56 protein-coding genes and 1 pseudogene (2 of these 57 cut by a window edge) are annotated in these 57,671 nt (G+C 41.9%); 19 read left to right on the top strand and 38 right to left on the bottom strand.

All coding sequences use genetic code 11. The features are described 5' to 3' along the window. Together ACQKFO_RS17485 and ACQKFO_RS17480 are read right to left on the bottom strand one after the other, a co-directional pair. A protein-coding gene (locus ACQKFO_RS17485; protein ID WP_427600138.1) for a serine hydrolase domain-containing protein crosses the window boundary here: on the bottom strand, nucleotides 1-41 show its start. The gene continues 1,396 nt to the left of window position 1, outside the view; the window shows 41 of its 1,437 coding nt (coding positions 1-41); its start codon is at nucleotides 39-41; its stop codon lies beyond the left edge, outside the window. 224 nt (nucleotides 42-265) lie between these two features. Beyond that, nucleotides 266-1,042: an enoyl-CoA hydratase-related protein gene (locus ACQKFO_RS17480; RefSeq protein WP_427600137.1), complete on the bottom strand. Its 777-nt coding sequence runs from the start codon at nucleotides 1,040-1,042 to the stop codon at nucleotides 266-268. Nucleotides 1,043-1,193: 151 nt separating this feature from the next. Between ACQKFO_RS17480 and ACQKFO_RS17475 the strand changes: the two genes are divergently transcribed. Next, nucleotides 1,194-1,517: a hypothetical protein gene (locus ACQKFO_RS17475; RefSeq protein WP_427600136.1), complete on the top strand. Its 324-nt coding sequence runs from the start codon at nucleotides 1,194-1,196 to the stop codon at nucleotides 1,515-1,517. A 42-nt stretch (nucleotides 1,518-1,559) separates the two neighbouring features. Here ACQKFO_RS17475 and ACQKFO_RS17470 read toward each other — a convergent pair whose 3' ends face one another. The 4 genes from ACQKFO_RS17470 to ACQKFO_RS17455 all read right to left on the bottom strand — a co-directional run bounded on the left by ACQKFO_RS17470 (nucleotide 1,560) and on the right by ACQKFO_RS17455 (nucleotide 7,558). Beyond that, on the bottom strand, nucleotides 1,560-3,116 hold the full coding sequence (locus tag ACQKFO_RS17470) for a fatty acid--CoA ligase family protein (RefSeq protein WP_427600135.1): 1,557 nt from the start codon (nucleotides 3,114-3,116) through the stop codon (nucleotides 1,560-1,562). 151 nt (nucleotides 3,117-3,267) lie between these two features. Continuing rightward, nucleotides 3,268-5,670 (bottom strand): M14 family zinc carboxypeptidase, encoded by a 2,403-nt coding sequence (locus tag ACQKFO_RS17465; protein ID WP_427600134.1) that lies wholly within the window; start codon nucleotides 5,668-5,670, stop codon nucleotides 3,268-3,270. Between the two features lie 155 nt (nucleotides 5,671-5,825). Further along, nucleotides 5,826-6,812 carry a lipoate--protein ligase gene (locus ACQKFO_RS17460; protein ID WP_427600133.1) on the bottom strand — a complete coding sequence of 329 codons (987 nt, stop codon included), beginning with the start codon at nucleotides 6,810-6,812 and terminating at the stop codon, nucleotides 5,826-5,828. Between the two features lie 11 nt (nucleotides 6,813-6,823). Further along, a complete protein-coding gene (locus ACQKFO_RS17455) occupies nucleotides 6,824-7,558 on the bottom strand; it encodes an MBL fold metallo-hydrolase (RefSeq protein ID WP_427600132.1) in 735 nt (244 codons plus the stop codon). A 195-nt stretch (nucleotides 7,559-7,753) separates the two neighbouring features. Here ACQKFO_RS17455 and yhfH point away from each other — a divergent pair, with 195 nt between their 5' ends. Beyond that, nucleotides 7,754-7,888, top strand: coding sequence for a protein YhfH (yhfH, locus tag ACQKFO_RS17450; protein ID WP_079533738.1), 135 nt, complete (start codon nucleotides 7,754-7,756; stop codon nucleotides 7,886-7,888). A gap of 57 nt (nucleotides 7,889-7,945) precedes the next feature. On the opposite strand, the gene ACQKFO_RS17445 is transcribed toward yhfH, so the two are convergent. From ACQKFO_RS17445 to ACQKFO_RS17435, 3 genes are all read right to left on the bottom strand, one after another. Then, entirely contained in the window at nucleotides 7,946-8,698 is a 753-nt protein-coding gene (locus ACQKFO_RS17445) for a FixH family protein (RefSeq protein WP_427600131.1), read from the bottom strand. A 149-nt stretch (nucleotides 8,699-8,847) separates the two neighbouring features. Then, nucleotides 8,848-11,046, bottom strand: coding sequence for a YhgE/Pip family protein (locus tag ACQKFO_RS17440; RefSeq protein ID WP_427600130.1), 2,199 nt, complete (start codon nucleotides 11,044-11,046; stop codon nucleotides 8,848-8,850). 125 nt (nucleotides 11,047-11,171) lie between these two features. After that, nucleotides 11,172-11,744 (bottom strand): TetR/AcrR family transcriptional regulator, encoded by a 573-nt coding sequence (locus tag ACQKFO_RS17435; RefSeq protein WP_427600129.1) that lies wholly within the window; start codon nucleotides 11,742-11,744, stop codon nucleotides 11,172-11,174. Between the two features lie 187 nt (nucleotides 11,745-11,931). On the opposite strand from ACQKFO_RS17435, the gene ACQKFO_RS17430 reads away from it, so the two are divergent. After that, entirely contained in the window at nucleotides 11,932-13,338 is a 1,407-nt protein-coding gene (locus ACQKFO_RS17430; RefSeq protein WP_427600128.1) for a LysM peptidoglycan-binding domain-containing protein, read from the top strand. A 138-nt stretch (nucleotides 13,339-13,476) separates the two neighbouring features. Here ACQKFO_RS17430 and hemY read toward each other — a convergent pair whose 3' ends face one another. The 3 genes from hemY to hemE all read right to left on the bottom strand — a co-directional run bounded on the left by hemY (nucleotide 13,477) and on the right by hemE (nucleotide 17,041). Then, nucleotides 13,477-14,874 (bottom strand): protoporphyrinogen oxidase, encoded by a 1,398-nt coding sequence (gene hemY, locus ACQKFO_RS17425; RefSeq protein ID WP_427600300.1) that lies wholly within the window; start codon nucleotides 14,872-14,874, stop codon nucleotides 13,477-13,479. A 115-nt stretch (nucleotides 14,875-14,989) separates the two neighbouring features. After that, nucleotides 14,990-15,919 carry a ferrochelatase gene (gene hemH / locus ACQKFO_RS17420; RefSeq protein ID WP_427600127.1) on the bottom strand — a complete coding sequence of 310 codons (930 nt, stop codon included), beginning with the start codon at nucleotides 15,917-15,919 and terminating at the stop codon, nucleotides 14,990-14,992. 90 nt (nucleotides 15,920-16,009) lie between these two features. Continuing rightward, nucleotides 16,010-17,041: a uroporphyrinogen decarboxylase gene (gene hemE, locus ACQKFO_RS17415; protein ID WP_427600126.1), complete on the bottom strand. Its 1,032-nt coding sequence runs from the start codon at nucleotides 17,039-17,041 to the stop codon at nucleotides 16,010-16,012. A 789-nt stretch (nucleotides 17,042-17,830) separates the two neighbouring features. On the opposite strand from hemE, the gene ACQKFO_RS17410 reads away from it, so the two are divergent. Beyond that, on the top strand, nucleotides 17,831-18,337 hold the full coding sequence (locus ACQKFO_RS17410) for an antibiotic biosynthesis monooxygenase family protein (RefSeq protein ID WP_427600125.1): 507 nt from the start codon (nucleotides 17,831-17,833) through the stop codon (nucleotides 18,335-18,337). 196 nt (nucleotides 18,338-18,533) lie between these two features. After that, entirely contained in the window at nucleotides 18,534-19,109 is a 576-nt protein-coding gene (locus ACQKFO_RS17405) for a cysteine hydrolase family protein (RefSeq protein ID WP_427600124.1), read from the top strand. A gap of 95 nt (nucleotides 19,110-19,204) precedes the next feature. Here the strand turns inward: ACQKFO_RS17405 and ACQKFO_RS17400 are convergent, their stop codons facing one another. Genes ACQKFO_RS17400 through liaF form a run of 3 tightly spaced genes read right to left on the bottom strand, consistent with a single transcriptional unit; the run spans nucleotide 19,205 to nucleotide 21,757 of the window. Beyond that, the gene (locus tag ACQKFO_RS17400; protein WP_427600299.1) at nucleotides 19,205-19,840 is read right to left on the bottom strand and encodes a response regulator transcription factor; all 636 of its coding nucleotides are present in this window, start codon (nucleotides 19,838-19,840) and stop codon (nucleotides 19,205-19,207) included. 36 nt (nucleotides 19,841-19,876) lie between these two features. Beyond that, nucleotides 19,877-20,905: a histidine kinase gene (locus ACQKFO_RS17395; RefSeq protein WP_427600123.1), complete on the bottom strand. Its 1,029-nt coding sequence runs from the start codon at nucleotides 20,903-20,905 to the stop codon at nucleotides 19,877-19,879. 36 nt (nucleotides 20,906-20,941) lie between these two features. Continuing rightward, nucleotides 20,942-21,757: a cell wall-active antibiotics response protein LiaF gene (gene liaF, locus ACQKFO_RS17390; RefSeq protein WP_427600122.1), complete on the bottom strand. Its 816-nt coding sequence runs from the start codon at nucleotides 21,755-21,757 to the stop codon at nucleotides 20,942-20,944. Between the two features lie 242 nt (nucleotides 21,758-21,999). Between liaF and ACQKFO_RS17385 the strand changes: the two genes are divergently transcribed. After that, nucleotides 22,000-23,397, top strand: coding sequence for a hypothetical protein (locus ACQKFO_RS17385; RefSeq protein WP_427600121.1), 1,398 nt, complete (start codon nucleotides 22,000-22,002; stop codon nucleotides 23,395-23,397). Nucleotides 23,398-23,436: 39 nt separating this feature from the next. Here the strand turns inward: ACQKFO_RS17385 and ACQKFO_RS17380 are convergent, their stop codons facing one another. After that, nucleotides 23,437-24,036 (bottom strand): phosphatase PAP2 family protein, encoded by a 600-nt coding sequence (locus tag ACQKFO_RS17380; RefSeq protein WP_427600120.1) that lies wholly within the window; start codon nucleotides 24,034-24,036, stop codon nucleotides 23,437-23,439. Nucleotides 24,037-24,135: 99 nt separating this feature from the next. Between ACQKFO_RS17380 and ACQKFO_RS17375 the strand changes: the two genes are divergently transcribed. Next, nucleotides 24,136-25,338 (top strand): M20 family metallopeptidase, encoded by a 1,203-nt coding sequence (locus tag ACQKFO_RS17375; RefSeq protein WP_427600119.1) that lies wholly within the window; start codon nucleotides 24,136-24,138, stop codon nucleotides 25,336-25,338. A 44-nt stretch (nucleotides 25,339-25,382) separates the two neighbouring features. Here the strand turns inward: ACQKFO_RS17375 and ACQKFO_RS17370 are convergent, their stop codons facing one another. From ACQKFO_RS17370 to ACQKFO_RS17355, 4 genes are all read right to left on the bottom strand, one after another. Next, the gene (locus ACQKFO_RS17370; protein ID WP_427600118.1) at nucleotides 25,383-25,790 is read right to left on the bottom strand and encodes a DoxX family protein; all 408 of its coding nucleotides are present in this window, start codon (nucleotides 25,788-25,790) and stop codon (nucleotides 25,383-25,385) included. A 138-nt stretch (nucleotides 25,791-25,928) separates the two neighbouring features. Further along, on the bottom strand, nucleotides 25,929-26,633 hold the full coding sequence (locus tag ACQKFO_RS17365) for an EcsC family protein (protein ID WP_427600117.1): 705 nt from the start codon (nucleotides 26,631-26,633) through the stop codon (nucleotides 25,929-25,931). A gap of 64 nt (nucleotides 26,634-26,697) precedes the next feature. Further along, nucleotides 26,698-27,927 carry an ABC transporter permease gene (locus tag ACQKFO_RS17360; RefSeq protein WP_427600116.1) on the bottom strand — a complete coding sequence of 410 codons (1,230 nt, stop codon included), beginning with the start codon at nucleotides 27,925-27,927 and terminating at the stop codon, nucleotides 26,698-26,700. Further along, entirely contained in the window at nucleotides 27,917-28,660 is a 744-nt protein-coding gene (locus ACQKFO_RS17355) for an ABC transporter ATP-binding protein (RefSeq protein ID WP_427600115.1), read from the bottom strand. The genes ACQKFO_RS17360 and ACQKFO_RS17355 overlap by 11 nt, the downstream gene beginning before the upstream one ends. 710 nt (nucleotides 28,661-29,370) lie before the next feature. On the opposite strand from ACQKFO_RS17355, the gene ACQKFO_RS17350 reads away from it, so the two are divergent. Beyond that, on the top strand, nucleotides 29,371-29,793 hold the full coding sequence (locus ACQKFO_RS17350) for an HIT family protein (RefSeq protein ID WP_427600114.1): 423 nt from the start codon (nucleotides 29,371-29,373) through the stop codon (nucleotides 29,791-29,793). A gap of 164 nt (nucleotides 29,794-29,957) precedes the next feature. Next, nucleotides 29,958-30,494 carry a tryptophan transporter gene (locus ACQKFO_RS17345; protein ID WP_324747736.1) on the top strand — a complete coding sequence of 179 codons (537 nt, stop codon included), beginning with the start codon at nucleotides 29,958-29,960 and terminating at the stop codon, nucleotides 30,492-30,494. Nucleotides 30,495-30,561: 67 nt separating this feature from the next. Here the strand turns inward: ACQKFO_RS17345 and ACQKFO_RS17340 are convergent, their stop codons facing one another. Next, a complete protein-coding gene (locus ACQKFO_RS17340) occupies nucleotides 30,562-30,756 on the bottom strand; it encodes a hypothetical protein (RefSeq protein ID WP_113971264.1) in 195 nt (64 codons plus the stop codon). Nucleotides 30,757-30,919: 163 nt separating this feature from the next. Between ACQKFO_RS17340 and ACQKFO_RS17335 the strand changes: the two genes are divergently transcribed. Then, a complete protein-coding gene (locus tag ACQKFO_RS17335; RefSeq protein WP_427600113.1) occupies nucleotides 30,920-31,291 on the top strand; it encodes a YtxH domain-containing protein in 372 nt (123 codons plus the stop codon). 378 nt (nucleotides 31,292-31,669) lie between these two features. Next, nucleotides 31,670-32,245 carry an HTH-type transcriptional regulator Hpr gene (locus ACQKFO_RS17330; RefSeq protein ID WP_113971262.1) on the top strand — a complete coding sequence of 192 codons (576 nt, stop codon included), beginning with the start codon at nucleotides 31,670-31,672 and terminating at the stop codon, nucleotides 32,243-32,245. Between the two features lies 1 nt (nucleotide 32,246). Here ACQKFO_RS17330 and ACQKFO_RS17325 read toward each other — a convergent pair whose 3' ends face one another. Then, nucleotides 32,247-32,576, bottom strand: a complete 330-nt coding sequence (locus tag ACQKFO_RS17325) for a DUF1878 family protein (protein WP_427600112.1) — start codon at nucleotides 32,574-32,576, stop codon at nucleotides 32,247-32,249. 194 nt (nucleotides 32,577-32,770) lie between these two features. Between ACQKFO_RS17325 and ACQKFO_RS17320 the strand changes: the two genes are divergently transcribed. Then, nucleotides 32,771-33,307, top strand: coding sequence for a DUF3267 domain-containing protein (locus tag ACQKFO_RS17320; RefSeq protein WP_427600111.1), 537 nt, complete (start codon nucleotides 32,771-32,773; stop codon nucleotides 33,305-33,307). 238 nt (nucleotides 33,308-33,545) lie between these two features. Further along, a complete protein-coding gene (locus ACQKFO_RS17315; RefSeq protein ID WP_034763303.1) occupies nucleotides 33,546-33,725 on the top strand; it encodes a hypothetical protein in 180 nt (59 codons plus the stop codon). A 212-nt stretch (nucleotides 33,726-33,937) separates the two neighbouring features. Here the strand turns inward: ACQKFO_RS17315 and ACQKFO_RS17310 are convergent, their stop codons facing one another. The 3 genes from ACQKFO_RS17310 to ACQKFO_RS17300 form a co-directional block, all read right to left on the bottom strand. After that, nucleotides 33,938-34,024: a YjcZ family sporulation protein gene (locus ACQKFO_RS17310; RefSeq protein WP_082051156.1), complete on the bottom strand. Its 87-nt coding sequence runs from the start codon at nucleotides 34,022-34,024 to the stop codon at nucleotides 33,938-33,940. A 126-nt stretch (nucleotides 34,025-34,150) separates the two neighbouring features. Next, nucleotides 34,151-34,234, bottom strand: a complete 84-nt coding sequence (locus ACQKFO_RS17305; RefSeq protein ID WP_032089274.1) for a YjcZ family sporulation protein — start codon at nucleotides 34,232-34,234, stop codon at nucleotides 34,151-34,153. 87 nt (nucleotides 34,235-34,321) lie between these two features. Further along, a complete protein-coding gene (locus ACQKFO_RS17300; RefSeq protein ID WP_044337791.1) occupies nucleotides 34,322-34,408 on the bottom strand; it encodes a YjcZ family sporulation protein in 87 nt (28 codons plus the stop codon). A 181-nt stretch (nucleotides 34,409-34,589) separates the two neighbouring features. Between ACQKFO_RS17300 and ACQKFO_RS17295 the strand changes: the two genes are divergently transcribed. Further along, entirely contained in the window at nucleotides 34,590-35,546 is a 957-nt protein-coding gene (locus ACQKFO_RS17295) for a peptidylprolyl isomerase (RefSeq protein ID WP_427600110.1), read from the top strand. 51 nt (nucleotides 35,547-35,597) lie between these two features. Here the strand turns inward: ACQKFO_RS17295 and ACQKFO_RS17290 are convergent, their stop codons facing one another. The 7 genes and pseudogenes from ACQKFO_RS17290 to ACQKFO_RS17260 all read right to left on the bottom strand — a co-directional run bounded on the left by ACQKFO_RS17290 (nucleotide 35,598) and on the right by ACQKFO_RS17260 (nucleotide 44,829). Further along, entirely contained in the window at nucleotides 35,598-35,777 is a 180-nt protein-coding gene (locus tag ACQKFO_RS17290; RefSeq protein WP_113971257.1) for a sporulation YhaL family protein, read from the bottom strand. Nucleotides 35,778-35,908: 131 nt separating this feature from the next. Further along, nucleotides 35,909-36,850 (bottom strand): 3'-5' exoribonuclease YhaM, encoded by a 942-nt coding sequence (gene yhaM, locus ACQKFO_RS17285; RefSeq protein ID WP_427600109.1) that lies wholly within the window; start codon nucleotides 36,848-36,850, stop codon nucleotides 35,909-35,911. Nucleotides 36,851-37,020: 170 nt separating this feature from the next. Then, nucleotides 37,021-38,253 (bottom strand): annotated as a pseudogene (locus ACQKFO_RS17280) (MFS transporter); the annotation flags it as partial. An 86-nt stretch (nucleotides 38,254-38,339) separates the two neighbouring features. Further along, entirely contained in the window at nucleotides 38,340-41,315 is a 2,976-nt protein-coding gene (locus ACQKFO_RS17275; RefSeq protein WP_427600108.1) for an AAA family ATPase, read from the bottom strand. 17 nt (nucleotides 41,316-41,332) lie between these two features. Continuing rightward, complete coding sequence (locus ACQKFO_RS17270; protein ID WP_427600107.1) at nucleotides 41,333-42,541, bottom strand: metallophosphoesterase family protein; 1,209 nt, start codon at nucleotides 42,539-42,541, stop codon at nucleotides 41,333-41,335. Between the two features lie 145 nt (nucleotides 42,542-42,686). Continuing rightward, complete coding sequence (locus ACQKFO_RS17265) at nucleotides 42,687-43,937, bottom strand: ABC transporter permease (protein ID WP_427600106.1); 1,251 nt, start codon at nucleotides 43,935-43,937, stop codon at nucleotides 42,687-42,689. After that, nucleotides 43,930-44,829 carry an ABC transporter ATP-binding protein gene (locus tag ACQKFO_RS17260; protein ID WP_427600105.1) on the bottom strand — a complete coding sequence of 300 codons (900 nt, stop codon included), beginning with the start codon at nucleotides 44,827-44,829 and terminating at the stop codon, nucleotides 43,930-43,932. The genes ACQKFO_RS17265 and ACQKFO_RS17260 overlap by 8 nt, the downstream gene beginning before the upstream one ends. 186 nt (nucleotides 44,830-45,015) lie before the next feature. On the opposite strand from ACQKFO_RS17260, the gene ACQKFO_RS17255 reads away from it, so the two are divergent. Next, a complete protein-coding gene (locus ACQKFO_RS17255) occupies nucleotides 45,016-45,201 on the top strand; it encodes a YhzD family protein (RefSeq protein WP_427600104.1) in 186 nt (61 codons plus the stop codon). Nucleotides 45,202-45,317: 116 nt separating this feature from the next. On the opposite strand, the gene ACQKFO_RS17250 is transcribed toward ACQKFO_RS17255, so the two are convergent. The 6 genes from ACQKFO_RS17250 to ACQKFO_RS17225 form a co-directional block, all read right to left on the bottom strand. Further along, nucleotides 45,318-46,112: an enoyl-CoA hydratase gene (locus tag ACQKFO_RS17250; RefSeq protein WP_427600103.1), complete on the bottom strand. Its 795-nt coding sequence runs from the start codon at nucleotides 46,110-46,112 to the stop codon at nucleotides 45,318-45,320. Between the two features lie 116 nt (nucleotides 46,113-46,228). Next, on the bottom strand, nucleotides 46,229-47,842 hold the full coding sequence (locus ACQKFO_RS17245) for a long-chain fatty acid--CoA ligase (protein ID WP_427600102.1): 1,614 nt from the start codon (nucleotides 47,840-47,842) through the stop codon (nucleotides 46,229-46,231). Between the two features lie 193 nt (nucleotides 47,843-48,035). Further along, a complete protein-coding gene (locus ACQKFO_RS17240) occupies nucleotides 48,036-49,532 on the bottom strand; it encodes a coproporphyrinogen III oxidase (protein WP_427600101.1) in 1,497 nt (498 codons plus the stop codon). A 134-nt stretch (nucleotides 49,533-49,666) separates the two neighbouring features. After that, nucleotides 49,667-50,539: an HAD-IIB family hydrolase gene (locus ACQKFO_RS17235; protein ID WP_427600100.1), complete on the bottom strand. Its 873-nt coding sequence runs from the start codon at nucleotides 50,537-50,539 to the stop codon at nucleotides 49,667-49,669. 552 nt (nucleotides 50,540-51,091) lie between these two features. After that, nucleotides 51,092-51,445 (bottom strand): YlbF family regulator, encoded by a 354-nt coding sequence (locus tag ACQKFO_RS17230; RefSeq protein WP_148968334.1) that lies wholly within the window; start codon nucleotides 51,443-51,445, stop codon nucleotides 51,092-51,094. A gap of 95 nt (nucleotides 51,446-51,540) precedes the next feature. Beyond that, complete coding sequence (locus tag ACQKFO_RS17225) at nucleotides 51,541-52,680, bottom strand: DUF445 domain-containing protein (protein WP_427600099.1); 1,140 nt, start codon at nucleotides 52,678-52,680, stop codon at nucleotides 51,541-51,543. A gap of 131 nt (nucleotides 52,681-52,811) precedes the next feature. Here ACQKFO_RS17225 and ACQKFO_RS17220 point away from each other — a divergent pair, with 131 nt between their 5' ends. The 4 genes in view from ACQKFO_RS17220 to ACQKFO_RS17205 are tightly spaced (at most 4 nt apart) and all read left to right on the top strand, a layout consistent with a single transcriptional unit that may run on beyond the window. Next, entirely contained in the window at nucleotides 52,812-54,149 is a 1,338-nt protein-coding gene (locus ACQKFO_RS17220) for a YheC/YheD family protein (protein ID WP_427600098.1), read from the top strand. Nucleotides 54,150-54,153: 4 nt separating this feature from the next. Continuing rightward, entirely contained in the window at nucleotides 54,154-55,242 is a 1,089-nt protein-coding gene (locus ACQKFO_RS17215; RefSeq protein WP_427600097.1) for a YheC/YheD family protein, read from the top strand. Then, nucleotides 55,242-56,615 (top strand): YheC/YheD family protein, encoded by a 1,374-nt coding sequence (locus ACQKFO_RS17210; protein WP_427600096.1) that lies wholly within the window; start codon nucleotides 55,242-55,244, stop codon nucleotides 56,613-56,615. The genes ACQKFO_RS17215 and ACQKFO_RS17210 overlap by 1 nt, the downstream gene beginning before the upstream one ends. Next, nucleotides 56,612-57,671, top strand: the 5' portion of a protein-coding gene (locus tag ACQKFO_RS17205; RefSeq protein WP_427600095.1) for a YheC/YheD family protein. Its footprint extends 134 nt past the window's final position; 1,060 of the gene's 1,194 nt are visible here — the first part of the coding sequence; its start codon is at nucleotides 56,612-56,614; the stop codon falls past the right edge of the window. Before ACQKFO_RS17210 ends, ACQKFO_RS17205 begins: the two co-directional genes overlap by 4 nt.

Raw genomic sequence — 57,671 nt, 5'->3', positions numbered from 1 at the left:
ATGTGGCAAAACAAGCATAATGCTACCAGTACTCTTCTCAAACCCTAACCCCCCCTTACAAACCCGTCTTCGGATCCCACATACTATTTACATAAAATTACCATTGAATAAATATTCTCTCTAACGGCTTAGGGACTATCTTAAGGTAAGACTTGGGGTGTAATCATTTATCTATGAACTTGTAACATAAAAAGACCAAATTTCTCTATGATATACTTGAGAAATTTGGTCTTTGGAATTTTGTAACTGCCATGGACTAGCCCACTTATTTCCCCTTAAACTCCGGCTTACGCTTCTGACTAAACGCCAACAATGCTTCCACACGATCTTCCGTAGGAATTGTAATCTCATATGCTTTTCTCTCAATCTGTAATCCGGTCTGAAGGTCTACGTTCATACCATTCTTCACTGCAAACTTAGCTTGCTGCAGGGCAATAGGACCATTAGACAGCATAGGCTCCACGAATGCATGGACTTCACCCAAGAAATTCTCTTTTTCTACTACTCTTGTAACGAGTCCGATATCCAACGCTTCTTCTGAAGTTAATCGCTTAGCCGTCAGAATAAGCTCCAGTGCTTTGGATTCTCCTACTAATCGTGGAAGGCGCTGAGTTCCACCTGCCCCCGGGATGATGGCAAGGCTTGTTTCGGTCAGTCCCATTGTGGTCTCTGCTACAGCGATTCTGAAATCGCATGCCAGTGCCAGCTCCATTCCTCCGCCGAATGCGTAGCCGTTCATGGCGGCGATGGTTGGTTGAGGGAGAGTGGCGACGGATTGGAAGACTTCACCGATTTTGTAGACGTTGCGGATGACTTGTTGTTCGGTCAGGGTTTTGCGTTCTTTGAGATCAGCTCCAACCGAAAAGGCTTTTTCTCCGCTTCCTGTGAAGATAACGACTCTGACGTCCGGGTTGATGCGGAGTGCTTCGACTACCTGCTGGAGTTCGTTCAGTGTATCGTAATTAAAGGCATTCATTGCCTCCGGTCGGTTGATGGTGACGGTGGCGACGTTGCCTTTTTGTTGTAGTAAGATCGATTCCATGTTTGTTCTCCCCTTTTTTATGTATTTCCTCCTTATGTATGATTCGACACAAACCGAGAAAACCCTTTCATTTTTTTATAAGGGCTGAACATATTCCGGTTGGGTGCATAGACTAAACGTGACATCTACCCATGAAGGAGCTGTGTTTATCTTGTATTATCCTTACAATCAAAACCCTTATATTCCACAACGCGCTTATGCGCATAAACATCCAAATGAAATTGCCTGGCTGCATCAATATTATCGTGATACAAAAAGCCTTCCCGATCAATGGGTTGAATATATTCAACCACTTGTAACCCGAGCCCTATCTGAAGTGGAAGAAGGCATCAACCTTACCCATCTCTTCCAGGAATTCATCTTGTCAGGTGTACTGGTTGGCCAGGGATTCACACCCGAGCAAGCAATCGAGCAGGTTGAAACATGGGAAAAAGGTGAATCAAAGCTATTGCAGGCAAGTAAAGCGATGAAGTAAACACAAAAAGATGCTCAGTGATCCACTGAACATCTTCTTTTTTTATGATTGAAGCACCTGTTCTTTCAGTGCTCTTCTTAAAATTTTCCCAGTTGTATTCTTCGGCAGCTCATCAATGAACTCGATCGATGCCGGCAGCTTGTACTTGGCAAGATGCTCTTTACAATACTCAAGTACGTCCTGTTCCGTTAAGGATGGTTCACTTTTGACAACATAGCTGCTGACGACTTCACCCAGTTCGGGATGTGGGACGCCGATGACCGCTGCTTCTACAATTCCAGGGTGATTGTATAGCACTTCCTCTACTTCACGCGGATAGACGTTGTATCCTCCCACAATAATCAGCTCTTTTTTACGATCGACAATATAAAAGTAGCCTTCTTCATCCATCCGGGCGAGATCCCCTGTGTATAACCAGCCATCGCGGATTGTTGCGGCTGTTTCTTCTTCCATTTTGTAATACCCCTTCATGACATTAGGACCTTTGACGATCAATTCGCCCACTTGTCCGATTGGTACTTCTTCTCCCAATTCATCGACGACTTTGTTCTCCAGATTCATGATCGATGTTCCGATTGAACCCGGCTTTCTTGGTCGATCCAGCGGGTTGAAGCATGTCACAGGCGAAGCTTCAGATAAACCGTAGCCTTCAGAAATCATGACGTTGAATTTCTTTTCAAAGTTTTTCAAGAGGGCCACCGGCAGGGAAGCGCCGCCTGAAATACAGAGACGGAGAGATGAGAGATCTTCTGGATTTCCTTCAGGATACTGGAACAGGAAGTTGTACATGGTTGGTACGCCTGCAAATACGGTTGGCTGATAGGCCTTCGACAGTTCAAAAATGGCTTTTGGACTGAAGCGCGGAACGATTAAAAGGGTCGCCCCTGTCATCAATGGCGCATTCAGGACCACCGTCAAACAGAAGACGTGAAACATCGGCAGAGCTGTAATGACGGTGTCGTCTTCATTCATCCGTAAATAGCTGCCGACATCGGTTGCATTGGAATAAATATTTTTGTGCGTCAGCATGGCACCTTTTGGTTTACCAGTCGTACCTGAAGTGTAAAGGATGATGGCTACCTCATTTTCATCCACTTCCTCCCCCTTGAAAGCAGGATCCCCTTTTCCAAGAACCCCTGTAAACGATTTCATTTTAGGGTATGCAAGCGATATTTTCTCTAAATCAATATCCTTCGCTCGTTCATCCCCTGATTCACAAAGGATGAAATGCTCCACATCAGATAAAAGATGCTGCATCTTTTCGATTAATGGTACAAGCAAATCAAGTGTGACTATTGTCTTCACGTCACCATTTTTCAGAATGTAGCCAATTTCATCCGGTGTGTAGATCGGATTGATCGGTATCACCTTCAACCCCATTCGTAGTGCCCCATATAATCCAATGACGAAATGTGGCGAATTCCCTAATACAAGCGCGATGTGATCCCCTTTTTTCAGACCCAATTGCTCTAAGCCGCTTGCAAATCTCGATACAGCTGCATTTAATTCCCCGTATGTACTGGAGGTATTTAAGAAATGATAAGCTGTTTTATCTGCTTTCTCTTGAGCGATTTGGTCTAACCGTGTTGCGATATTCAATTGTATCCCTCCCCTTTTCAGATAAACTGAATGAATGGTCATTCATCAAACTATTAAAAGTATTCAAAATATATTCTATATAAAGAATAGTATTAATACAAGTATCTTGTAGAAAAAAAACCGCCCAATTTGGACGGCTTTTCCGTTTTTTTTATTGTGCAAAAATCGCATTGGAAACGAGTCTGAAAAGATAATCCGTATGATCACGGAAAGTTGGTTCGAGTCCGATTAATAATACATTTTCGTCCTTCACGATCACTGGTTTACCTTGAGCCCTTTCACTGCCTTTCCAATGTCCGGCCAGGAAGAAGTCACTGCTATTTTGATAGCTTGATAGAATGTCTGCACTTCCTGTGTTCGTGTACCATGTCGGTTGATAAACAAATCCAAGGTCTTCTGTCTGGTAACCAGCTGTGTAAGTAGAATCAGTGTGAGATAATTGGACGATTCCGTTGCTGTTGGAGCCGCCTGTTTCCACCTTCACATCACTTAATCCAAGCTTTGTCGTAGCCTGGGATGCACCGGCACCGATGGCAAGATATTGACCGCCATCCGCTACAAAACCTTTTACATTCGTTTTAAATGCTTCATATTGTGCTGCATCCTTCAATCCAAATTCCGAATTGGCCGCACTGTTTTGATAGGAAATGAGATTCGATCTCCCGTTATAAATAAACACATCTGTTGAACCAAGACCCTCTTCTGCTACCTGTCCGGGAGTCTTTTCTTCCACTGTGAAGCCGAGACGTTCAAGTGCCAACTTAGTTCCAGAGTGGGATTGAGCTTTATTCATTCCTCCATCTTTTAAGAGTGTCACATGCTGGGACGTGATTTCTTTCGCTCCAACAGGAACAGATTGGGAAGAAATAGTAACAGCAGAATCTTTCACCAGGTCGATCAGTTCAGCTCTGGCATCGGCACCTGCATACAGTATTCCATCTTCTCCTCTATGAAGAGTATGTCCGCTATTTAACAAATGATTGGCAATCGCAATCGATCTAGCAGAGGTATTCGGGATCGCATAAGGACCGTCCCCGACGATTTCTCCACTTTCATTCAGTGCCTTTAACTGTTTCGATTTTACATTCAGTTCAGTGTCACTGCTTACTTCCACTGCACCGAAGCCCCATAGTTCAGGCAGATTCCAGGCAGAGATATCGTACATACTTGGTGTGTCCTCGGTAATGTCTTCCCCGTCCCAAAGCATGGTGTTCGCAAGGCCAGCTTTTGCTTGATCCATCGGTACGATATACGTTCCTTTAGGATAAGTCACACCATCAAACGTGAAATCCTTCTGAGCTTCTTCTACGACAATGTCATTATCTTGAAGGTGCTGAACGGCTTTCACAGTAGCCGTTTGATCCTGCTCATCATTTGGTAGAATATAGGCAGATGGGAAATGACCTTCCTTATGGAACGGGTGGTCGAACTGTACACCGCGTTTAAAGACTTCGATCTGATCTTTAACCATATCCACTTTATTTTCGCTCGCATAACCCAGTGCACCCATCACGGCATCATATGTCCATTGAACCCCGTCCCAATCGTTGGTCGGCGCTTCAAGAGTGTATCCGTATGCCCCGTGGTACATAGCATACATTGGTGTGAAGATCGGCGGATAATCATCCCATCCGGCCGCATCATCACGTTGGGGTATATAAGTCCCTTCCATATTCTGATAATCTACTTTTGACGATTCCGTATGAGTATTATCATAGTTTCCTTTATTTGATACTATATTTGATTCCATTGCTTCCGCTTGATTCAATGCCCATTTCGAATACAGATCATATTCATAGTTTGGATTATGAGGCGGAGTACATGGCTCAATAAGACCTGGTTTGGTCGGTCCGCCGTAGCCTTTCACATAACCATGCAGATCAAGGAAAACCATTGGGTTCCATTCCGTGATCAGGTCAACCATATGCTCTGTTTCAGGCTGGGATTGAGTGATGAAATCACGGTTGAGGTCGATCCCATTTCCATTGAAACGTGTAGCATCAATACGCCCATCAGGGTTCGCTACCACATTGAAGATAAGGATATGATCGTCGAGGATTCCTTTTGTCTGCTCATCATCCTCTGTCGCAAAGCGTTCGATTAATTGCAGAGCTGCGTCTGTTCCAACAAATTCTGTTCCGTGAATGGATGCATTGATCATGACGGGAACCTTAAGATCAGGATGCTTATCGATAAAATCCTGTGCTTTTTCCGGCGACTTGATCATTTTCTTACGGAGACCTTTATAATGACCATACTTCCCTTTTGCTTTCGCATCCGATACAGTCACCACATACATATCATGACCGGCCGCTGACTTCACATCACTCTTCTCGACCGTCACACGGTTGCTTTCCTGTGCGATTTTATCAAGCTTACCTTGAATTTCAGAGTACTTCACAAAGTCATAGTGCTCACTATTAAATAAACTTTTCTCTTTCTCATCGAGTTGAGTGCTTTGAATCGTCGTTTGAGGAGATTCTGCTAGAACGTTGAATGGCGTGGTGGATAGTAGAGTAAAACTGGCAATTCCTGCAATAATCTTTTGCTTCATTTATGTACCTCCAAATTATGTAATAGTATAATGATAGAATAAATATTCATAACGGTACATAAATATTTCGCCCTATATTCTGTTGGGTATAATTTTCCTAGTTGAGACAAAAAGAGGGAGGCTTCCCATATTAGGAAACCTCCCTCCTTTATATATCAATACACCAAATCCACAAATTCATCCTTCGTCACATTCCCGAAATAGTGTTGAATATCAACGCCCTCTAAAGCCCCGGCAATATCTTTTCGTTCGTAGCGGGTACCTATTAGTTTTTCTTCAATGTCTTCTACATTCCCGACTCCGAAGAAATCACCGAAAATTTTACAGTTATCAATTTTCCCTTTGTTCACTTCGAGACGGACGTCAATGGATCCGACCGGGAAGCGGTGAGAATGTTGAAGATTGAATTTCGGTGATTTTCCGTAGTTCCAATCCCAGTTCTGATAGCGTTCTTTAGAAAGCTCATGAATGTTCTTCCAATCTTCTTCCGTCAGGACATATTCTTCTACGTCGCTTCCGTCGAAAATATAATCCAGAAGGGTTGATCTGAATTGTTCGATGGTCATTTTTTCTGAGAGGAATTCAGAAATGTTGGCCACGCGGCTTCGGATCGATTTGATCCCTTTTGATTCAATCTTGTCCTTTTTCACCCGTAGAGCTGATACGACGTTTTCCATTTCGGAATCGAACAGAAGTGTTCCGTGGCTGAACATCCGTCCCTTAGTGGAGAACTGGGCGTTACCGGAGATCTTTCTGCCTTCTGCGATAATATCGTTACGTCCGCTAAGCTCCGCCTTCACCCCCAGCTTATGAAGGGCTGTTACGACAGGCTCAGTGAATTTTTTGAAGTTGTGGAAGCTCTCTCCGTCATCTTTCGTGATAAAGCTGAAGTTCAGGTTTCCTAAATCGTGATAGACCGCTCCCCCGCCGGAAAGGCGGCGAACGACATGGAGACCTTGCTTCTCTACGTAGTCTGTATTAATCTCTTCGATCGTATTTTGGTTCTTCCCGATAATGATGGAAGGTTCATTTATATAGAATAATAAATAACTCTCATTAATATCTAAGTTCTTCAGTGCATATTCTTCAATAGCAAGATTGATCCTTGGATCCGTGATCCCTTTATTATCGATAAATAACATCATGTTTCCTCCTAAATATCTACTTTCATATCTTTTTTCGCTAACAGTACCTTGCCGTTATAGATGGTTTTCGCTTCTGTTACCAACTGCTCCAGTTCGCCGAAATGAGGTAAATGAGTCAGTATAAGCTTTCCGGCATTCGTTTTTTGAGCAAGATTCCCGGCGTCGAGACTCGTCATGTGACCAGCGTTCGAGGCATCCATCCCTCCATAGAAATTACATTCACAGAGCAGTACATCTGCATCTTTCCCAAACGGGACAAATGACTGTTTAAAAGCCGAGTCTGCTGTATAGAACAGCGATTTGCCGTCTGCTTCGATTCTCATGCCGTAGCACGGTACGGGATGCTCGGTCTTCACAAAAGTTACCTTGAAAGGGCCGATCGATAATGGTGTATCTTCCTTATATTCATGGGCTTTCATCAAATCTTTATATGTAATCGCATCGTACCCCCGTTGATCTTCTCTATGGGCATACACAGGTAATGTACCTTTATTTTTCCCCAGGAAGTATTGAATCAATAAAGCGTGTTGTAGTACACCTATATCTGCTACATGATCTGGATGATAGTGGGACAGAAGGACCGCGTCTAAATCTGTAGTCTGTACGTGATGTTGCAGATGGGATAGTACACCACTGCCACAGTCAATAAGCAGGTTAAAGCCATTATGTTCAAGTAAATACCCGGTGCTCGCTTCTCCTGCCTTCGGATAGCCGCCCCATTGTCCAATAACGGTTAGCTTCATTTTTTGAACCTCGCCCTTCACTTTAGTATGTACCCCTACTATACTTCATTGTGCCTATTTTTTCATTTTTTTCGCCTATTTTTGAATTAATCGTTGACGAAATACATACTGTTATAATACAATAAAATAAATTAACACATCAGTTATATAACACAAACAATTGATGGGTGAAAAAAATTACGGAGGGTGATGAACATGGTAAAAAATATTGTGGAGTTCTTTCGAAATTTGCCGCCTAAGTCTTGTGCACAATGTGGAGATACAATTGAAGAGCAGCATGAATGCTACGGCATTTATTGCGAAAAATGTACGACTGATTACGAATATTAAGAATTAAAGGGGTAATAAAAAGGATGCTCTTCACTTTGAAGTGCATCCTTTTTATGATTATTGTACTTCTACTGTTTGCATTGTGTGTTCGTGAATTTCCTCACCTTTGGTCACGTGAACCTGTACATTGTATGTGCCCTTATCCGGGAATGTATAGGAACATTTATACTTACCGGCTTCATCTTCAGTCAAGTCAACCCACTCATGCTTCTCTTGGCCCTCTTTATAAATTTCCAGACGTACTTCTGCTTTTTCCAGGGCCGCTTCTTCATTTTCCACATGAACGTTCATTTCCGCTTCTTCATTCATTTTAATTGTATCAGGCTTCATTAGATGGATGGAAACTGAACTTTCGTGATGACCGTGGTGACCGTCTTCGCTTTCCTCATCATGTTCCTCTTCCTCTACTTCGCCAATCGCAATTTCAGCTTTCGGCATGGTGTGCATATCACGGGCTGTTACATGGACCTGCACAGTATACATGCCGTCCTCTTCAAACTTCTTTTCAGCTTTATATACACCGTTCTTATCATGCTTTGCTTCAATTATTTCACTTTCTTCTTTATGACCATTTTTCCAAATCTCGTATTTCACTTCACCTGCGTCCTCGACGTTTTCATCACCTTGAGTGACTTTAGTCGTAAGAGAAACGGTTTCACCACTTTCTCCTTTTTCAGGCATGTCTAACTTTGCTTCAATCGCTTCCAATTTCTCATCTTCTTTGGCTCCGTTATCTTCATTTGAATTCCCGCAGGCAGCGATAAACAATGCAAGTATTCCTACCAGTACTAACAAACTTAGCTTCTTCATCCCAAACTCTCCTTTAAACATTCTTCTTTTTAAGTGTCTCACCATTATGTACTTCTCACCAATTAGTATACACTCTCATGCTTACGGATGGTTTGTCCATTTTATGAAGAAAAAAAGGGAAATGTGTGTGACATCTCCCTTTTTTTCCCTTAAGCTTCTACTGTTTTTGTATATTGTTTCTTGAACAGCCCTACAAAGAATACAGACGTCATTGCGATAAACACAACGAAGTATCCCAGCAGGATGAAGAGGTTCTGCCACATGAAGGCAAAGTCCCCGCTTGAAATGACTGCTTTGAATGCTGCCACTGAGTATGTCATTGGTAACAATCCACTGATTGGCTGCAGAGCAGTCGGGATTAATTCTAATGGGAATGTCCCTGCACTTGTAGTTAATTGCAGGATTAATATGATAATCGCTACAAAACGCCCCGGATCACCTAAAATCGTAACAAGCATTTGGATGAGGGCAAGGAATGTAAGACTCGTAATGATTGTAGAAAGTAAGAATAATGGTACACTTTCCACTTCAAGACCTAATCCCAACAGCAATATGCCAGCTGCAATCAATGATTGAATGATCCCGACGACTGTAAGAACAGTGAATTTACCCATGAACCAACTCATCCCGCTTGATGGACGATTTGCTGGTTCTTTCAATGGATACACAATTGAAATTAATAGTGCTCCGACAAATAATCCGAGAGATAAGAAATAAGGAGCAAAACCTGTTCCGTAGTTTGGAACATGATTGATTTTTTCATTTTTCACATCAACTGGACCAGCCATCATGTCGTACGTTTCTTCATCCGCTTTGACACTGTTTGCTTCTTTTGCTGCGTCTTTCAGCTTTGTTTCATATTCCGTTGTTCCATCTGATAGTTTGGTCGTTCCAGCTGCCAACTCTGTTGAACCGTCGGCAAGTTTCTTAGACCCGTCTGTTAATTGAGTAGAGCCATTGTATACTCTGTTAAGACCTGTGCTTAATTCATTTGCTCCTGAAGCAACACCTACTGTTCCTTGATATACTTCACCAAGCTTATCATTTAATAGGCCAAAGTTCTTCACAATTTCACCCTGACCTGCTTGTAGCTGGTTGGATCCTTCAGCGAGTCGGCCTGAGCCGGATACAAGCTGGTCGATTCCACCTTGTAGTTTCATTTGACCTTTATTTAATTCCCCGATTCCTCCAGCAAGAGAATCCGCCCCTTTTTGAAGCTCGGATGCACCCGTACTCAGTGCCCCGGTACCTGTTTGAAGACCGGTTGCCCCCTGCTTAATCTGATCGATTGCAGCCTGTAACTCATTCTGTTTTTCTTCTGGAAGGCTTCCCATAAATGGTGCCAGTTGTTCTTCAAGCTTTGTCGCCCCTGCTCCAATGGCTTGTGCCCCTGTTTTCGCACTATCCGCTCCACCCTGGAGAGCACCGATTTTTTCTGCCAGGTTTTGTGATCCTGCGTGCAGTTTAGCTGTATTGTCCACTGCGCTATTTAGACCTGCATCCACCTGCTCTAAACCTGCCTTACTTTTATCGATTCCAGTTGCAAGTGCATCAATCCCTGATTGGACATCCTTTGTTCCTTCATACAATTGTTGTGATTTATCATTTATAACGCCGACACCGTCGGATAATTCTTTAGAACCCTTTGCAAGTTCAGCGGCACCTGCCCGCGTTTTCGACACACCGTCATTCATCTCAACATTCTTTTCGGCTAAGACGGCTAAATTATCCTTTAACCTATTGGCACCTTGAGATAAATCGATGGCCCCATTATTGATTTCGGAAGCTTTGTCACTGGCTGTCTGGTAGCCGTCTCCCATTTCTTTGATTTTATCAAACATGGTCTCAGCGTATGTTTCAGATACAGACTTAGAAAGACTCGCTTTGATTTCTTTCATCGCCGTATCACCGATTTGGGCCGACAGGAAGTTAAAGCTTTCGTTCGGCACATATTTCAGAGAAAGTTTTTTAGGATTCTCTTCTAATAATGTTGTTCCGTTCTCGGAGAAATCCTCCGGGATCTCAACAAGCATGTAATAATCCTGCTTCTCTAAGTTTTTGTATCCTTCTTCTTTATCGATAAAATGAAAGTCAAATTGATCGCTATCCTTCAATTTATCTACAAGTTCATCCCCAATATGCAATTCCTTCCCATCAAACTCTGCTCCCTGATCGCTATTTACAACTGCCACAGGTAAGTCTGACAACTGTTCATATGGATCCCAAAATGCCCATAAGAACATACCACTGTACAAAACAGGGATGAAAAGAACGGCGAGAATGGGGATGAGAAGTTTCTTATTCTTGAAAATTGCTTTGAATTCTGAACCAATAAATGAATTCTTCATGTTTTTCCTCCTATTATATTTCTAAATTTGAATTATTGACCAATTAGTTCAAATAGTCATTTTGACGAAAAAATAAATGACTATTTCATCCATTTAGTCATTCAGTGCCAAAAAATGAAGGACTATCATTTCGATAACCCTTTAATTAAATAAAGTTCAAAGAGATTGGCGATTTCATCTTTATCAAGGGGACCATGCGCTCGTTCCCAATCGAAAATAAGTGAAACGTACATCTTCAACATAACAAAAGCGGTCATTTCAGGATTACATGGCTTAATCGCTTCTGAGGCAATCGCTTTTTCAATTCGTTGACTCAAGAATTCAATGACCACTTTCTCCATGCGATCAATGACTTCTGATACAGCAGGAGTTCCCATTTCCCTGGCTTCTTGATAAAGCTTGATGGTCAGCTTATGCTCTTTCCTGAATTCAAGCATGCGGAACAATGCACGATGAACATTTTCTGAGAAGGTTTCCTGCGGATCAATCACTTCTTCCGCTTCCCGTTTCATTTCAATGATTAACGATGATACAATTTCATCAAATAGTTCTTCCTTATTTTTAAAAAACGTATAAATCGTTCCTTTACCCACATTGGCTAATTTTGCCACTTGATCCATTGTCGTGGCTTTATACCCAAACAATGAAAATGAATTTGTTGCAGCCTCCAAAACCTGTTTCTTTCGATCGATCGCCATGAACACACCCCTCAATATGACCAATTGACCAAAATTGTAATTTAGTCATTTCATTAACATTAATAAATTTATCACATCACTTGCCATTACACAAGTGATTTTTTTCTTTTAGTATACCATTCATCCTTCATATAGAATAAGCCCTTCTGAATAGGCTATAAAGATAAGGTTTGTTTGGAGGTGTCTTATGAATATTTATGTTGTAAAAAGCGGGGATTCTCTTTGGTCGATCGCACAAAGATATGGTGTCGACATCAATCAAATTTCATACGGGAATCAATTGAAAAATCCCAATATTCTCGTGATTGGACAAAGTCTTCTCGTTCCGGAACCTTTAAAAGAATACATCGTGCAACCAGGAGACACTTTGTATAGCATTAGTCAAAAGTACAATATAAGCTTAAAAGAACTGATCGATTTCAATCAGATTTCTGATCCTGCCATGCTGTTCGTCGGCCAATTGATCGTAATACCTTCCTTTATTCATAGAGTAAAGTCAGGTGAATCTCTCTATACCATTTCCTATAACTATAAAGTTCCTTTGCAGGAAATATTAGATGCCAATTCTATTGCGAATCCTTCGCTCATTTATCCAAACCAGCAAATCAGGATTCCAAACACGAAACTCACGACGGAAATAAATTCTTATATTACCCGGACAGACAGTGAAGGAGTAGCAGAAGTGAACGGTTTGGGCAGCTATTTCACCTACCTGACGCCTTTTACCTACTCCATTACAAAAGACGGTTCGGTCACTGAGTTAAATGATAGTGCTCTAATTTCAGCCTCATATAACCAAAACGTTGATCCTTTACTGGTTCTCACGAATTTCACAGGCGGAAAATTCGACTCTGATCTTGTTGCCACCATCTTAAGAAGTGAAACTCTGCAAAACACCTTGATTTCATCCATCTTAAAGAAAATGGAGGCGAAGGGCTATAAAGGTTTAAATTTTGATTTCGAATATGTATATCCCGAAGACAGGGAAAATTATAATACTTTCTTAAGAAGAACCGTTGCAGCACTAAAACCTAAAGGATACTCTGTGTCGACGGCCCTTGCACCTAAAATTAAAGCAGATCAAAAAGGACTATTATATGAAGCCCATGACTATAAAGCCCACGGAGAAATTGTCGACTTTGTTGTCCTCATGACATATGAATGGGGATGGGCAGGGGGCAAACCATGGGCGATTGCCCCGATTAATGAAGTGAAGAAAGTACTTGATTATGCCGTCACCGTCATCCCGAGAAACAAAATCATGATGGGCGCTCCCCTCTACGGACGCGACTGGAAAGTTCCATGGGTCGACGGGACCTTGGCCAAAACGGTCTCCCCTCAAGGAGCACTTGATCTCGCAAGCAAATATGGTGTAAGGATTCAATACAACGACGTTTATCAATCCCCTTATTTCACCTATTGGGATGAAACCGGCCAAAAGCATGAAGTCTGGTTTGAAGACGCACGAAGCATGCTGGCCAAACAGAAAACAGTGGATGAGTATAGACTGAGAGGTTTAAGTTATTGGGTTTTGGGATCTGCATTTCCTCAGAATTGGATGCTGCAGCATTCCAGGTATCGGGTTGTGAAGTGAGTGGTGCACATCCTGCTGACTGCAGGATGTCTTTCTTTTGGTTCAGTTTGAAGAAAATCCGCCTGAATACCTTCCTCTTCGTTCTCGGAACCCCCTTAAATTCACAAAAGACCGCCAACCCTGGCGGTCTCCATAATCCTATTTCAGATATTCCATTACTTTCGATACAGCCTTTTCCCCCTGCTCGATACAATCAGGAATACTTACTCCTTCATAAGAGCTCCCTGCGATGAATAATCCAGGCAGACTTGCTTCAGCCTGTTCATACATGTCCTGGATCCGTTCCCGGTGGCCCACTGTATATTGAGGCATGGAGTTCTTATAACGGGACACGATTGTAAACTCAGGTTCACTCTCTATATCCATGACCTTGCTCAGATCTTCAAGGACAATCTGCTCAATTTCATCATCGGATAAATCGACGATGGTTTCGTCGCCGGATTTACCCAGGTAACATCGCAATAGGGCCTTTCCTTCAGGGGCAGTATGAGGCCATTTTTTATGGGTCCAGGTTCCCGCCGTCAAGGAATAGTCACTGTTTCTTGATACTAGGAATTCCGTACCGGCTATGTCTTTTTTAATGGCATCTTGTGAGAATCCCATTGCTACGGTTGCCACGGATGTAGCCGGCATTTCTTTTAAAAAGGTTAAGAAAGGATAAGTGGGAAGCATGGATTGTACTACATGATGAGGTGTGGTGACGATTACGCTGTCAGCTTCCAACTGTTCACCGTTTGTGAAGGTAATCGTATAAACATTGCTGGCTTCTTTTTCTATGTTGGTTACTTTCATGCTCTTGTATACCGTATTCGGGTTCATTCCCGCTTCCATGGCATCGATCAGAGATTGTAGCCCTCCTGTAAATGTCAGGAAGCTCCCTTTCTCATTCGAGTTTACAGATTGACCGCTCTTTTTGATACCTGCTATTAAACTACGATGCTTTTGTTCTAATTCATAGAGTTGCGGAAAGGTTGACATTAAGCTTAATTGATCGATATCCCCGGCAAAGATGCCTGTTAGGAGAGGTTCAATTAAATGGTCAACAACTTCATCCCCCATTCTTCGTCGAAAGAATTTACCCAATGACTGGTCTTCCATTTCCTGTGAACGGGGAAGAACGAAATCAGCGGCAGCCCTCATTTTACCGGTCAACGAAAACAGACTGGTCGTAATGAAAGGAGCGATTTGGGTTGGAATACCTACGATAGATCCCCCGGGTATAGGGTACAGCTCACCGCCCGCTATCACATAGGATGTGCCTTTACGGTTACGAATGAGCATGTTCTCGAGTCCCAGCTGTTCCGCTAAGCGGGAAACTTCTGGTTTGCTGGCTAAACATGAATCCGGTCCTTTTTCGATCACATAACCGTCCCTTTTCAAGGTTTGCACTTTTCCACCAAGTCGATGGGTTGCTTCCACAAGCTTCACTTCGATGGAAAGGTTTTTATCTTTTATTTCCTGCTGTAGGTAGTACGCAGTCGTTAACCCGGTGATCCCTCCACCTATGATTACGACTCTTTTATTTTGTTGTTCCAACACTTTCATCGCCTTCTTTAACAATATATCTTATTGAACAATAGAGAAGGACTAAAGCGGTGAGAGTGAACTCATATGCTTCAGTCCTTCCTTTGTTTCAGCCAAAAACGAGAAATTATTTAAGGTGTTTTAACACGACTTCTGCCATTGCATCGATGAATTCAGGTTTGGCATTCGGCATTTCCGGACGATAGTACGAAGCTCCAATATCATCTGTTACCACTTTACATTCATAATCGTTATCATATAGAACTTCAAGATGATCGGATACGAAGCCTACCGGCGTGTAGACGAATGTCTTGTATCCTTTTTCTTTATAAAGATCACGGGTTAAATCCTGAACGTCAGGGCCTAACCATGGATCAGGAGTGTTTCCTTCACTTTGCCAGCCTACTGCATATTCCTTCACGCCTGCGCCTTCTGCAATCATCTTCGCTGTTTCCTCTAATTGCATTGGATACGGATCGCCTGATTGCAGGATGCGTTCAGGCAGGCTGTGTGCAGATACGATCAGGACAGCATTGCTACGCTCTTCATCCGACATGCTTGCATAGGATTCCTTCACTCTGTCAATCCAATACTGAATGAATTTAGGTTCATCATACCAGCTTTCAACGGATGTAATGTGTGGTCCACCAAGCTTTTCTGCCGTTTCCTTCGCACGCCCATTGTAAGATTTAACACTGAACGTTGAAAAATGAGGGGCAAGTACAATCGAAACTGCTTCTTGAATGCCGTCTTTATGCATTTGTTCAACAGCATCTTCCACGAAAGGTTCGATATGCTTCAGACCCAGATACATTTTAAACTCAATGTCATCCTGAATGCTGTTTAAATGTTCTTCAAGACTCTTCGCTTGATCCAGGGTGATTTTTGCCAGTGGAGAAATCCCGCCAATGGCTTCATAACGTCCACGGAGGTCTTCCAGCAGTTCCGCTGAAGGAGCTCTTCCATGTCGGATATGAGTATAATAACGTTCCAAATCTTCTTCTTTATATGGAGTTCCATAGGCCATCACTAATAGACCCATTTTCTTCTTTGTCATACCATTTCACCTCGTTATCAGTATCATACATTCCATTATTGTGCCATGTTTCTTCATATGAATCCATGGTTACACATGTATGAATGTGCTCTACCTGGCACTGTATTCGTGTACGAAAGCTGCCAGACGCTTTAATGTGTCCGGATTAACTTGCGGGAATACCCCGTGTCCTAAGTTAAAGATGTGAGAAGGAAGCTCCATTCCTTGATCAAGGATCTCTTTGGCTCTTTCTTCGATCACTTCCCAAGGAGCCAACAGAATCGCAGGATCCAGATTCCCCATTACCGTTTTGGAAATGCCTCTTTCTCTTGCTTCATTAATCGGCAGACGCCAGTCCAATCCGACTACATCAAGAGGAAGGTCATGCCATTCATTCGCCAAGTGACTTGCACCAACACCAAACATGATCAATGGTACGTTCTCTTCCTTCAATTCTGTAAAGATCTTCTCCATGACCGGCTTAATGAATGTACGATAATCTTGAATATTCAATGCCCCGACCCAAGAGTCGAAAATTTGAAAAGCAGACGCCCCTGCTTTGATTTGAGCTTTCGCATAGGTCACTGTCATAGCTGCCAGTTTATCCATTAAAGCAAACCAGGCTTGTGGCTCCGCATACATGAACGCTTTTGTTTTATTATAGTTTTTCGATGGGCCGCCTTCAATCATGTAGCTTGCCATTGTAAAAGGTGCACCGGCAAAACCGATCAACGGCACGGACAGTTGCTCACCAGTCAATAATTTAATGGTATCCAATACGTAAGGAACATCATTTTCGGGATCGATTTCACCAAGCTTTTCAACATCCGCTGTCGTACGAATCGGGTTATCGATCACGGGGCCGATTCCTGATTTGATTTCTACATCCACTCCTATGGATGGAAGTGGTGACATAATGTCTTTATAAAGGATCGCTGCATCCACATCATATTGTTCAACCGGCAGCCTTGTCACATATGCGCAAAGCTCAGGTTGGTGTGTTATTTCAAACAGAGAATACTTCTCTTTGATTTTGCGGTATTCAGGTTGTGAACGCCCAGCTTGTCTCATATACCAAACCGGAGTATAGTCCGTCTTCTCTCCCCTTGCTGCTCGTAAAAATGTATCATTCATTTGTTTCATACCTTTGTTCGTCCACCTTTCTATGTAACTCCATTATTCCCATTGTATACTAATTTGAGTAGATTCTAAAATTGTACTATTTTCAATCGGTTCTTTCGTAAAGTTTGGTGATTTTAAAGAAGATAGTAGTAGTTGATTTCCGCTCCAGATGCTCGCTTTCCGCGGGGCGGGCGGTGAGCCTCCTCGGCTTCGCCTGCGGGGTCTCACCTGTCCCGCTTCTCCCGCAGGAGTCGAGCATCTTCCGCTCCAATCAACTTTCTCAGTATGAGGTTTTTTATAAAATCTAAATAAAAACACTAACTTTTTAGAAAGCAATCTCTTTTTAAGAGAGCCGTGGTCCATTTCCATTTGAGAACAAGAAATTCTAGTTTCTATTAGCTCGTTTTTGTCACCTTTCAACTCTGTCACAAAAAGTCTCATATTGATGGTGAGGGGAACTGCGTAGACTCCTGCGGAAGTACGGGCGTGCCGAGACCCCGTTCGGCTAAGCTGAGGAGGCTCGGCCGAACGCTAGCTGCAAGCGGAGCAGTTCCCCTCACCATCCAGCGCACGTTGATTGACAGAGCCCTCGACAGACCCTTTTCGAATAGAACCTTATAATATGACCGTACGAATTGTAACCCTTTTAAACTATAGACGTTTTAAAGAGAATTGTATAGTTATCAAGGGAAAATGTCATAAATTTGCCGATTTTCAAGTGAGAAGAAAAAATATCCAGAAATCATGTTACATGAGCAAAGGATTAGGGAAGAGTATAATAGAGATAACTAATTAATTGAGGTGATTTGGATGAAGGTGTTTATAACCACGGGAACCCACGAATTCCTGCAAAAATTAATGGATCGGCATACAGATGAAAAAATGATCTTAATGCAGGGGAAAGATGCCATGTTGCTTCATGAGACACATGGAGAAAGTGTCTTTGAGTCCCCACGGAAATATGAAATCGTCGATCAATCTGGTGAGCTTGAAAATAAAGGGTATGTAGTGTTCAATAATATTCCAGTTACAGATGAAGGCCGTCCGCTATTTGAGTACCGCTTTAAAAATCGGGCAGGATTGATTGAAGAAGTTCCTGGCTTTACGGCTATTCGGGTTCTTCGTCCTTTAGACACGGATACATATGTGATTATGACACTATGGGAAGACGAGAGAAACTTCATTGACTGGCAGGAGTCAGAACAATACAAAAAAGCACATGAAAAACGCGGAACGGAAGAAGGAATTGATAATAAGAAGGATATCTTTCCCCGCGCTTCCTATGTAAGTGAATATCATGTAACAGGCCAAGAGTAATACATAAGCTGCCCAATCCGAGGCAGCTTTTTATTTTCCTGGATGGCAGCTATTCACCGGTCCCTCAAACTTAACAATTACACTTAAAGTGTACATACATAATTACAAATTATTAACAGTATACTTTATCGTATTGGTCATAGATATTTACTTTGCATTTATTTTCAACATCCTATATGAAAGGAGTAGAGTACCGATGAGTCAAACGTGTTTGCTTCTGGTTGACTTTCAAAAGGCATTTAGTCATCCTTCATGGGGAAAGCGAAATAATCCTGGTATGGAAGAAAACGCCTTTCAGCTACTTCGCGCTTGGAGAGAGAAGTCATGGCCGGTCGTTCATGTACAGCATTCTTCCAATGATATGGAATCACACCTACATTCAAGCTGCTCAGGTTTCGATTTTATAGACGATTTCCGTCCTTCTCGAAACGAAAAGCAAATCATTAAGCACGTCAACAGCGCCTTTATCGATACCGATCTGGATTTATATTTAAAAAGGGAAAAGTTCACATCCCTTGTAATAATGGGCTTCACGACGAATCACTGTGTATCCACTACGGTTCGCATGGCTCAGAACTTAGGTTATGATGTGACTGTTCCATTTGATGCCACAGCATGCTTCGAAACGTATTCGTATGATGGTTCTTTATTTTCTGCTGAAATTGTTCACGGTCTGTCACTGGCTAATCTTCATCATGAATTCGCCACCATCTCTTCAACAGAATCCATACTCTCTTCACGATTCAAAATTAGTAAACCTGTTACTTTCTAAGTAACTTTTCTGTTCCAGCAAAAGGGGCTTAGTCAAGGGGAATGGAATCACTCCCCTTGACTAAGCCCCTTTGCGTTATCTGAAGGAAACTCTACCTATTCTTTCGAATCCTTACTGTACAGTATCCCATTTCGATTCGCATAAATCGCTGCCTGGGTACGATCGGCAACTGCAAGTTTGCTCAGGATATTACTTACATGAGTCTTAACGGTCTTAATCCCAATGAAAAGCTCTTCTGAAATTTCCTGGTTTGTCATTCCTTCTCCCAGGCATTTCAATACATCCATTTCTCTCGTCGTCAGCTCTTCATGAGGCAATATTTCCCGAGGGCGGAATCTGTTCATCATTTTATCCGCTACTTTGGAGGCGATGACGGACTCCCCCTTCATGGCTTTATAAACAGCCGATGTAACCTCTTCGGCACTAGCTGTCTTCAACAAATAACTATGAGCTCCTGCTTCTATGGCTGGAAATACTTTTTCATCATCATAAAAGCTTGTAAGTATAATGATTTTACAGTGGGGATGAAAGGTAAGGATTTTCTTGGTTGCCTCGATTCCATTCCCGTTCTCCATTAATAAATCCATCAGAATCACATCAGGCATATACAGCTTCGCAAGCTGAGACGCTTCATTACCGCTTTTCGCTTCCCCTAGAAATTCAATCCGATCCTCTGTCAGCAAATAGGTTTTTATCCCTAATCGAACCATTTCGTGATCATCTACAATCATCACCTTTACCTTATCCACCTGTTTTCCCCCTTTGGTTTAGACTGGAATCCGCAGGTCAATATACGTTCCTTCTTCCTCTTTGGAACGAATTTGAAACAATCCCCCGATTTCCTCGGCACGCTCTCTCATCGTCTGAAGTCCGTACGATGTCATCTTGTTTTCTCTCAAGTTAAAGCCTCTACCATTGTCACTTATGTACAGTGTGACATAACCGTCCTTCTTCTCCGTGACAATCTTCACTTTCGTTGCCTCTGAGTGACGCAGGATGTTGGAGAGGCTCTCCTGAATAATCCTAAACATATGGGTTTCGGTCCCCTTTGAAAGATTCTCGATCCCATCGAGGCTTGCTGCTATTTCAATCTGTGTTTTTTCCTTTAATTCTCTTATTAAAATGGTCAACGCTTCACAAAGACTTTCACCTTTTAAATCGATTGGCCGTAAATGAAGAAGAAGAGCCCTCATCTCCCCTTGCGCTTTCCCTGCAATTTCAGCCACTTGTGTTACAATCATCCCAACTTTTTCAGGATTTGTGTCAATGCTTTTTTGGGCGGCGGAAGAAAGCATGTTCAACGCGAATAATTGCTGACTGACTGAATCATGAAGATCCCGCGCAAGTCTTTGACGTTCTTCCATGACAGCTGCCTGGTGAGCCTGATCGGCAAGCTCTGATTTTTCATCAGCTAATCTCTGGAGTGATTTTACCTGTTCTTGAATGAACACAGCAAGCTGATTCAACTCATCCGATAATATCCCAAGCTCGTCGTGTTCGTATCTATTCACCCTTGCCGAAAACTTCCCGCTCCTCAGCAACGTTACAAAGGTCGAAATATCATCAATTCTTCTTTTAAATGTATACCCCGTCCGAAATCCGAAATAAATGCTTAATAATAGAAGAATGCCTGCAAGCCAAATGGTTAAATAGAGTGATACTTTAAGAGAAAAGCTTGGATTATCAGATAAGTACAGATAGACTTGCAAGGAAATAAAGAAAAGCAAGACAGCCATGGTGGACATCATGAAGAAGCTTTTAAAGATCCAATTGCGAATGTTTGAAGACTTTTCCACGTTCTAACCTCCTTTTATCTGATAAATCATCTCCAATCACACTCGACTGATTCGAATCGATCCAATTTTCACATTCACATTCAATTTGATTTTTTTGCTTGCAAGCTCGTATTCCGGGGAACGGTAATATAGCTCCGAACGTAGATCAGCGGAGTTCTGGTCGAATAAATTAATATCCCCCACCTGCACTTTCAAGGTGATCTCCACAGGGACGTTTTCTGGAATGATCATCTTTACATCACCTATCCAGCCCCTAATATCAATGGGCGTTTCCCCTTCAGGTATGAAGGCTTTACTAAAGTCAAAATAGTAATCTCCAATGGCATTGTTAAGATTCATTGATTCCAGCGGCCAGTTAGGCTCGGAAAAATGTATATCCCCTACAATGAACCCTTTGTTCATTTTATTCTTCTTTTGAAGGACTTTCTCCCCCAAATGCTGATTTTCAAAACCTATTTGAGATGTCTCCTCTTTATTTGGTGATTCATTGCTTATGCTAATCTTGATGGGTTTATTTCTTCCCACTCTATTAATGGCAACAGCAATAATAATGAGCGGCCATAGCTTCCACCAGCTTCCATAGTCAAAATCCACTACATCATATCCATCGAGTATAATGAGTCCCCCTAACACCAAACTGAATAGTCCAAACAGTAACTTCCCAAAGCTTCCCCTCAAAAAACTGTCTACCGTCCACTTCAAACCAAGGAGCAACAACAATATTGGAATAATATTGACAAATATCTGCGTTATTTCCAAGGAAATGACACCAATATTCAATAGTAATAACAACAATCCCATCCCCATCAACAAGAACGAGAAAAACCATTGTTTCCTTCCCTTATACCTCATATCAGCACCACCTTCACATCTTCTATTAATTTCGCTATGAATGAATAAATTCCTGTTACTACTTTTATTATAGATTGCTTTCTCTCGTGTATTGAGGAGCATCGGCATGATTCTGTCTCGGTCTCTAGACGGAAAAAATGTTTCTAACCTGTATCACACCTTTTCACGTTTTTCATAATCTATAGTACAGATCAGGGCATTTGCCTAAAGTTTGAGGAACGATTTAGAGGAGGTTTTTTCTGATGGGGATTGATTTAACAGCTCTTCATTGGATTTATCTAGCTTTCATAGGATTTATCATCCTATTCATGATTTTCCGGAAAGACACCACAATCGTATGTATACTGGGAATCTTCAGTATTGCACTGGTGGCAACAGGATCGTTAAGCGGATCGATTAGTAGTATATTTAATAGCTTTATCTTTGCCATTACGGAATTGTTATCTACCATTCTCGTGATTTCCATTATCGTAGCAATGAGTAAAGGACTGACTACTACCGGTATTAACGATGTCATGATACGTCCATTTACGAAGTTCATCCGGACACCGGCCCTTGCTTACTGGACAATCGGTCTTGTGATGATGTTTATATCCTGGTTTTTCTGGCCGTCGCCTGCAGTAGCCCTCCTGGGTGCCGTTTTAGTACCTGTTGCCTTACGAGTCGGATTACCCGCTCTTGGAATCGCCATGGCCATGAACCTGTTCGGTCACGGCATCGCCCTTTCCGGTGATTTTGTCATCCAGGCAGCTCCGAAGTTAACGGCCGACGCTGCAGGAATACCTGTATCAGATGTTATCTCTGCAAGTATCCCCCTTATTATTGTGATGGGCGCAGTCACAACTGTCACTGCTTTTCTTTTTCTTAAACGAGATATGAATAAAGGAATCCTCAAAGTGGATTCAAGCGCCATCGCATCTATTAGCAAGGATCAGGAGGAGTATCCCAGCCTGTTATCTACACGATGGAAACGAACAATTGCCATCCTTATCCCTATTTTATTTGCCCTGGATATTACCGCAATGGTTCTATTTGATCTACAAGGAGGAGATGCAACCGCCCTGATCGGTGGAACATCCATCATCATTCTTCTCTTGATTTCATTGGCTGCCTATAAAGGAAAGGGATTAGAGAAAACGACGAGCTTCATGATTGACGGCTTTCAGTTTGGATTTAAAGTGTTTGGTCCCGTGATTCCCATCGCTGCTTTCTTCTACTTGGGGGATTCAGGGTTCCAAACGATCATCGGCGACTTCCTTCCTTCATCGTCTCAAGGAATCGTCAATGACCTCGGGGCATCCCTTGCTGCCGTCGTACCCCTCTCTACAGCAGTCGGGGCGATCACCCTTACGACTGTGGGGGCGATCACGGGCCTCGACGGATCCGGTTTTTCCGGTATTTCCCTAGCCGGTTCCGTAGCCAATTTATTCGCAGACAGCATTGGGTCTGGTGTCGCAACCCTAACCGCCCTTGGGCAGGTCGCAGCCATCTGGGTCGGAGGTGGAACACTCGTCCCATGGGCCCTCATCCCGGCAGCCGCCATCTGTGGAGTCGATCCATTCGAACTCGCACGGCGTAACATGCTTCCTGTCGTCATCGGATTACTAGTAACCACGATTGTAGCGATGTTTTTGATTTAAATATAGCGAGGGACGGACCTTGTTTTAAGGTCCGTCCCTCTACTTTTCTTGTTTCGGCCTCTTCTCATAGAGAAAGATGCACAGTACGAAAAAGGAGTATCCCAGCAGGTATCCGGCTGCGACATCTGATGGATAGTGAGCCTGTTCCACTATTCTACTAAGTCCTGTCAGTATGGAAAGGATGATGCCCACTGCGTAGAGCGTTATTTTCACTCCTGTGGAAGAAATCTCTTTACTGATAAAATAAGCAATGACGAGTAAGAAGACCAGTCCCACCATGGCATGGCCGCTTGGAAAGCTGAACCCTGCCTCACCATGTGAAAATGGAGGTCTTTCCCTTTCCATTAAACCTTTGATTGCTTTATTCAGCACGTTACTTCCAGCCACCAGGACAACAACGGTAATGATTCCAACAAAGTCCTTCTTGACCCACCAAAGATATAAAATAAGGACGATGGATGCAATCCCAATCACTAATTCCGTACCGATTACGGAAAACAATTCTATAAAGTGAAGGTTGCTCATGTTGGACAAGAGATACTCATCACCTAAAATCACCATTTCATAAAAAACAAAATGTGCGATGGTCATAAACAGGACAAATGAGATAATGGCCGTTATGTATTGAAATTTCTTCATCATGATCCTCCTTGAATTTCACTCTAATTACCCACATCCCTCTCAATATTTAGTGTTATAATATTCGTAATATTCATCAAATATTAGGAGGTTGTGCACTTGCTGAATGAATTATATCAGAAATTAGAAGAACGTTGGGTAGAAATGGTAGAGATCAGAAGATTTCTCCATCAACATCCTGAATTATCCTTCCAAGAGAAAAACACAGCTGCATACATTGCTAATTACTACAAAAAAATCGGGATTCCCGTCCAGGAACAAGTCGGTGGCCATGGAGTAGTAGCAAGAATCGAGGGAGCTCTCCCGGGAAAAACAGTGGCCCTTCGTGCAGACTTCGACGCCCTTCCCATCCAGGATGAAAAGGATGTGGAATATCGCTCCATCGTTCCAGGCGTCATGCATGCTTGTGGCCATGATGGTCATACAGCAACCCTGTTAGTATTGGGTAAAACCCTCCATGAAATGCGCAGTAAGCTTTCAGGTACAGTGGTACTTATTCATCAGCATGCGGAAGAGTATGCACCAGGCGGAGCGAAACCCATGATTGAAGCGGGCTGCCTGGATGGAGTGGATGTTATTTTCGGAACTCATTTATGGTCAAGTGAACCTCTCGGAAAAATTCTATATCGAACAGGTCCGATTATGGCTGCTGCTGACAGATTTGAAATCGTCATCAAGGGATCCGGCGGGCACGGGGCACAACCTCATAAAACAAAAGATTCCATCGTGATCGGATCTCAAGTCGTTTCCGAGCTTCAACAAATTGTCAGCAGAAGAGTGAATCCGATTGACCCTGCCGTCGTGACAATCGGTTCGTTTATGGCAGATAACGCATTTAATGTAATTGCCGATTCCGCTAAACTCATCGGGACAGTCCGCACATTCAATCCTGAGGTCAGAGACTTTATAGAAGAAGAAATCGGACAGATCCTGAAAGGTGCATGCCTTTCTGCCCGTTGTGAGTATGAATATGTGTATGAACGCGGATATCCTGCTGTCGTGAATCACGCAGGGGAAACGGATCTGTTGGTTCAAAGTGTGGATACAGTCGATGAAGTTCATAGTGTGGAAGAAATTGAAATGCAAATGGGTGGGGAGGATTTCTCCCATTACTTAGAACATGTAAAGGGTACCTTCTTTTTCACGGGAGCCAAGCCGGAAAATGTTGAAGTTGCCTTCCCCCACCATCACCCCAAGTTTGATATTAACGAAAAGGCTCTACTGATTGCCGCCAAAACACTGGCGTCTGCTACCATTCAATTTCAAGAGAGGCATTCTGTCACAGAGACGCTAACAAAATAACTCATAAAAAAGGATCAGGTGCATATATGCCTGATCCTTTACCCTTAATAAAAGCGATGATTTTTTTCGATCTTACTTACCACCAAGACCCACCAGATCAAGAGAGGTTGAAACAATAGCCTCACCCAAAGAAGCATTACATTCGCTTCTTCATTCCCTGGCGCAGGAATTCCTTTGATGGCCGCATAAATATTTGCGGGGAATATAAGAACCAAGTAAATCGCTGTCATAATGCCCGCTTTTTCACGAGTCTTTGGAATGAGCAGGAGTACAGCCAATATAAACTCGATCATTCCCGTAATATACACGATTTCTTCACTTAGAGGTATGAACTCAGGGATCATTTTGGCGAACCCTTGAGCTTCAATAAAGTGAAACACCCCTGCTAAAAAGAAGAAGAATGAGAATAGAATAAGTCCTAACACTTTCAATCCTTTCTTGCGTTTGTTCATCTATTTCACACCTCACTATAACAATGATAACGTACTTTCTAACTATACCTGAATATTCAGAGGAAATAAAAAGATGCGTTTGCCCTGCCCACATCCCTCAAAAAAAAGATCGACCATCACGTCGATCTTCCCTCACTACTATTCTAAATCATGAAAGTAACGAATCCGATAAGCATATTTTGCCACTTCCCCCAATTGATCAAGAAGTTGATAGTTTGCATAGGCTCCCACCACAGCCCCTACCCCGGGAATGAGTTGAAACAATTTCACTAAATCAATGTAATCCCGATACTCCTGCTGGAAAGTTCGCCAATCCAATCCCTTCAGTTTTTCTTTTTCCACATCCCAGTTTTCGATGGTGTCGAGAACATGTTTTTTATGAGAATCACTGGAGAAGGCAAGCTGAAAGACATAAAGCATAAACAGGCGTTCCTCATATTGTTTTGTATCATAGCCATGAATGGCAGAGCATTCGCTCAGAAACTTCATTTTGATTGATAAAAGTAACGGAAAATCTGCCATGCCTAGAAAGATTCCACCAGCACCAGTACCTGCTCCTTCAATCGTAGCCGCCTTCCGGTAAAATTCCATTCGTTCCTTCATAAGCGTTTCTCTTTCCTTCAGCGAAGGTTTCACTGGGACCTGCTGAAGGGGTACCCATTCGCTTCCCTTCAACGTTACTTCCACCATCTTCTTGATGCTTTCCGTTACTACATTATGTGCTTTCTCAGGGATCCATTGGTTCACTTTTGTTTGAGCTTGTTTAGAAACCCTTTGGAAGATGGAAGATTTTCTACTGAATTTACGTTTCCAGGAATCAAGCTCTTCTCTTTCATGGTTCACACTGAACCACCATCCTTTTTTCTATTTACTCATTCTATACGTTTCTACCTGCCGGATCGTTTCACTAAAATAATGTTTCTTCCATCTTCTTTAATCGCTGCACTAAGTAGTACTGACTAAATAGAATTGAAAATGCCAACCCGACCAGTAACGTAATCAACCCCTCTATCCATGCACCCTTTAAAAATAGAGGCAGGGAAAACACAACCGCCTGGATCACCATTGCCTGGTTTATGATTTTTTGAAAAGAAGACTTCTTTAATTCCCTTGATACAGGATAAATGAGAACCCAGATTTTATAATCAAACCGTTTAAACAAAGGGATCAGCTGAAAAGCTGTTAAATAAAGAAATACTAATGCCGTCAGAATACTGAAGATAAAAGAAGAATTCGAATAAATCAACAGAACGCCGATCAAGGTCAACCTAATGTAAAGACCTGAATATTCACTTGTTCTCACCAACGACCGAAGATACAAATATCGATACGTCGATGTTTGAGAGAAAGGGGTCCTCACAAGTCCATCAAGCCATTTTCTCCGGTGCACCTTCCCTTTCAGCTTAGGCACATCCGTGAACATATTGGCGATTCGATAAAAGATCAGCATCCGCTGCTCTTCCAGATTTATTAATAGATCCCATTTAAGATTTTTACCTTTGGTTGATTGAAAAAAGTAAAACGCATATCCGAGCATGACCAAAGCAACAATGATGACCATCCAGATATCTGCCTTCGATAACACTAAGAAAACGAGAGAGCCGCTTAGTAAAAATCGTAAAAAGCTGTCGGTCCAATGAACTTCCCTTTCCTGAAAGCGCAGCATAAACCACCGTACATATAGATTCCATATCTTTAATGCTAATACAAATCCAAGTAACGGAAAGAAGCTTCCAAAGCTGCTTCCGGAAACCGCTACATACATTGGCATGAGGGCAGCCAGTACGAGCAGTTGAATGTATGATTGAAACATGAAGCTGATCCAGATGCATTTGGTGAAATAACTCGATAATCGCCCCTCTATCGGCAAAAGAAACACGGCGTCCGCTTCTCTTAGAAACGTATAGACGGGACTCCATGCCAATAATAAGCCCAAAATCACCGCCATGATGAGTGGTGCAGGGAAAGCCGGGTCCAGGGTTTTCACCCACTGATTATATGTATACGCTGCTCCTCCCAGTGCAAAGATCAGGACGAATAGTAAATGATCGTTAAACATGTATTTCAAATACTTTTGAAGCTCCTGATTATACTCAACAATTCGTTTCTTCCAAATACTTTCCACCTTATTCATCATGGGATTCTTCCTTTGTCAGCTGAATATAAATATCATCTAAGGTTGCACCCGGCATGGAGAATTCCTTACGAAGCTCCTGAAGCGTTCCTTTTGCACGAATTTTCCCTTCATGAAGGATGATGAATGAGTCACAATATCTTTCTGCAGTTGCTAAAATATGCGTCGACATCAATATTCCTGCACCGTTTTGCTTCATCTCCTGCATCCAGTCCAGAAGTGACTGAATTCCGAGTGGATCTAATCCAACAAACGGCTCGTCAATGATATAGAGACTGGGCTGAATGAGAAAAGCGCACATGATCATCACCTTTTGTTTCATCCCTTTTGAAAAGTGTGCAGGAAACCAGCTCATCTTCTTCTCCATACGAAAGGCCTTCAACAGTTTATCAATTCTCCCTTGATACTCAGACTCTGATAAGCCGTAAGCCATGGCCGTCAGTTTTAAATGCTCTTCAAGGGTAAGCTCATCATAAAGAATCGGAGTTTCCGGTATGTAAGAAAACTGCTTGCGATACTGATCGGCATCACTCTTCAAGGTATGACCATTAATGGACACTTCTCCTTGCTTTGCTTCCATAAGACCGATTATATGCTTGATAGTCGTACTTTTCCCTGCTCCATTCAGACCGATCAAACCGACAATTTCATTTGAATCTATGGAAAATGTTATATCCTTTAAGACCGGTTTTCGGGTATACCCGCCAACCAGGTGTTTGATTTCTAATAAAGACACGAGCAGCAACGTCCTTTCTCTTCTACATGGTTTTCTCTATTTTATCAAAATTTCATGGTAAAGGCATTGTTAAACCAATTTCTCATTCCACATTTTAACATTCATAACAATACTCGATTTGCACATCATAATATTTGAAGGGGCCAGCAATAAGAAAAAGGGGATGGTTGTTAAAGACCAGCTAACCGATTTCACTATTGTTTGCGACTGTAAGGATTGTCGTCTTCTATAGTGAATGACACACTCACCATATTCATTTGTTCAAAAAATTGATAAATGAGGTGTTTGTTAAAGCACACTTTGACTGAATCAACTTACTTTATTAGCTTATCAAGCTTAGGAGATAAGGGGATGGTCACATTGCACAAAGTCATTCATGTTTCTAATGGTTTACACATATCATCCTTATAGCAAATGAGGTGTTTGTCCAAGACGGCTAACAGTTTCTATTGTCTGAATTGCTTAAATAGCGAAAAGATAAGGGGATGGTCGCATTGAACAATTTTCATTCTGACTTAAGAATGTATCACTACAGAAGCTACTAGCGAATGAGGTGTTTATCAAAGAGAATGAAGCCTGACATAAAAACCTTTATAGTATTACCCCTTCAAGAAGAGAGGCAGGAAAATCGTTCCTGTCTCTTCTTCATTTATTTTCTCTTTCATGATAAAATACATAAAAATGCCATTACAAAAAAGGTGGAGTAAACATTGAGTGACTGTATTTTTTGCAAGATCATCGACGGTGAAATCCCTGCTATGAAAGTGTACGAGGATGAGCATGTCCTTGCTTTCCTTGATATTAGCCAAGTGACGAAAGGTCATACATTACTTATTCCCAAAGTACATAAAGAAAACATCTATGAGCTGACTCCAGATCTTGCAAGTCACCTCTTCTCTGTGGCGCCTAAGATTGCTGACAGTATCAAGGCCGAGTTTAATCCTGTTGGAATGAATCTGTTAAGCAACGCAGGGGAAGAAGCAGGACAATCTGTCTTCCATTTCCACATGCATTTCATTCCCCGCTATGGCCAGGGAGATGGCTTTGGAGCCGTTTGGAAGACACATAATGATGACTACACTCCAGAAGACCTGAAAGAAATAGCTGAATCCATCGCACAGCATCTTTCCTAATAATTGAGCCTGATCCCGGAAGTTAAAGGGATCAGGATTTTTTCAGAATAATTAATCTTTGACAACGATACTCGGTATGTTATAATGTACCTATCTTTTCGCTAATGGCAACAGTGCACATTAGGAGAAGCAAATTGTATAGTTTAGTTGAGGAGAGATGAGAAATGAATACAAAAACACTTGTATCCCTGTCATTATTAGTAGGGATCGGAGCCGTCCTGCACACTGTGATCCCGGGAATTTTCTTAGGAATGAAGCCGGACATGATGCTGACGATGATGTTTCTGGGCATTATATTATTTCCAGCCAAGAAAAACGTATTACTTTTAGGTTTATTAACTGGAGTCATTTCAGGTCTGACAACACAGTTCCCAGGAGGATTCTTACCTAATCTGATCGATAAACCGATCACGGCATTCGTTTTTTACGGACTTTTCCTGGCTACTAAAAAGGTCACTCGTTCACTTGTAGGGGCTTCTGTTCTAACAGCTATTGGTACACTCGTATCAGGAAGTATATTCTTACTTTCTGCTTATGTGATTGTCGGTCTGCCTGGAGCTTTCTTTGCTCTATTTGCAGCTGTCGTACTTCCAGCTACACTTGTTAACGCCGGGGCAATGTTTGTGGTGTATCCAATCATTAACGGGATTTTAAAACGTTCAACCATTCGAGAAGCTGTCACAACAGAACAGCTATCCTAATTTAATCATAGTAAAGCCCTCCATTCATTGTGCTACCGCCACCTGAATGGAGGGCTTTTTCTATATCTTACTTGACTGCAACCCATAAGAGTACTCCAATCAAAAAGGTGATCACTCCACCGGACCCCATTATGGCAGCGCGCTTTTTTAATATATTCTTAGGAGGATACATACCTGGCCTTTGAATGGAAATGAAATTATACACCATACTTAGAAATAATACTGCACAGAGAGCAAAGAAACCAAAGATTATCCCGTCCATCGATTAGAATCCCTCCTTTACTCCACCCCTTACCTTTATTTTTATGCTGCAAATAAGGAAGTTATGAATTGACTTGTTTTAATCTGTTTTAAAAGGGAAAAGGAGAATACATGTCGATTGTAGAAATAGAGTATTATAGAAATAGAAGAACGAGGTGATCATAGTGAACAAAAAATCCCTGGCTTACGGGCTTTTAATCGGTGGAGTGGTCGGAGGAGTAGCATCCCTTCTCACGTCTCCTTCATCAGGGAAAGAAATCCGGGCACAAATCAAGGACAAGAAAGATGACTGGACTGGAGTAATCGATGAGATGAAGGTCAATATTGGTGAATTGAAAGAATCCATCGGCACCCTGTCTCAGGAAGGAAAAGAAACGGTCATGCAGCTTTCTAAAGATCTTCAAGCCTCCTTTAAACATTGGCAGGCTTCGACAGAGCCAAATAACCGCAGACTCCAGGAAGAAATCCAATCCATACAGAAAACCATTGAAGAATTGGAAAAATCGATTAACTCAGCAAATACACCTAATCAATAGCCAGATCCCCGCAGGCCATTTTCACTAATGATGATGGAAGGCTGTGGGGCTTTTTTGTTGAATTAGGAATAATACCGATTCTGTAGAAACATGTTTTGAAAAAAAATTATTATCCCCCTTCTTTTCTTTCAATATAATGATTTCATGCACAAATCCCGTCATTACAGTATCTATCCACCCACTAACCTCTGTTTTTCTCAGCATATCCCCATCAAAAATTATATACTTCGAAAAATTTTGTCAATTTAACCTTTATTAATTATTACTTTATTGGCATAATAAAATATAAGCGCTTTCTTTTTTGTGATAGTTGTTTTAGTAAGTCATTTTGGTACTACTTAGATTTATAAAGATTTTCTAGCAAAGTGGGTGAATGAGATGAAGGAAAGAGAATTTACTTTGAAAGAGGCTATGCTCTTCAGTCAAAGGATGGCTCAGCTTAGTAAAGCTCTGTGGAAGGCCATAGAAAAGGACTGGCAGCAATGGATTAAGCCATACGACTTAAATATCAACGAACATCATATTCTCTGGATTGCTTATCATTTAAAGGGTGCTTCCATTTCAGACGTAGCCAAGTTTGGTGTTATGCACGTGTCGACTGCATTTAACTTCTCCAAGAAATTAGAAGAACGGGAATTATTACAGTTTTCTAAACGGGAGAACGATAAACGGAATACCTATATTCAATTGACGGCTAAAGGTGAAAATATACTTCTTGAGCTAATGAAGAACTATAAGCCTGAGAGTCACTCAATCTTCCAGGGAGTTTCCCCATTAAGGGAATTATATGGAAAGTTCCCTGAAATGATTGAAATGATGACCGTCGTGCGAAATATATATGGAAATGATTTTATGGAGATATTTGAAAAATCGTTTCATAACATTGAAAATGATTTTTCTGATGATAACGGAAAACTCGGTGAATTATTTCAAGATGAAGAAGAACTGGCTTGATCTACAAGCTCTTCTTTAACTGTTTCATCAAAGCTGGATAAATGTCTTGAACTAAACAGCTATCAACCACCTCATGAACTTTCAGCTTTGAATGAAGCTGTTCTTCAAATTCTTTGAAAAGCGGAGTATTGTACACGAATCCTTCCGCTTTTTGCTTTTGGAGTTTCATGCTCAACCTATCACAAGTGATAAAGAACTCCTTCACTTCCCTCTCCGACAAACCCTTCCGAATGATCATTCGATGAAAAGGATAACCATTTTCGGGGATCATCTCCGCCATTAACCGTTGATAATACTCTATTTTCTCTATACGCTTCACTAAATCATTCAACTAAATCACCCTTCAGTCATTGCAAAAAATTCTCTTACTCTCATTGTACAAAACTATAACATACCTTTCCCAAAAAGTTCTTCTAAAAAATATGAAAAAATCAGCCTGAAATGTATTGATTTTTTCCTGCAATCGTAATAAAGTATGTTAGGCACTTAACTATGATTTATTCGTCTAATGGAGGCGATTTTTTTATGCATTGCTGGAAAACAATCAATCTGGAAAAACAATTCGGATTTTACCGAGTCTTTTTACTTTCATCCATCATCATGATGATGGTATTCTCATTAATATACGTACCAATTAACTTACTATTTCCAAGTGCGTTCTATGATAACCATTTCCTTGTGTTCTTCATAGGAATGTTGAGTATCTATCCATTGCATAAGTTTTTTCACATAGTACCGATACTTCCTTTTGTGAAAAAAATGAAGTTTAGATGCAATCGGAAACTCTATTTTTTACCGATCGTTTCTTTGCGAGTGGATCAGCCTATTTCAAAATATCGTTACATGCTTGCCCTGGTGGCACCATTCTTTGTACTGAACGGAATTTTGCTATACGGATGCATCCACTTCCCGCACTACTCTCATTACTTTACAATGCTGCTTGCATTTCATTCAGGAATCTGCGCCATTGACTTTATATATGCAAAGCAACTGATGGACTCTCCAAAGGATGCACTAATTGAAGAGAATGATGATGGATACGAAATATTGATTTATCAGTAAGGATGATGGATGGCCATTGAAACATAGACTCGATGGAAGAAATCATCCTTCTGCTTTTTTCAGGCGTTTTTACGAAAAGTCTTCATTTACTGATCGTAAATTCCTGCTTGAACTTGGATGAAATGTAAAAAAGAATGCAAAAAGCCTTATTTGCATGACTATTGCAATACTCTCGCTACCAATTAGAGAAATTATTTGGTAATGTATAGCTTAAAGGAGATAACGGGGAGGGGTTTGGATGATCTCCATGTTTTTAGTGTTTGCTGTTTTCATCTTATTCTATATAAATAAAATGACAAACGCATTATGTTTACAAAAAGAAATACCTGAAGAGCGCCAACCAAAGGTGTTTAGAACCATCAATATCCTAATCACCATATTATTGGTCTCTTCTTATATAGAGATATTATTTACATAGAAAAGCGGATGGGCTTCGCTCAGAGGCGACAAGCATAAGACGAATCTGCCTGAAAGGCGGTTTTTTGCCTTTTTGGCAGATTTGACTTATGACCTCGAGCCTCTAAGCCCTGGAGCTGGACAATCAGAAAAGCGGATGGGCTTTGCTCAGAGGCGACAAGCAAAAAGCAGACCCGGAAAAAATCCGGATCTGCTTTTTTATATCTATTCAAATTAGCAAACGTATGCTGCACCAATGATGATTAACAAAATGAATAGAACAACGATTAACGCAAATCCTCCGCCGTAAGCACCTGACATCTGCGCTTCCTCCTTTCATGTATGAAAAAGCCGCCTAAATATGAATAAAGCAAAAGGGGCCGCCTTTCTTAAGGTATTGCCCCCTCTACAGTCTTTATCCGATAACTTTAAACCCTGAGGCTAAAATTATAGCCATGCTGCACCCACAATGATTAACAGGATGAACAGTACTACGATTAACGCGAAACCTCCGCCGTATGCATTACCCATAACTTTCCACCTCCTTTGAAGCGCTAATTTATCTTATTCAAGTTAGCTGCCATTTGTTTTAGGCTAATGTCATAAATTTAGTTTTTTTTAGCAAATATATGCGGCACCAACGATGATTAATAAGATGAACAGCACTACGATTAACGCGAATCCGGAATTGTATCCACAGCTCATATTTATTACCTCCTTTTCTCTCTTCGCTCTTATCATATGAAAGTACCTAGGAAATGGGTGTGTAAAATGCCCATTTTTCTGAAGATAAATATGGAAAATATTTTTTTTCATGGAAAAAGTGTGTTATAGTATGTTTTGTAGAAATTTGACAAGCCATCAAATATTGTAGGAGTTGGTCACCATGAAAAAATGGATCATATCAGTATCATTGGCTGCGGGAGTCGTTGGACTCGCAGGATGCAGCGGAGACGGTGCTGAGGGAAACAGTGACGTTGTTGCAACAACAAAAGCTGGAGACGTAACAAAAGATGAACTTTACAAATCAATGAAGCAAAAATTCACTCCACAAATGGAACAAGCCCTTCAAGAATTGGTTTACACGAAAGTACTTGAAGAAAAGTATGACGTGTCGAAAGAAGAAGTCGACGAAAAGCTGAATGAAGCCAAAGACCAATTGGGACCTCAATTCGAGATGTTCTTACAACAATATAATCTTGATGAAAAATCGTTTAAAGAATACTTAAAGCTTCAATTACTTCAAGAAAAAGCTGCGATCTCCGACGTGAAAGTCACTGAAGAAGAAGTAAAGGAATACTACGAGACATGGAAGCCTGACATTCAAGTTCGTCACATTCTTGTAGATGATGAAAAAACAGCTAAAGAAGTGAAACAAAAATTAGCTGATGGTGGAAAGTTTGAAGAACTTGCAAAAGAATATTCAAAAGATCCTGGTTCTGCTGAAAATGGCGGAAGCTTAGGCTGGGTAGACAATGCTGGTCGTCAAAACTTCGTACCTGAATTCTCTAAAGCTTTGGACACATTAGAAAAAGGCAAAGTGAGTGAGCCTATCAAAACAGAATATGGCTATCACATCATTGAAGTGACTGATAAAAAAGAAAAGAAATCCTTTGACGAGATGAAAAAGGAAATCGAAAAAGAACTGAAGCTTTCAAAAGTGGATCCTCAAAAAATCCAGGAAGCGATGAAAGCTGAAATTGAAAAAGCTGACTTAAATATTAAAGATGAAGATCTTAAAAAGGCATTTGATCAAGTGTTGAACCCTGCGGCTGCACCTGAAGGCGGAGAAGCTCCTGCTGTACCTGAAGGAGAAGAAGCTCCGGCACCTACCGAAGAGTAGAACAAAAAGGACTGACGGATCCATTCCGTCAGTCCTTTTTATTCTCTATGATCAAGACGTTAGTTGACGTCTCCGCTCCTTCTCCTCTTCCATTCGATGAATGTAGACTTCTCCCTCCTTCTCTATCCACTCATCTTCCATATTCTTTTCTTCCTTAGCTGATTTAATCGTCATAAAGGCACTCCCGAAAATCCCTGCTACAACCAAGTACATCCAAATAGGTAGTGTCATTTGCTTCATCTCCTTATAGGTTTGTCCTCTTTATTCACACTATATGTAGGGAAGAGATAAAACATAACTAGATTTACCCTTTTATTCTACTAAAAAGACCCCGTTCCATTGTCCGGGGTCTAAGAGGTTATCTATTTATGAAAAGTCGGTTTATAGAATGAACGATTATCAAGGGCAAATACTCTTTCTGTATACTCCCCTGGTTTCACCCGTTCCAATGCACGGTCCAGCATATTCATCTTAGCATCCACATTATCGATATAATGGAGGATTTCAGCTTCACGAATAAGCGGCGGTTTAGGACTTCCCCATTCGGCTTTTCCGTGATGACTCAATACGAGATGTTGAAGGATCATCACTTCTTCCCCTTCAATTCCAAGCTCATCTGCAGCTTTTCCAATCTCGTTCACCATGATCGAAATATGACCGATCAGATTCCCTTCAATCGTATACGTAGTTGATGTTGGACCTGAAAGCTCAATGACTTTGCCTAAATCATGAAGAATGACCCCGGCGTACAATAGATCTGAATCCAGGGATGGGTATAGTGCTGCAATGGCTTTCGAGAGGTCAAGCATCGATACAACATGATACGCAAGGCCTGACACGAATTCATGATGGTTCTTGGTAGCAGCCGGATATTCCAGAAAAGGCTTCTGGTATTTTTTAATCAAGTGTCTTGTGATGCGTTGAATATTTGGATTTCTCATTTCAAAAATATACTGAGTGATCTTACTCGTCATTTCATCAATGCTCACCGGTGCCGTTTCCAGGAAGTCCGAAATGGCATAACCATCTGCCGGGGAAGCCGGGCGAATCTGCTTGATCTTGAGCTGACTCTTTCCACGATAACTATGTATGTCTCCAACAACCTGCACGATTGTTTCAGGTTGATATGCCTTCTCATCCTGCTCAGAAGCATCCCAAAGCTTAGCTTCCATATTTCCACTCTTATCTTGCAGTATCAGCGTTAAAAACGGCTTCCCTGTATTTGTCGTACCTTTGGTCATTTGTTTAATTAAAAGGGGTAATTCGATTGTTTCTCCGACATTAAATTGTGTAATCCCAGACATCTCTTCTCCTCCGTCCAACTATATTAGTAGTTTCAGTATACCATATTTCGCTAGAGTACAGGAGTGGAAAGGGTTGGAGAGATGGAGGCCAAACAATAATCAAATTCCAGAGGTCCGTCCCTCTCTCTTCTCACAACAAAAAAACCGCCCCCACCCGGAGACGGTTCTGACTAATTCACCAATGCTCTTTTTTGTTTCTTGCTAATCCAAACTTTCGTCGCTACCAGGCCTACGAGCATAATGAATGCTCCGAAGAAGTAGGGAATATGTATATTCCACTCAAACAGTGTCCCGGCAAGCAATGGTCCAGCAACGTTACCAAGACTGAGAAAGGAGTTATTCAGCCCCATGACCGTCCCTTGACGTTCTCCTGCCAGTTTTGAAATGAGGGAATTCAACGAGGGACGGAGCATCGAGTTTCCGACAAAGAAAACGGCGGTTGTGATCAAGACCCCTACAAAGTTAGTGGCAAATGTCATGATGACAAATCCCAGTGCACTGAGGAGCAAAGAGCCTGTTACTACTTTTTCCTCACCGAAGATCTTCGTCGCCCTCCCCACTCCCACTCCTTGAACAACGGTACCGATGATACCAATGATCAAAATGATGATCCCGACTTCCTGTGGACCATATCCATATCGTTCGAGTGCATAGTAGCTGAAGATTGATTGGAAATTGGCCAATCCAAAGCTCATGATGAATACGAGTACCAACAGAAACCCGACCGGACTCATCACCGCATTCTTCATGACAACGAAGCGATTTTCACGTTTCTCATTCGGGTCAAAAGTTCTTTTTTCCTTTGGATAGGATTCCGGTAAAATGATGACCGAGACAATGGCAGCAATGGAGGCAGCAATCCCGGCAAAGATAAATGGATAGGAGAGATTGATTTCTGCCAGCCATCCCCCGATTCCAGGTCCGATGACGATTCCAAGGCCCATCGCTGCACCAAGGATCCCCATCCCTTGCCCCCTATTGTCCTCATCCGTCACATCTGATACATAGGCCATTGCAGTCGGCATTAATGCTGAACCGAAAACTCCTGCCAGGATCCTGGACAGAAATAGCATCCATAGCCCGACAGCGAAGGCAAAAATGAATTCAGCAATAGCAAAGCCAACCAAGCCGATGGTGATTAATGGCTTTCTCCCGATTCGATCGGATAACCGTCCCCAAATAGGAGCAAATAAAAACTGCATAAATGCGAATACTGCCACCAACGCTCCAAGTGTTTGAGCATTGGCGTTGAATTTCTCTACATAGAAAGGAAGAATGGGGATGACCAGCCCGATTCCAACCATGACGATAAATAAGTTGAAGCTTAGTAATGCCAGTGGTCCCCGATTTCGCTTGGACCCTTTTGTATTTGTCATACTATGTGTTCCTTCTTTCTGACTATCATTTCTTTCCCTTGTTCGTCAAACAAACTCCTTGTAGTATTGTAACGAATCTGAGAAATTATTGCCAATTCAAATTTTTAAAATAATCATGCATTCCGGATCGATTCCTTTTCCATTCGCCTTAACACAATCATTTCATCCTCGGTAAACTCATTTCTTATATGAGGATGACAGGTAAAGAACAGAGTCTGATGGTTCGTTGACAATTTCCTCAACAGCTTTAGAAATGCATTCGTTCTTTCCCGATCAAAGTTTACTACTCCGTCGTCGATCAGTAGCGGTAATGGGTACTTGTCCCGGAAAGATTGAATGAGGGCAAAGCGAATTGAGATGTATAACTGTTCTTTCGTTCCTTGACTGAGTTCTACTGCATGGAAAACTGCACCGTCCTTTCTCTCTACACTGATCATCTCATCATCCCGTAAGAAAATCCGTAAATAGTGGCCATCCGTCAGCTCTCTAAAGTTCCCTTCTGCAAGCTCCATCACTTTAGGCATCTTCGATTTCTGGTAAAGATCCATTGTTTTCTTTAAGGCCACTTGTGCTAACGTATATTTGGACCAGTCATACGCAAGTTCTTGAAGCTCAGCCTTTTTGCTTTGAAACTCCTGAAGGATTGAGGAATAGCTTTTTCCTTCCTCCAGCACTTTTATTTCATACGAAATGGAAGCGAGCTCTTTTTGATGTGCAGAGAGCTCAGTTGATAGCTCTTCGATTTTTTTCGATACACCTTTTAATTCTTTTCTGCTATCTTCCTGTGAATTAAACCGTAGAAACGTGTTAAGTGTTCGTTCGGTCAGCCTCGTTTTCATTCCATTATATTGAGTCGATAGGTCCATTCTCTCTTCGGCGAGAAGTGCCTTTTTACGAAATTCTGGTTCTTCTCTGCACCCTGCAGATTGAAGAAGGGTCCCAATCTCTTCACGGATCTTTCCACCTTCAATTCTTAGCTTCTTTATCTCAAAAGAAAGAGGCTCGAGCTCTGTTTGGATGCTGTTGATTACGAGGGTTTTCTTTTCAACATCCTGTATGAACCCCTTCAGTTTAATCATGGCCTCATCCACTGTTGTAAACGTGAGAGAGTGGCGATGGAACCAATCCTGACAGTGGTCCCTATATTCATTCATTTTTCGGTCCACATAATCCTGCTCTTCTTTAAGATGGATATAAGCCTCATAACTCGAGACGGTCTCTTTCATTTTGACAAACGCATCACGCAGCCACTTCCAGTGAAAATCAGAAGGTAAATAGAGCTCTGATTTTAGACCGGACAATCTTTGTTCTCCTGAAACAATTTCTTTCTCTACTTCCTTCTGTTTTTCATGGAGCTTCCGAAGTTTCGCCTGTTGCTCTTCTAGTGAAAGAATTCGCTGTTTCCACTCGTTCCTCAACTCCATTTGCTGCTTTAAGCTTTGCTCAGCCCTATCCAGAGAGTGAAATTCCAATTGACTCTCAGGCTGAAACTCTTTTGCTCTTGCTTTAGTTTGTTGAAGTGTGCTGGATTCTTCTCTCAGATTCCCCCTCGCCTGCATTCCGGATGCAGCCACAACAATGAAAAGAAGCAAGCTGATCCCGACAAAGAGCCCATTCCCGTTCACGATTGCCCATGACCCCATCCCGAATAAAAGAAGGAGTGCTGCACCTATCAGGAAAAGCTGCCGGGTGAAGGAGGACTTTTTTCTGCCGAAACGTTCTTCTGCCTCTTTTAGTTGCAGGTTCATCCAATTTGTCTGGTCCCGTGAAGCTTGCCGGGAAGATTCAATCTTCACCTTTCTTTGCAATTCTTGATACTCATCTTCTTCCATCAGCCTATCCTCTAAGCTATCACATTTCCTTTCTATGTTGTGAAGTTCTCCTTCTTCCTCTTCGTAATGCTTCTGGAAGCTTTCGCGTTCGTGAAGGAGCTTTGATTGCTGGTCCAGTGCATTTTGAATACGGTCAGACATCATTAAGCTAGTATCCAGTGTCGGGATATCTTCCACCTCTATTGGTAATCCCAATTCACGGATTGTATCGTTGATCTTACTACGCACCGTTTTTAGTTCTCTGCTCCGTTCACTGCTTTCTTCTTTCCATTTCATATAAAAAGATTGTTGAGACAATATCTTTTCTATAAAAGGAATGTCTTCAATTAAAGAAGGATCAATCTCTTCTGATTCTAATTTGTTGTGCAAATTTCCATGTTTCGTCTCCAAGGTTTCAAGATATGCCGATACTTGCCTTTCTTCCGTTTTAAGTTCGTTTAAACGCTCTAATCCTTTTGCAGGAAACTCAATTGTTTCCAATTGGGAAAGCCGCTCCTCCACTCTTTTGAAGCTAGTGAGAGTATCCCAGTTTTCAATTACTGAAATCAGGTTTTCTTTCTTTTCAGCAAGAGATGCCTTTTCTTTCTCCAAGGATGAAATCCGGTTTTCTAATGATTTTTGCTTCACTATGAGAGGACGGTATTGATCATTTTTTTCTTTTCCTTCCTTTACTTGTTTTTCAAGGAGTTTTAATTGTGTCAAAACTGAGTTGACCATCGGCTTTCTTCCCGATTTCTTAAACAACTGTTCCCTCTCTTTCTGCCAATCCTGTTCCATTTGTAAAAGGAGGTCCGTCCCTGTAGAGCCTGCAGAGAATAGGTAGCGGTTCAGTTCTTCTTTTTTGAGGCGCTGAATGTTTTGCAGCCCTTCGAGGTTGAATGAGAATATGTTTTGGTAAGTTGTCCTGTCCATATTTCCGAGGAGTTGTTGAAGTGTTTCTTCTCCTTCTGTTCTTCCGTCCTCGAATTGAACGGTCACGTCCCCTGTGGCTTTCCCTTTAACCCGCTCGATACTGATAAGCCCTTGTCCTTCCACCTGGCAAAGAATTCTTCCGCCATACTCTTTAAAGGATTTCGGTTCATACCTGAGCAGGGATTGCTGCTTCGTCGGAAACCCGAATAAAACGCTGTGTATGAACGACATAATCGTTGATTTTCCAGCTTCATTTTCCCCATAAAATAGTTGAAGGTCACTAATCGTATAGTGCTTGTTTTGTATTTTTCCGTATCCATAAATATGAAGTTCGAGCAGTTTCATCCCATTCACCTCCACGTTCAGCCTTTATTTTGTAACAAGTGCTCTGTTTCTTCTATTAAAGATCTCTTCTCTTCTTCCTTCAAGGGGTCCAGAAAGCGGTAAATAGATGGGTGCTCATACATTTCTGCCAAGGCATCCTTCCACTCTTCTTCACCCATGCTTTCCAGGGTCTCCATTACTTCCTGAGAGAATGGATCCTGTTCCATTCGCCGACTCCCTTGTGTATGATTCCATCTTATGGAATGAATCCACTTCAAACCCTGGTGACTTTCGTATTCTGACTGCAATGCTTCCAGTAGATCACCATTTTCTATTTTGCCCGCCATGTCATGAGGCAGTGATTCATCATCCGTCAAGATAACCTCAATGATCACATCCGCTTCTTCAAGAGATTCCAGTGCTTGCTGGATACGCTGAAAAATTTCACCAAAGCGCTTGATACCTTGAAGGGATACCGTGCATGTCTTCCACATCAAGTCGTGAGTGGGGATAAAAGTTAATTCTGTGTGGTGTTGATCAAGTGTCACCTCATAGCATCCTTTTTCACCAGTCTCTTTCCGGTGTCTTCCCTGGATGTTACCTGGATACACGATGTAAGGCTCTTCGTGCAGAATTTGCCTCTCATGGATATGCCCCAAAGCCCAGTAGTGATAATTTTTCTCCAATAGCTCCCTTATCGCAAAAGGCGCATACGTTTCATGAGAAGAATGCACACTTCCTTCGCTTCCATGGAGGATGCCTATCGTATAGCGTTCTATGGAACGTTTGGGATAATCAGCAATCCTTCTTTCCTGGATATGTCTTGTATCATAGCTGAACCCGACGATGTCGACAGTTGTCCCGTTCTTTACAGTAAGCTGTTTCACTTCTGTTTCTTCGCTGAAGATATGTATGTTATCCGGCATATCGAGGTCTAATCGATAACTTCCAAGATGATCATGATTCCCGTGAACGACGTATACAGGAATGTTGTTTGAATGCAACAGATTGAATTGCTTTAATAATTTCGCCTGCGCACGAATGCTGCGATCTTCCTCGTCAAACAGATCTCCGCTGATGATCATGAAGTCAATTTGTCTATGAATCGCTTCCCTTACCACTTTTTCAAAAGAGGCAAAGGTACTATTATGTATTCGTTCGAACACGTCCTTAGGTAAATGTTTTAGTCCTATAAAAGGACTATCCAGATGTAGATCTGCTACATGAAAAAACTGAATCTTCCCCATGAGTTTCCCTCCCTGCACTACGAATATATGTTCTTATATTCTTTCATTATATCCTAAAACCGGCGATAATTTCAGTATATATTCAACATTTTACGCGATTCATAGAGAAAGGCTGCCCCGGACGACGGAGACAGCCTTTATCGATTTATTTTTTCGATGTTATATCAATTGCTTTTTTAATATCTTTATATGAATTAGATTTCCCGTACAATAGCACTCCTCCGCGATACACTCTTGCTCCAAATACTCCAAGAATAATAATCGTCGCGAGAAGGACCGCTATTCCTATGATTGGTTCATACACTGGTAGATTCAGCATCCCTACTCGAAGGAACATGACCATAGGTGTGAAAAACGGGATGTACGAAGTAATCGTCACAAAACTGGATTCCGGATTCCCAAGACCGAACATGGAGATGAAGAATCCAATCATGATCAAGAAGGTCATCGGCATGATCATCTGTTGTACATCTTCTATCCTACTGACAAGAGATCCGAGTAATGCAGCCAGGGTGGCATACAGGAAATACCCTAATAAAAAGAAGATGACTGCATAGATAATGACACCTACTGATAAAGATTCAAATCCGAATCCTTCGAAGAAATCTCCGACCAGTTCATCTTTCTTTTGAATCATTGTAAAATATCCCACTGCCAGGATTACGGCTAACTGTGTTAACCCTGCAAGGCCGATTCCAATGATTTTGGCAAACATTTGTTTAACCGGAGACACACTGGATATTAGGATTTCCATAACTCTCGAGCTTTTTTCTGTGGCGACTTCCATGGCCGTCATATTGGCGTAAGCAATGACAGAGAAATAAATAAAGAATAATAGAACATATACTATACCCCTCGCCTGACTCAGTTCTTCTTCAGACTTGGCTCCTTCAATAAGGGCTTCCTTTTCAAAGGCAACAGGACCGCTTAACAGTGCCAGTTCATCACCTGAAAGCTCTAATTTACTTGCAGCCAGTGAAGACTTCACATTTTGCAGGGCGACTTGTAATTCCCCGGTCACATTGGACTCTGATAGTGAATTGGATTTATACAGAGCTTGTGGAAGACCTTCAGGGCTTTCACTCAAAATGAGTAATCCTTTTAATTCTTCAGATTCTATATTCTTTTCGATTTCTTCCATCGATTGGGTGGCAGGTTCCAGCTCGATCTCGCTATTCATGACCTTCATCTGCTGCACTAGCGGATCATACAGGTTGCCCGTTTCGTCCTGAACCGCTATTTTACTCTTTTCATCATCACTGAAGTTCGAAATGATACTGTCAAAATTGGCCAGTAATACAAGGGCAGCGGCAATGATGACGGTGGAAATGATAAAAGATTTTGCCTTAAGCTTTGAAAAATAGGACTGACTAAGGATCAAGAAGAAATTATTCATAAGAAGTTCCCACCTTTTCTATGAAAATATCGTTCAGGGAAGGTTCTTCTAATTCGAATTTACGAAGGAATCCCTTTTGAACAACATCATGAAATACACCTTGGGCAGCATCCTCAGACTCGACCTGAAGAAGAACTCCTTCCGTTGTTTCTTTCAGCTTCGTCACACCTTTCAAATCCTTTAGATGTAGAAGATCAAAATCGGAGTGAATCACCACATTCTTCTTCCCAAAGGAACGTTTGATCTCCTTCAAGCCACCATGCACCACGGGACGCCCTTTATGCATGATACACAGGCTTTCACAGAGCTCCTCTACATGCTCCATGCGGTGACTGGAGAACACGATTGTCGTTCCATTATTCTTGATTTCCCGGACCGCATCCTTTAACAGTTCAACATTAACCGGATCCAGACCGCTGAACGGTTCGTCGAGAATCAGTAAGCTCGGCTTATGGATAACCGATGCGATAAACTGTATTTTTTGCTGATTCCCTTTTGAAAGTTCTTCTACTTTCTTATTGACGTTTTGAGGAACATTGAATCGATCCAGCCAGTAATCCAGTTCTTTCAGGATGGTCTTTTTCTCCATCCCACGAAGACGTGCCAGGTAGACGATCTGATCGCTCACCTTCATTTTTGGATAAAGTCCTCTTTCTTCAGGCAGATATCCAATTTCCGGACTTGTGGAATAATCGATCTTTTTCCCTTTCCACGTAATCTGACCTTCCGATGCATCTAACAACCCTAACACCATTCGAAATGTCGTCGTCTTCCCGGCCCCATTCGCGCCCAGGAACCCAAACATTTCTCCCGGTGGGATATCCAGTGACAGCTGATCTACTGCTGTAAATTGTCCAAAGCGTTTGGTCACCTGTTGTATACTCAAACTCATTTCAGCATTCCCCTCCTACACCCTTAAACGAGCATCCTTTTTATCTCTCTAGTACTCTACGATTCTACCCAAGAAAGGTTTCATTTTCCCTCTTTTTTATTTATCAAAGTATTTAGACTTCCCAAAAAAATGATAATATGAAAAAATAAAAGAGTACATGAATTCTATACAAAGGGGTATATCACAATGAAAGTATACAAATTAACGGTTTTTGAAAAAGACGGAAAAAAGATTCTTGATGAATCATTCGAAGCTTCATCCGACAGCGACGCGAAGAAAATGGGAGAATCTATGTTAGAAGATAAGGGGTATTCCAATCATACCCATCGCTGTACCTCTCCTCTTGGGAAACTATTGTTGTTTCATGTGTAAGGCTTACATCCTGCATTACGGGTCACTTTCGTGGCTTGTAATGCATTTTTAAATTAAATGGATTGAATGTAAAAAGAAAAAAAGAACCAACCCTCCAGGTTAGTTCTCTTCAACTATTATTCTCCCTTAAATTCAGGTCGTCTTTTTTCCACAAATGCTCGAATGCCTTCCTGGTGATCCGATGTTTGACGCATGAGCCATTGCCCTTCTTTTTCCAGCTCAAGTGCACGTTGAAGTCTGTCTTTGTTTAATGTGACATATACTTCTTTCGTTTTCAGCATCGCTTTCGTCGGTGCACCTAATGCTTGTTTCGTATAGCGTTCGATGCCTTCTTCCAATTTCCCGGAAGGAATCGCTTCGTCAACCAGTCCCTTCATAAGAGCCTCTTGCCCTTCCAATACTTTACCGTTCCAAATCAATCGTTTGGCTTTATGTGTTCCCAAGCGCTCTTGCAGAAGAAAATGACTTCCTCCATCCGGTATCAGTGCGATGCCGATAAAGTTCATGGCGAGCTTGCTGTCTTCTTCACACAAAATATAGTCAGAGCAAAGCGCCAGACTGAAACCAAGACCTGCAGCAGCACCATGTATACCTGTTAGGACAATTTTCGGCATGGTGTACAGCGTCATCACAAGTTCACTGATGGTATCCATAATACTTGAGAACTGTTCTTCCCCGCTTAAGGAAAGCATGGATTTAATATCTCCTCCAGAAGAAAACCCCTTTCCTTCCCCTGTCAGTACCAATAAAGAAATCGATGGGTCATTTTTTACTTCTTTTAACGCAGCCAGGAGCTCCCCCATAAGCCCTGCATCCAACGCATTCAGTGATTGTGGCCGGTTCAGCTGAAGCCTTGCCACCTTACCTTCTTTATGTAATCTAACTGTTTCGTATTGATTTGACACTGTCAAAAAAATCCCTCCCCTTTCTTCTAGCATAGCGTAATATCCTATTTTTAGGAATCATTTTTTTGAATAGTATAATAATTCAAATGAGAGGCCGACTTCGGACCGACCTCCCATACGATTTATATTTGTTCCATCTTATCTTGCACTTGATCCCGCAATGCTCTCTTCAAAAATTTACCTACTGACGTCTTTGGAATCTCATTAAGGAACAGGATTTCATCCGGCAGCCACCATTTGGCAAACTGTGGTTTCAGAAAGTCCATGATTTCTTCTTTGGATACATTTCCTTTTCCCGAATCTTTTAACACCACACATGCGATCGGGCGTTCCTGCCATTCTTCATGGGGAACTGCAACTACCGCTGCTTCGAAGATATGTTCATGTGCCATGAGTGCATTTTCAATGTCCACAGAAGAAATCCATTCTCCACCTGATTTGATCAAGTCCTTTGTGCGGTCAACGATTTTAATGTAGCCCTCTTCGTCGATGGTGACCACATCCCCTGTATATAGCCATCCATCACGGAATGCTTCCTTCGTTCTTTCGTCTTCATAGTATTCAGATGCAATCCATGGACCTCTCAGGGCAAGTTCTCCCATTTCCTTTCCATCCCAAGCCACTTCTCCGTCTTTCCCGACGATTTTCATGTCTAATCCAGGGACGAGGATCCCTTGCTTTGCTTTCAATTCAAGCTTTTCTTCAGGAGAAAGATCATCATGATAACTTTTCGAAGCAGCGATCACGGCAAGTGGACTTGTTTCCGTCATTCCATATGCATGCATGAAGGGAATACCGAATTTCTCTTCAAAGGTCCTGATCATTCCTTTAGGGGCCGCCGATCCCCCACATAGAACGGAACGAAGACTGGAGAGATCATATTCATTTTTCTCTAATTCATTAAGCAAACCAAGCCAAATGGTAGGGACCCCTGCAGAGATGGTTACCTTCTCATCCTGCATTAACTGTGCCAGCAATCCGGGAGTGAAATATGGTCCAGGCAGAACCTGCTTTGTCCCGAACCATACAGAGGCGAACGGAAGTCCCCATGCGTTTACATGGAACATCGGTACGACTGGCAGAGCCACGTCTCTTTCGCAGACACCAGTGGTATCCGCAAGCCCCAGCGCCATGGCATGCAGGACGATTCCACGATGAGAATAAATGACCCCTTTCGGATTTCCGGTTGTGGCTGATGTGTAACACATCCCGGCAGGAGCATTCTCATCAATGTCTGTCCGGAATTGGAAAGAAGGGTCGCCTTCCTCCAGCAATCTCTCATAATGATAAACGGGTTCCAAAGTGGTTTCCGGCAAATCACCATCGGTCATTACAATGAAGGCTTTGACCGTCGGAATCTGGTCTTTGATTTTTTCGATGAGCGGTACAATGTCTGAATCGATGAGCAATACCTGGTCCTTTGCATGATTGATGATATATACGATGTGCTGAGGTGATAAACGAATATTGATCGTATGTAGGACAGCCCCACTACAAGGAATCGCAAAATAGGACTCAAGATGTCGATGATGGTTCCAGGCAAGTGTGCCGACCTTATCCCCTTCTTCAACCCCGAGTTTTGATAGGCTGCTTGCAAGTCTTCGTGTTCTTTCTCCCCACTGTTTATACGTGAAGCGGCTTATGCCGGACTCAGTGCGTGAAACGATTTCTTTGTTAGGAAAATACTTTTCGGCTCGTTCAATCATTTGTGTCAGAAGCAGAGGTGTTTGCATCATATTCGATCTCTCCCCTCAATTTTGGTAAGCGTTTACAAAAATATTGATTGATTTCTATGTCTACCTTACTAATTCGACCTTTTCAGAAGTATTCCTTTAAGTATTATTGAAAAATTCCGATAACTTTATATGTATAAACAACAATCCGATAGGTATAAAAAAGAAGCTGCCCAGAAATCTGAACAGCTTCTTTTTATGAAAATAAGTCATTTAAGATCTTGATCTTCTTATCGGTATATTCTTTGAATCCAAGGTTGTAGGCGTTTGGCTCTTTCGGATTGGCAAAGTGCGTGATCTTTCCGGTCTTCGGATCGATGAATTTACTTGCAGCGCCACAGCCGATGCCGATGATGGTCTGGACCTCTTCCATGATCATGATGTTATATAGGCTATCCTGCCCTGGGAGAGCATAGCCGACATTTTCGAGGTTACCCAGAATGTTCTTCTGACGATATAAGTAATAGGGATCATAGCCGTGTGCCTTGGTCCACTCTTCGGCAAGGTCCATCATCTTCCCTATTTCCACCCGGTCTGCCACTTTATACTTGTCTTTATTCTTCGTCATTTCAGACGCCCGCTTGAATGACAGTGTGTGGACGGTCAACGATTCCGGCATAAGCTTCTCGGTCTCATCCAATGAATGCTGAAGCTCTGGAAGCTCTTCACCTGGAAGTCCGATAATGAGATCCATGTTGATGTTGTTCATTCCCATGTTGCGGGATAAATGAAATTTATCGATGGTCTCTCCCACTGTGTGATGACGACCGATCGCTTTTAATGTTTCTTGTGTATACGACTGAGGGTTGATGGAAATGCGGTCGATATTCCATTTCTTTAGTACCTCCAGTTTATCTGGGGAAATCGTATCCGGTCTTCCTGCTTCTACCGTCACTTCCCTTACCGAGTCCACATCTGGGAATGATCGATACATTTCTTCATATAGGGCATCCATTTCTTCTGCCGTGATGGAAGTAGGTGTCCCTCCGCCATAGTAAATCGTCGTAATCTTGACGTTATTCTCTTTGAGCCAGCGTCCCATTTCCTGGATTTCATAGTGAAGACCGGCCAGGAAGGAATCTACCCGCCCTTGTTTACCGAGAATCGCGTATGCAGGAAAAGTACAATACGCACATTTGGTAGGACAAAACGGGATTCCGATATAGATGCTCACTTCATGCTGGAGATCATAGAGATCCGGTACAACCGAAAGCTGCCGGTCCACGATGTTTTGCATTAGCTGAATCTTTTCATCGGTAATAAGGTATTCCTCTTTCAATTTCGCATGAATCTCCTCTTGGGGGATCCCAAGCTGAGTCTGCTTATGTAAAAGCTTGGTAGGACGGATCCCTGTTAAGATCCCCCACTTTTGCCTGATTCCAGTCAGGTCTTGAAGAACATTCAGATATACATGAGATACTGCAGTTTTCAGCTGTTTGAATCGTTCTTTTTCATTTTCATATGAAGTCCAGCCTCGTTCATAGGTCGCAGTGTATAATTTATCAGAAGACGGATTTATCAACACAGCTTTTGCTTCTATCTTTTCTTCAATTGTAAGTTCTATTTTGATTTGAAGATCCATGTCATCACAAGAGCCAAAGTGAATCACGGATTCTTCAAAAAATAAATTAGCAATCAATCGCAGGGGGCGCTCAAAACGCTCATCCTCGACTCCTTTTATCAAAACATTCACGTTCTAATCACCTTTCACCAAATCTAATAAGCTTTTATAAGTGTACAGAATGGGGTGGGATGGTCAATGGCATGGAGTCCCTTTCAAATAAATACAACACCCCGCTTTCCAATAGAAAAGCGGGGTGTATCGGTTTATGATTTAATGATGTTCATTTTTTTCAGGAATGGAATCGGGTGCTGCTTACGGAATAGCTCTGTTACAAAGTATGGGATGCCTTTTTCGCTTTGGCTCCGTGTAATCCAGTTCGCTGCATCTCTCACCTGTCCAGGCGCGTCTCCCATAGCTACCCCAAGACCACAGCATTCCAAGGAGTCGATGTCATCCAGCCCCGATCCAACCATCACGATTTGATCCTTTTTCACTCCAAGGCGTTCAGATAAATACATTAACCCTCGAAGCTTAGATACGCCCCTTGGTACGATATCAAGTTTATAGTCGGATGTCGGAATGGCGTCCACTTCTTCATACATTCCTTTTAGAGAAGCGACGACGTCCCATACATCTTCACGATGCTCCATGACAACCGATATCTTTGGAACCGACATTGGATTCTCCAATAGATGATCACTCACACGATCCACAAACTGCTTACTATAAAGTAATTTCGACTCTCTTTGCCATGAGACTTTTGCCATCTCCCTTGCCTGGGAATTGGCTTTGCCAATGATTGACCTCTTTTCATGGGATAGAGCTACTTGGCTTGAGAAACCTTCAAGGAATTGAGCGATTTCATACGTAATGTCCTCGGCAATCTTTTTTACGTACAACGGTTTTTCAAACTCACCAGCGATGTAGGACCCACTATGTGTAACAAGCGGGGTTTTGAGTTTAAGGGCCTTGGCTACTTTCTTAGCTGAAGCAAAGCTCCTGCTTGTTACCAATGTGACCGTTACACCTTTATCTTGAACGTACTCAATTGCATCCTTTGTTTCTCTCGCAATTTTTCCGTTTTCATTTACAATCGTTCCATCAATATTTAACGCCAGCATTCTATAGATCATCATCGGTGTCCCCCCTATATGTTGTCTACTCCCTTTCTTTACTTTTATGAAGGATGGGAGACAAATATGACAAGGGGTGGGAGCAATTCGCAAATTATAGCGAGTGGCACTCATCAACTGGATGAAAAGTTCTTGTTGCAGTATCGCTTAGAACTGAAAAGTGTTCTTATTTTAGCGAATTTATGGAAAAAGTGCCTACTTATTTACATTATTAAATATCTTGACGTGCATCGTAGTCGATCATCCCCTACATTTCATCCATAATTAACTTTCAATAATGCCCTCTCAATTTTATGGCGTCGTTTTCTGAACTTATTGCGTCGTTTTTGAAGGTTATTGCGTCGCTTATATTTTTTATGCGTCCTTTTTCTATTTTTCGCGTCGTTTTGACGATTTTATGCGTCATTTGGTAAAATATGATAAAAATACATTACAAAAAACCAACGCTCCAAAACAGACACCATATGTTAAAATCCTGCCCTTTCTCTTCCACTGCTATATCCACAAAAAAAGGACTAACCCCCGTACTGGAAGTCAGTCCTTTTCATTGCCATATTATTTCTGCATTGAACCGTAAAGTTCTTCAAGCGGCTTCATGATGACTTTGTTCAAGTCATTGATGACCATGCTCATGCGTTGCTCAGCTTCCATAAGCTTTGCAATTACTTCGTGTTGTTGAACAAGTTGAGCTGTTTTTTGAGCTTGCTCTACTTCTTCTTGAGAGATTTCTTCACCGCTCATTTGTTTTTGTTGAAGATTCATTTGAATGTTTCTGAAGTTTTCAAACATCTTGTTAGCAGATTCGTCATTGTTTACTTCGTCATACATCTTCTTCAGTTGTAGAAATTCATCGCTTTGACGTAAAGCACTTTCCAATTCGTTCGCTTGATCGTATAAGTTAATAGCCAAAATACGTACCTCCTATTATTTCACTCTATGTTTCCTACACCACTATAACAAACTATAGAGTGAAATTCTAGGAAGGACCCTTAGGCCCTGTTGAATTAAGAGATAAAGAGGGCTATGACTCCTTGAACGATTCCGATCACCCCTCCAAGTAATGCCCCTAAATAAGTAATCATCTTGAATTCACGACGGGAAATGCCTAGAACCAATTCCTCCAGTCTTCCAACTGAAAAAGATTCAACCTGCTCCTGCACAATATGCTGCAGGTGCATCTTCTCCATCAGGTTCGGAATCTTCTTCGATAAGAGGTCCGTCCCTCTGTCCACCCATTTCGGGAGCTGGAGGTTGAAGAAGGAATCCTTATGCGGCTCAAGAAAGGTTCTTAACGGTTTCCCCATGTGGCCTTCGATGTTGACGAGTTTGACCAGGGATGCCTGGACGGTCTGAATCAGATCATCTTCCGGTAATCGATCGATGAACTCATCAAGCTTCATTTGTTTCAGTTTGGACCATTCTTTTGTCAGCAGATTGAACAGGATTTCCTGGGTTCCTTCATGCTTGATGAACTTTACGATTTCAGGCTGTACTTTGTCCGCAACCGATGTGTTACCGAGGAACATTCCCAGCATGTTTCCAAGCATGCCCCGTTCTTTAAGAAAATCGTCGATCATGATCTTCACTTTCATTTTTCCTTCTGGGCTTGTGAAATAAGTTTCCGCACGATTTGCGATAAAGTCAACAAGCTTCGGAATACTTTCTTCCACTTTTTCCTGCCATTTTTCAGGTAGAGCCTCTTCCAGCTTTTTAGAGGTGTAGGCTGCTTTCGTATCTTTCATTTTTACAGCTACCCACTCTTCCAGCCATTCATTAAGACGATCGGAGGATACAGGGATTTGCAGGATGTCCAGCCAATCATTCACGGTTTTGTCCGAAGTGAAGACAGGTTGTAATTCTTCCGCTAGCCAGTGGGTTACATCATTTTGAAAATTTTCGTTCATAACTTTTTTCTGAAGGCTTTCAGGAGTGATTAAATGATCGACCACCATTTTCCCGAGTTGTTCTGCCAATTCTCCACGGCGTTTTGGAATCAACCCTGGTGTGAATGGTACTTTAAATTTTCCGATATAGTAAGCCCTATAAGGTCTGAATAACATTTTTATGGCTAATGAATTGGTGACTCCTCCAATAAGGGCCCCAATCAAAACCATGAACAGTATTAGGATGAAAGCATCCAGCATGATTGCACCTTCCTTTTCTACCTCTCTTGTTTGAACATTTTGCATTGCTTTACATAGAATGCTATATCAACATTAGCCCAATAAATCATTATAGAATCATTCTTACGGGTTATGCAAACGGGGAATGCCTGATGAAGATAAAATGTTCATTTAGTTCGCATATACATCATCATGATCATCATCACTTGATTATACCGAAGCAGATGATGAATCGATATCCTTTTGAACGGAACATGATACTGAAATGTGGAAACTCTTCCCTAAACGTAACATGCAGGGAAGATCCATCCGATTCTTTACAGATTATGTTAGAAACAAGCGATTCATTATTCTCTTCCATACCGAATCTGGAAAACATATGGATATACATCGATTCAAGGCATAGCATCATCCATATGGGACCGGTTGTGGCCCTACTAATCAACCAATTTTCTTTGAACACATTACATTCACACTCTTTAAAAGAATATTTTACAGAGTGTCAGAGCTGGTTTCAACGAAAAGGTGGATTCTTTTATCTTATTCCGCTCTCTTCTTTTGTCGGAGACCTCTCTGAAGGGGTTGTATTTCTTGATCAAGACTGGGAGCTTAAAACACTTCCTGCTCCTCACATCATTTACAATCGATGTCATTCAAGAAAGGTAGAAAAGACTCCTTCCTTTGAAAAAGCCCTCACTCAATCTGAAGAACGGGACATTCTCGTTTTCAATTCTGGGTTTCTATCTAAAGACGACGTTTACAATGCGCTGAAAGATAGCCCGTCACTCGCCCATCACCTGCCCAAAACCGTGCAGGGATTCGATTCATTGGAGCAAATGCTTTCCTTATATAAGGATGTTTTCGTTAAGGGGGTAAACGGTAGCAGGGGACGCTACATCATGCGTATCCAAAAAAGAGAGAATGATTTTATCATGCACCAAAATTCTTTCACATCACAGAGTCCACTTTCTTTCTCAACCTACTCTGCACTCTATAGGAAAATCCGATCCTGGTGCAACCCTTCTTCTTATTTGGTTCAGGAAACCATTCCTTTTCTTACAGTGGAAGATCAGCAATTGGATTTTCGATTTCTTTGTCACTTGAATGGAAAGGGACACTGGGAAATCGTTTCTTCTGTCGCCCGGATTGCTTCTCATGATCAATTCGTAGCGAATGTCGATCAGGGAGGACGAATCGCAAAACCTCTTCCAATCCTTCAATCTCATTTTTCACCCCAGAGAGGTGTTGGGATTCTAAATGATATGAAGGTGTTATGTACGTCTTCTGCCCGACTCCTTTCTGACACGGTTGAAGGGCATTTCGCCGAGCTTGGCATTGATGTCGGCATCGATGAAAGCGGGAAGCCCTGGCTGATTGAAGTCAATTCCAAACCCTCTAAACGAACATACTTGGAAAACGACCGGATTCGTCCTTCGGTTAAAGCATTCTATGAATATAGTTTCACAAAATGGATGAACAAGGAGGATTAAAACGATGAACCAATCATTGGGCATTATGACCCTTACTCCACAAATAACGAACAACTACTTTCTTGGAATAGCGAAACAATCCGTCTCTTATCCGATTGATCTTTATCTGTTCTCCCCCAAAGGAATCTCTCCTTTAAACGAGACGGTGGATGGATTCTATTTCAATAAAGAATCACAATCCTGGGAAAATGAAGCCTTTGAAATTCCAGAATATATCTACGATCGTACGTATTACCAAAAGGATATACTATCCCAGCAGGCAAAGGCCGTCGTTCAGTGGTTAAAGAACCAGAGACACATTCGATTTCTCGGTTATGGATTACCAAACAAATGGCATCTTTACGAAAAACTTAAAAAGACGCCAATCTCCCCTTACATTCCCGAAACATATCTTGTTACCGACGGAAATCATTTATTTAATCTACTTACTGAACATAAAGATATAATGATCAAACCAGTGGATGGGGCTCATGGATTTGCCATTTATCATCTTGTTGAAAGCCAGGGGGGCATAGTCGTTCGAACAACGAAAAAGGAAGGGATCAGGGAACAATCCTTCCAAAGGAAAGAAATCTTTATTAAGTGGGTTAATCGAATCCTTCTGCAGCATACGTTCATTTGCCAAAAACGGATTCTCAATCTGACGAAAGAGAATGCACCTTTTGATCTGCGCATTCTTTTGAATAAAAACGCTAATGGAGAATGGAGAGAATTTCAGCGGGCGATCCGTGTAGGGGAACAGCAGGCAATTCTGACCAATATCAGTCGAGGAGCTTCATATAAATCATATATTGATTGGATGACTCTTCACGATTCTACTTGGGACAATATTGAAGGAGAACTCACTGACATTATGGAAGAAATGCCTTTACTACTTGAAGAACATTTTTCAGCTCTGTTTGAAATCGGGGTTGATATTATTATTGGTGAGGATCAATCACTGTGGATTCTCGATATGAATTCTAAGCCGGGACATAAAGTAGTAGATGCACTTGGACCTGAGAAACTGCCATCCTTATACAATGCTCCATTAGATTATTGTGAGTTCTTGGCATCACAATCACTAACATCCTTAAGACGAGGTGATTTCTAATGCTTAAAACGTATAAAATAGAACAATTCCAAGATGAAGAATGCCTTCTATACCTCCCCTCTGGTTTCAAGCTGGAGGAAAAAAAATTCCCTAATACAGTAATCCTTGGAACTGCAAGGCAATCCGCGGTATGTAAGCGCCATCCGAATGGACGTAACGTGATTGGCATTAGCTCAGGTTTAGCCGGGAAGTTACATCTTCCTTCTAAAGTAAAGTCCCTTTCTCTCTTTTGTAAAGAGGAATGTTTATATGCAGGGGTGCTCATTGGCATATTCACCTCAGGATTCACAAGCTTTAGCTTAAGCCCGATTGGTGAGCGTTCCCATTTCTTCAAAAAACTTTTATCTGTTCAATCATCCCTTGGAGTCATTCCTTATGTGTTTGGAGAGCGTCATATCGATTGGGAGAACGGACTCGTAAAGGGATATTTTCACTTTGGAGAAGGTTGGGAAATCGAGGAGATTCCTTTTCCAAATGTTATCTATGACAGGCTGCCGAACCGCCGCAGTGAAAAGCGGAAAACTTACCAGAGCATCAAAGAGAGACTACAGAGCGAATACGGTATTCCCTGGTACAATCCAGGTTTTTTTAATAAGCTCGATTTGTTTGAACGACTGGAAAACGATTCTTCCGTCCAGCATCTTCTGCCGGAAACACATTCATTTCAATCATTTGATCAGATGGAACGAATGCTTGCCACCTATCATCACATTTATCTTAAACCGAAAAACGGCAGTCTGGGCAACGGCATCCATAAGATTACGTACAACCGCTCTTCCGAAGAATATTATTGCCGGTTCAGGGATGCAGATCATAAAAATCGCTTACTGAAATTTAAGTCCTTGGAGCAGCTTGTCAACACGGTCTTTAAGCACCGAACCCTTGACACTTTTATTGTCCAGCAGGGAATTTCCCTGTTGCAGGAGGATAACCGGCCAATCGACTTCAGGGTTCATACGAATAAAGGTGAAGATGGAGTATGGCAAGTAAGTGCAATGGCTGGAAAAGTTGCAGGATCAGGAAGTGTGACCACCCATGCGAATAACGGCGGAGAAGTAAAAATTTTATCTGAGCTGTTCCCGGACGAAGCGGCGAGAGAAACTATTGAATGTGCTCTAAAGGACGCAGCGTTAACACTATCACATGCCATCGAACGAAATTTGGAAGGATATATTGGAGAAATCGGCTTTGACTTCGGAGTGGACGAAAATCATCGAATTTGGATGTTCGAAGCAAACTCTAAGCCGGGAAGGTCTATTTTTTCCCACCCACATCTGAAGAGCTTTGATTTATTAACAAGAAAACTTGCCTTATCATTTGGGATCTTTCTCACTCAGCAAAGCTTGAATCATCCTGAGGAAATGCTTCCATGAACATCCTTTATGATCGGGAGAAGAAAACCTTTTTCCATGTGGAAGAATCCATAAAGACCTATGGGTTTGCGAAGAATTCATTTCTGCTTTCTTCCAAGGATTCAAAAGATTGCTATCATTTCACCATCTCATCCCATCAGAAGAATATTCCTGCGATTCCCCTGATCGGAATCGTAGCCAGTAAGGAGGAAAGGAACAAATACAAGGGGAATTTTGAATTATTTCGATCGATTCAACAGGACGTTGAACAGGCAGGTGGAATCTGTTTTGTTTTCTCTCCTCAAGATGTTTTCGGTGATTCCATTTCCGGAATCATGTACAATCAGCCACTAAACAAATGGGTGAAATGCCTATTCCCTGTTCCAAACGTCATATACAATCGTGTTCCCTCGAGGCATGCTGAGCAAAATCAGGCTTATGAAAAGCTTCTCCATTTTATCAGGGAACATAAAATTCCTTTCTTCAACCCTCATTTCTTTAACAAATGGAAAATATACGAGCTTCTGTCCAAAAGTCGTGAACTCGATCCGTACCTGCCACAAACTGAACTTGTCACAAATGAAGAGTCCTTAGCCAACTTTCTTACTTCTCATAAAAAAATATATGTGAAACACTCTCTCGCTTCGCAAGGAAAAGGCATCCGACTCATCGAAATCGATGACAATGGACGTATTCTCTGCAAAAGCATTAAAAAAATGGAGAGGTTCTTAAACCTATCCCGCCTGTTTCAATCATACAGCGAATGGTTTACTAGTAACCAGTGGATCATGCAGGAATCCGTTGACTGTAAAACATTGCATGATCATCGTTATGACTTCCGAATTTTAGTCCTTCACACGGGAGAAGATTTTCGTTTAATAGGCATTGGGGTCCGCATGTCACAACGCCAGGAAGTCACCACTCATGTACCTACCGGTGGGAAGATCATTTCACTTAAAGAAGTCGCAGACGCTCATACCAAAAAGGAAATTTCACAGATTGTTCAAACGTGTGGGGAAGAGCTTGCTAAATCCTTTGGCTATGTCGGAGAGTTCTCCATTGACTTAGCTCCCCGGG

Origin of the sequence: Rossellomorea sp. NPDC071047, assembly GCF_050270195.1 — a bacterium.
Lineage (GTDB): Bacteria > Bacillota > Bacilli > Bacillales > Bacillaceae_B > Rossellomorea.
Note: the sequence above shows the minus strand (reverse complement) of the source record. Positions and strands in the feature narration are given on the sequence as shown.

Bases quoted from the DNA above. Each gene is read 5' to 3' on its own strand.
- ACQKFO_RS17480 (WP_427600137.1), bottom strand. From the start codon at position 1,042: ATGGAATCGATCTTACTACAACAAAAAGGCAACGTCGCCACCGTCACC.
- ACQKFO_RS17360 (WP_427600116.1), bottom strand. From the start codon at position 27,927: ATGATGAATAAGGTGGAAAGTATTTGGAAGAAACGAATTGTTGAGTAT.
- ACQKFO_RS17235 (WP_427600100.1), bottom strand. From the start codon at position 50,539: ATGATGATCTATAGAATGCTGGCGTTAAATATTGATGGAACGATTGTA.
- ACQKFO_RS17465 (WP_427600134.1), bottom strand. From the start codon at position 5,670: ATGAAGCAAAAGATTATTGCAGGAATTGCCAGTTTTACTCTACTATCC.
- ACQKFO_RS17260 (WP_427600105.1), bottom strand. From the start codon at position 44,829: ATGAGTTTGAGTATACAACAGGTGACCAAACGCTTTGGACAATTTACA.
- ACQKFO_RS17345 (WP_324747736.1), top strand. From the start codon at position 29,958: ATGAATACAAAAACACTTGTATCCCTGTCATTATTAGTAGGGATCGGA.
- ACQKFO_RS17385 (WP_427600121.1), top strand. From the start codon at position 22,000: ATGGGGATTGATTTAACAGCTCTTCATTGGATTTATCTAGCTTTCATA.
- ACQKFO_RS17275 (WP_427600108.1), bottom strand. From the start codon at position 41,315: ATGAAACTGCTCGAACTTCATATTTATGGATACGGAAAAATACAAAAC.
- ACQKFO_RS17270 (WP_427600107.1), bottom strand. From the start codon at position 42,541: ATGGGGAAGATTCAGTTTTTTCATGTAGCAGATCTACATCTGGATAGT.
- ACQKFO_RS17435 (WP_427600129.1), bottom strand. From the start codon at position 11,744: ATGGCGATCGATCGAAAGAAACAGGTTTTGGAGGCTGCAACAAATTCA.
- ACQKFO_RS17380 (WP_427600120.1), bottom strand. From the start codon at position 24,036: ATGAAGAAATTTCAATACATAACGGCCATTATCTCATTTGTCCTGTTT.
- ACQKFO_RS17220 (WP_427600098.1), top strand. From the start codon at position 52,812: ATGAAGATAAAATGTTCATTTAGTTCGCATATACATCATCATGATCAT.
- ACQKFO_RS17290 (WP_113971257.1), bottom strand. From the start codon at position 35,777: ATGACACTACCTATTTGGATGTACTTGGTTGTAGCAGGGATTTTCGGG.
- ACQKFO_RS17225 (WP_427600099.1), bottom strand. From the start codon at position 52,680: ATGCTGGATGCTTTCATCCTAATACTGTTCATGGTTTTGATTGGGGCC.
- ACQKFO_RS17455 (WP_427600132.1), bottom strand. From the start codon at position 7,558: ATGAAGCTAACCGTTATTGGACAATGGGGCGGCTATCCGAAGGCAGGA.
- ACQKFO_RS17445 (WP_427600131.1), bottom strand. From the start codon at position 8,698: ATGAAGAAGCTAAGTTTGTTAGTACTGGTAGGAATACTTGCATTGTTT.
- yhaM (WP_427600109.1), bottom strand. From the start codon at position 36,850: ATGTCTGGGATTACACAATTTAATGTCGGAGAAACAATCGAATTACCC.
- ACQKFO_RS17405 (WP_427600124.1), top strand. From the start codon at position 18,534: ATGAGTCAAACGTGTTTGCTTCTGGTTGACTTTCAAAAGGCATTTAGT.
- ACQKFO_RS17265 (WP_427600106.1), bottom strand. From the start codon at position 43,937: ATGAATAATTTCTTCTTGATCCTTAGTCAGTCCTATTTTTCAAAGCTT.
- ACQKFO_RS17410 (WP_427600125.1), top strand. From the start codon at position 17,831: ATGAAGGTGTTTATAACCACGGGAACCCACGAATTCCTGCAAAAATTA.
- ACQKFO_RS17210 (WP_427600096.1), top strand. From the start codon at position 55,242: ATGCTTAAAACGTATAAAATAGAACAATTCCAAGATGAAGAATGCCTT.
- hemE (WP_427600126.1), bottom strand. From the start codon at position 17,041: ATGAAACAAATGAATGATACATTTTTACGAGCAGCAAGGGGAGAGAAG.
- ACQKFO_RS17295 (WP_427600110.1), top strand. From the start codon at position 34,590: ATGAAAAAATGGATCATATCAGTATCATTGGCTGCGGGAGTCGTTGGA.
- ACQKFO_RS17460 (WP_427600133.1), bottom strand. From the start codon at position 6,812: ATGTTATTTATCGATAATAAAGGGATCACGGATCCAAGGATCAATCTT.
- ACQKFO_RS17310 (WP_082051156.1), bottom strand. From the start codon at position 34,024: ATGTCAGGTGCTTACGGCGGAGGATTTGCGTTAATCGTTGTTCTATTC.
- ACQKFO_RS17215 (WP_427600097.1), top strand. From the start codon at position 54,154: ATGAACCAATCATTGGGCATTATGACCCTTACTCCACAAATAACGAAC.
- ACQKFO_RS17440 (WP_427600130.1), bottom strand. From the start codon at position 11,046: ATGAAGAATTCATTTATTGGTTCAGAATTCAAAGCAATTTTCAAGAAT.
- ACQKFO_RS17255 (WP_427600104.1), top strand. From the start codon at position 45,016: ATGAAAGTATACAAATTAACGGTTTTTGAAAAAGACGGAAAAAAGATT.
- ACQKFO_RS17305 (WP_032089274.1), bottom strand. From the start codon at position 34,234: ATGGGTAATGCATACGGCGGAGGTTTCGCGTTAATCGTAGTACTGTTC.
- yhfH (WP_079533738.1), top strand. From the start codon at position 7,754: ATGGTAAAAAATATTGTGGAGTTCTTTCGAAATTTGCCGCCTAAGTCT.
- ACQKFO_RS17315 (WP_034763303.1), top strand. From the start codon at position 33,546: ATGATCTCCATGTTTTTAGTGTTTGCTGTTTTCATCTTATTCTATATA.
- ACQKFO_RS17400 (WP_427600299.1), bottom strand. From the start codon at position 19,840: ATGATTGTAGATGATCACGAAATGGTTCGATTAGGGATAAAAACCTAT.
- ACQKFO_RS17370 (WP_427600118.1), bottom strand. From the start codon at position 25,790: ATGAACAAACGCAAGAAAGGATTGAAAGTGTTAGGACTTATTCTATTC.
- ACQKFO_RS17320 (WP_427600111.1), top strand. From the start codon at position 32,771: ATGCATTGCTGGAAAACAATCAATCTGGAAAAACAATTCGGATTTTAC.
- hemH (WP_427600127.1), bottom strand. From the start codon at position 15,919: ATGACAAAGAAGAAAATGGGTCTATTAGTGATGGCCTATGGAACTCCA.
- ACQKFO_RS17340 (WP_113971264.1), bottom strand. From the start codon at position 30,756: ATGGACGGGATAATCTTTGGTTTCTTTGCTCTCTGTGCAGTATTATTT.
- ACQKFO_RS17245 (WP_427600102.1), bottom strand. From the start codon at position 47,842: ATGATGCAAACACCTCTGCTTCTGACACAAATGATTGAACGAGCCGAA.
- ACQKFO_RS17300 (WP_044337791.1), bottom strand. From the start codon at position 34,408: ATGAGCTGTGGATACAATTCCGGATTCGCGTTAATCGTAGTGCTGTTC.
- liaF (WP_427600122.1), bottom strand. From the start codon at position 21,757: ATGAGGTATAAGGGAAGGAAACAATGGTTTTTCTCGTTCTTGTTGATG.
- ACQKFO_RS17330 (WP_113971262.1), top strand. From the start codon at position 31,670: ATGAAGGAAAGAGAATTTACTTTGAAAGAGGCTATGCTCTTCAGTCAA.
- ACQKFO_RS17430 (WP_427600128.1), top strand. From the start codon at position 11,932: ATGAATATTTATGTTGTAAAAAGCGGGGATTCTCTTTGGTCGATCGCA.